Origin of the sequence: Haloferula sargassicola, from assembly GCF_040362925.1 — a bacterium.
Lineage (GTDB): Bacteria > Verrucomicrobiota > Verrucomicrobiia > Verrucomicrobiales > Akkermansiaceae > Haloferula > Haloferula sargassicola.
On the sequence record NZ_BAABRI010000002.1, the window covers coordinates 1 to 57,671 of the forward strand.

39 protein-coding genes (1 of these 39 running past the window's edge) are annotated in these 57,671 nt (G+C 67.1%); 18 read left to right on the top strand and 21 right to left on the bottom strand.

Annotated features, from left to right (window positions below):
- Positions 1-363: 363 nt before the first annotated feature.
- Positions 364-2,571: a transglutaminase domain-containing protein gene (locus ABXH26_RS01595; protein ID WP_353565275.1), complete on the bottom strand. Its 2,208-nt coding sequence runs from the start codon at positions 2,569-2,571 to the stop codon at positions 364-366.
- Between the two features lie 193 nt (positions 2,572-2,764).
- Here ABXH26_RS01595 and ABXH26_RS01600 point away from each other — a divergent pair, with 193 nt between their 5' ends.
- Positions 2,765-4,054: a citrate synthase gene (locus ABXH26_RS01600; RefSeq protein WP_353565276.1), complete on the top strand. Its 1,290-nt coding sequence runs from the start codon at positions 2,765-2,767 to the stop codon at positions 4,052-4,054.
- A 30-nt stretch (positions 4,055-4,084) separates the two neighbouring features.
- On the opposite strand, the gene ABXH26_RS01605 is transcribed toward ABXH26_RS01600, so the two are convergent.
- Together ABXH26_RS01605 and ABXH26_RS01610 are read right to left on the bottom strand one after the other, a co-directional pair.
- Positions 4,085-4,804: a M14 family metallopeptidase gene (locus ABXH26_RS01605; protein ID WP_353565277.1), complete on the bottom strand. Its 720-nt coding sequence runs from the start codon at positions 4,802-4,804 to the stop codon at positions 4,085-4,087.
- 7 nt (positions 4,805-4,811) lie between these two features.
- Positions 4,812-5,942, bottom strand: a complete 1,131-nt coding sequence (locus ABXH26_RS01610; RefSeq protein WP_353565278.1) for a citrate/2-methylcitrate synthase — start codon at positions 5,940-5,942, stop codon at positions 4,812-4,814.
- 132 nt (positions 5,943-6,074) lie between these two features.
- On the opposite strand from ABXH26_RS01610, the gene tsaB reads away from it, so the two are divergent.
- Positions 6,075-6,722, top strand: coding sequence for a tRNA (adenosine(37)-N6)-threonylcarbamoyltransferase complex dimerization subunit type 1 TsaB (gene tsaB, locus ABXH26_RS01615; protein ID WP_353565279.1), 648 nt, complete (start codon positions 6,075-6,077; stop codon positions 6,720-6,722).
- Here tsaB and ABXH26_RS01620 read toward each other — a convergent pair.
- On the bottom strand, positions 6,676-8,799 hold the full coding sequence (locus ABXH26_RS01620; RefSeq protein WP_353565280.1) for a glycosyltransferase family 2 protein: 2,124 nt from the start codon (positions 8,797-8,799) through the stop codon (positions 6,676-6,678). The two genes, tsaB and ABXH26_RS01620, sit on opposite strands and share 47 nt — an antisense overlap.
- Before the next feature lie 65 nt (positions 8,800-8,864).
- Between ABXH26_RS01620 and ABXH26_RS01625 the strand changes: the two genes are divergently transcribed.
- Positions 8,865-10,127: a Glu/Leu/Phe/Val family dehydrogenase gene (locus ABXH26_RS01625; RefSeq protein WP_353565281.1), complete on the top strand. Its 1,263-nt coding sequence runs from the start codon at positions 8,865-8,867 to the stop codon at positions 10,125-10,127.
- 607 nt (positions 10,128-10,734) lie between these two features.
- Here ABXH26_RS01625 and ABXH26_RS01630 read toward each other — a convergent pair.
- The gene (locus tag ABXH26_RS01630) at positions 10,735-14,046 is read right to left on the bottom strand and encodes a GH92 family glycosyl hydrolase (protein ID WP_353565282.1); all 3,312 of its coding nucleotides are present in this window, start codon (positions 14,044-14,046) and stop codon (positions 10,735-10,737) included.
- A gap of 211 nt (positions 14,047-14,257) precedes the next feature.
- Here ABXH26_RS01630 and ABXH26_RS01635 point away from each other — a divergent pair, with 211 nt between their 5' ends.
- Positions 14,258-16,648, top strand: a complete 2,391-nt coding sequence (locus tag ABXH26_RS01635; RefSeq protein ID WP_353565283.1) for a sucrose synthase — start codon at positions 14,258-14,260, stop codon at positions 16,646-16,648.
- Between the two features lie 7 nt (positions 16,649-16,655).
- Here ABXH26_RS01635 and ABXH26_RS01640 read toward each other — a convergent pair whose 3' ends face one another.
- Positions 16,656-18,185, bottom strand: a complete 1,530-nt coding sequence (locus tag ABXH26_RS01640; RefSeq protein ID WP_353565284.1) for a Na+/H+ antiporter NhaC family protein — start codon at positions 18,183-18,185, stop codon at positions 16,656-16,658.
- Positions 18,186-18,251: 66 nt separating this feature from the next.
- Between ABXH26_RS01640 and ABXH26_RS01645 the strand changes: the two genes are divergently transcribed.
- Positions 18,252-19,715 (top strand): lipase maturation factor family protein, encoded by a 1,464-nt coding sequence (locus ABXH26_RS01645; RefSeq protein ID WP_353565285.1) that lies wholly within the window; start codon positions 18,252-18,254, stop codon positions 19,713-19,715.
- A complete protein-coding gene (locus ABXH26_RS01650; RefSeq protein ID WP_353565286.1) occupies positions 19,712-20,062 on the top strand; it encodes a thiol-disulfide oxidoreductase DCC family protein in 351 nt (116 codons plus the stop codon). The genes ABXH26_RS01645 and ABXH26_RS01650 overlap by 4 nt, the downstream gene beginning before the upstream one ends.
- Before the next feature lie 28 nt (positions 20,063-20,090).
- On the opposite strand, the gene ABXH26_RS01655 is transcribed toward ABXH26_RS01650, so the two are convergent.
- The 4 genes from ABXH26_RS01655 to ABXH26_RS01670 form a co-directional block, all read right to left on the bottom strand.
- Positions 20,091-23,348, bottom strand: a complete 3,258-nt coding sequence (locus ABXH26_RS01655) for an efflux RND transporter permease subunit (protein ID WP_353565287.1) — start codon at positions 23,346-23,348, stop codon at positions 20,091-20,093.
- A complete protein-coding gene (locus ABXH26_RS01660) occupies positions 23,345-24,367 on the bottom strand; it encodes an efflux RND transporter periplasmic adaptor subunit (protein WP_353565288.1) in 1,023 nt (340 codons plus the stop codon). Before ABXH26_RS01660 ends, ABXH26_RS01655 begins: the two co-directional genes overlap by 4 nt.
- A gap of 20 nt (positions 24,368-24,387) precedes the next feature.
- The gene (locus ABXH26_RS01665; protein ID WP_353565289.1) at positions 24,388-25,686 is read right to left on the bottom strand and encodes a TolC family protein; all 1,299 of its coding nucleotides are present in this window, start codon (positions 25,684-25,686) and stop codon (positions 24,388-24,390) included.
- 89 nt (positions 25,687-25,775) lie between these two features.
- Positions 25,776-26,225 (bottom strand): FxsA family protein, encoded by a 450-nt coding sequence (locus tag ABXH26_RS01670; RefSeq protein ID WP_353565290.1) that lies wholly within the window; start codon positions 26,223-26,225, stop codon positions 25,776-25,778.
- A gap of 269 nt (positions 26,226-26,494) precedes the next feature.
- Here ABXH26_RS01670 and ABXH26_RS01675 point away from each other — a divergent pair, with 269 nt between their 5' ends.
- Positions 26,495-27,556: a C-type lectin domain-containing protein gene (locus ABXH26_RS01675; RefSeq protein ID WP_353565291.1), complete on the top strand. Its 1,062-nt coding sequence runs from the start codon at positions 26,495-26,497 to the stop codon at positions 27,554-27,556.
- 49 nt (positions 27,557-27,605) lie between these two features.
- Here the strand turns inward: ABXH26_RS01675 and ABXH26_RS01680 are convergent, their stop codons facing one another.
- Together ABXH26_RS01680 and ABXH26_RS01685 are read right to left on the bottom strand one after the other, a co-directional pair.
- Positions 27,606-28,682, bottom strand: a complete 1,077-nt coding sequence (locus ABXH26_RS01680; protein ID WP_353565292.1) for a PepSY-associated TM helix domain-containing protein — start codon at positions 28,680-28,682, stop codon at positions 27,606-27,608.
- Positions 28,683-28,689: 7 nt separating this feature from the next.
- Positions 28,690-30,909: a TonB-dependent receptor gene (locus tag ABXH26_RS01685; protein WP_353565293.1), complete on the bottom strand. Its 2,220-nt coding sequence runs from the start codon at positions 30,907-30,909 to the stop codon at positions 28,690-28,692.
- Positions 30,910-30,972: 63 nt separating this feature from the next.
- Here ABXH26_RS01685 and ABXH26_RS01690 point away from each other — a divergent pair, with 63 nt between their 5' ends.
- The gene (locus ABXH26_RS01690) at positions 30,973-31,137 is read left to right on the top strand and encodes a hypothetical protein (protein ID WP_353565294.1); all 165 of its coding nucleotides are present in this window, start codon (positions 30,973-30,975) and stop codon (positions 31,135-31,137) included.
- A gap of 226 nt (positions 31,138-31,363) precedes the next feature.
- Positions 31,364-32,758 carry an MATE family efflux transporter gene (locus tag ABXH26_RS01695; RefSeq protein ID WP_353565295.1) on the top strand — a complete coding sequence of 465 codons (1,395 nt, stop codon included), beginning with the start codon at positions 31,364-31,366 and terminating at the stop codon, positions 32,756-32,758.
- A gap of 170 nt (positions 32,759-32,928) precedes the next feature.
- On the opposite strand, the gene ABXH26_RS01700 is transcribed toward ABXH26_RS01695, so the two are convergent.
- Positions 32,929-33,162 (bottom strand): hypothetical protein, encoded by a 234-nt coding sequence (locus ABXH26_RS01700; RefSeq protein WP_353565296.1) that lies wholly within the window; start codon positions 33,160-33,162, stop codon positions 32,929-32,931.
- A gap of 235 nt (positions 33,163-33,397) precedes the next feature.
- Here ABXH26_RS01700 and ABXH26_RS01705 point away from each other — a divergent pair, with 235 nt between their 5' ends.
- Positions 33,398-34,171, top strand: coding sequence for a PEP-CTERM sorting domain-containing protein (locus tag ABXH26_RS01705; protein WP_353565297.1), 774 nt, complete (start codon positions 33,398-33,400; stop codon positions 34,169-34,171).
- A 90-nt stretch (positions 34,172-34,261) separates the two neighbouring features.
- Complete coding sequence (locus tag ABXH26_RS01710; RefSeq protein WP_353565298.1) at positions 34,262-37,225, top strand: sulfatase-like hydrolase/transferase; 2,964 nt, start codon at positions 34,262-34,264, stop codon at positions 37,223-37,225.
- A gap of 3 nt (positions 37,226-37,228) precedes the next feature.
- On the opposite strand, the gene ABXH26_RS01715 is transcribed toward ABXH26_RS01710, so the two are convergent.
- Both ABXH26_RS01715 and ABXH26_RS01720 read right to left on the bottom strand, forming a co-directional pair.
- Positions 37,229-38,380, bottom strand: coding sequence for a permease (locus ABXH26_RS01715; protein ID WP_353565299.1), 1,152 nt, complete (start codon positions 38,378-38,380; stop codon positions 37,229-37,231).
- A gap of 62 nt (positions 38,381-38,442) precedes the next feature.
- Positions 38,443-38,730, bottom strand: a complete 288-nt coding sequence (locus ABXH26_RS01720) for a metal-sensitive transcriptional regulator (protein ID WP_353565300.1) — start codon at positions 38,728-38,730, stop codon at positions 38,443-38,445.
- Between the two features lie 79 nt (positions 38,731-38,809).
- On the opposite strand from ABXH26_RS01720, the gene ABXH26_RS01725 reads away from it, so the two are divergent.
- From ABXH26_RS01725 to prfB, 3 genes are all read left to right on the top strand, one after another.
- A complete protein-coding gene (locus ABXH26_RS01725; protein WP_353565301.1) occupies positions 38,810-39,541 on the top strand; it encodes an ATP-binding cassette domain-containing protein in 732 nt (243 codons plus the stop codon).
- A 149-nt stretch (positions 39,542-39,690) separates the two neighbouring features.
- On the top strand, positions 39,691-41,118 hold the full coding sequence (locus ABXH26_RS01730; protein ID WP_353565302.1) for a hypothetical protein: 1,428 nt from the start codon (positions 39,691-39,693) through the stop codon (positions 41,116-41,118).
- Positions 41,119-41,173: 55 nt separating this feature from the next.
- A protein-coding gene (prfB, locus tag ABXH26_RS01735) for a peptide chain release factor 2 (protein ID WP_353565303.1) occupies positions 41,174-42,311 on the top strand; the annotation gives its coding sequence in 2 pieces (ribosomal slippage) (positions 41,174-41,257 and positions 41,259-42,311; 1,137 coding nt in all).
- A gap of 8 nt (positions 42,312-42,319) precedes the next feature.
- Here prfB and ABXH26_RS01740 read toward each other — a convergent pair.
- On the bottom strand, positions 42,320-44,806 hold the full coding sequence (locus ABXH26_RS01740) for a CPBP family glutamic-type intramembrane protease (protein ID WP_353565304.1): 2,487 nt from the start codon (positions 44,804-44,806) through the stop codon (positions 42,320-42,322).
- Positions 44,803-45,537 carry an ABC transporter ATP-binding protein gene (locus ABXH26_RS01745; protein ID WP_353565305.1) on the bottom strand — a complete coding sequence of 245 codons (735 nt, stop codon included), beginning with the start codon at positions 45,535-45,537 and terminating at the stop codon, positions 44,803-44,805. The genes ABXH26_RS01740 and ABXH26_RS01745 overlap by 4 nt, the downstream gene beginning before the upstream one ends.
- Positions 45,538-45,854: 317 nt before the next feature.
- Here ABXH26_RS01745 and ABXH26_RS01750 point away from each other — a divergent pair, with 317 nt between their 5' ends.
- Together ABXH26_RS01750 and ABXH26_RS01755 are read left to right on the top strand one after the other, a co-directional pair.
- Positions 45,855-48,335 carry an L-type lectin family protein gene (locus ABXH26_RS01750; protein ID WP_353565306.1) on the top strand — a complete coding sequence of 827 codons (2,481 nt, stop codon included), beginning with the start codon at positions 45,855-45,857 and terminating at the stop codon, positions 48,333-48,335.
- Between the two features lie 57 nt (positions 48,336-48,392).
- Positions 48,393-49,196 (top strand): hypothetical protein, encoded by an 804-nt coding sequence (locus tag ABXH26_RS01755; protein ID WP_353565307.1) that lies wholly within the window; start codon positions 48,393-48,395, stop codon positions 49,194-49,196.
- Between the two features lie 849 nt (positions 49,197-50,045).
- Here the strand turns inward: ABXH26_RS01755 and ABXH26_RS01760 are convergent.
- Positions 50,046-51,014, bottom strand: a complete 969-nt coding sequence (locus ABXH26_RS01760) for an MDR family NADPH-dependent oxidoreductase (protein ID WP_353565308.1) — start codon at positions 51,012-51,014, stop codon at positions 50,046-50,048.
- Positions 51,015-51,545: 531 nt separating this feature from the next.
- On the opposite strand from ABXH26_RS01760, the gene ABXH26_RS01765 reads away from it, so the two are divergent.
- A complete protein-coding gene (locus ABXH26_RS01765; RefSeq protein WP_353565309.1) occupies positions 51,546-52,331 on the top strand; it encodes a hypothetical protein in 786 nt (261 codons plus the stop codon).
- Between the two features lie 2 nt (positions 52,332-52,333).
- On the opposite strand, the gene ABXH26_RS01770 is transcribed toward ABXH26_RS01765, so the two are convergent.
- The 3 genes from ABXH26_RS01770 to ABXH26_RS01780 all read right to left on the bottom strand — a co-directional run bounded on the left by ABXH26_RS01770 (position 52,334) and on the right by ABXH26_RS01780 (position 56,040).
- Complete coding sequence (locus ABXH26_RS01770; protein WP_353565310.1) at positions 52,334-53,497, bottom strand: acyltransferase family protein; 1,164 nt, start codon at positions 53,495-53,497, stop codon at positions 52,334-52,336.
- 2 nt (positions 53,498-53,499) lie between these two features.
- Positions 53,500-54,888, bottom strand: a complete 1,389-nt coding sequence (locus ABXH26_RS01775) for a hypothetical protein (protein WP_353565311.1) — start codon at positions 54,886-54,888, stop codon at positions 53,500-53,502.
- 513 nt (positions 54,889-55,401) lie between these two features.
- Positions 55,402-56,040: a transposase gene (locus ABXH26_RS01780; protein ID WP_353565312.1), complete on the bottom strand. Its 639-nt coding sequence runs from the start codon at positions 56,038-56,040 to the stop codon at positions 55,402-55,404.
- A 242-nt stretch (positions 56,041-56,282) separates the two neighbouring features.
- Between ABXH26_RS01780 and ABXH26_RS01785 the strand changes: the two genes are divergently transcribed.
- On the top strand, positions 56,283-57,671 hold the 5' portion of the coding sequence (locus ABXH26_RS01785) for a DUF1592 domain-containing protein (protein ID WP_353565313.1). The gene runs 885 nt beyond the window's last position; only the first 1,389 of its 2,274 coding nucleotides appear in the window; its start codon is at positions 56,283-56,285; its stop codon lies off the right edge, out of view.

The window sequence follows — 57,671 nt, forward strand, 5'->3', positions numbered from 1 at the left end:
CCCCCCCCCCCCCCCCCCCCCCCCCCCCCCCCCCCCCCCCCCCCCCCCCCCCCCCCCCCCCCCCCCCCCCCCCCCCCCCCCCCCCCCCCCCCCCCCCGGCCGCCGCCCCCCCCCCCCCCCCCCCCCCCCCCCCCCCCCCCCCCCCCCCGGGCAGGGAGGTGGAGCTGGTGAGGGAGTGGGGACGGTTCGAGTTCCCGGCAGCGAGAAGGGGCGATCGGTGAGGACGGGGAGAGCAGGCGGTTTCCCGGGGACTCGAACGGATGGTCAGAGCGAGAGCGCTGCCAAGCCCCTGTCCGGCGGTCGATGCCCGCCGCCCCCCTCGATGCCCGCTCCTCGTAGGCCGCCGGCTCGATGGCTTGCCTGTCATTTCACCCGCAGCTCCGCCGTGGGGCAGGACGCGGGGTCCCAGCGTTCGGCGAGGGCACGATGGATCACCGCCACGGAACGCACTGGCTTCACCGTGGAGCTTGCCCCGCCAGCAATGAGTTCCAGCGGCTGGTCGAGATCGATGAGCCGGTCATGGAGAAGAATCCGGGTGCCGGCCGGCACGTCGCCGGTCAGGGTGATCGTCCGCCCCTCGACCGTGGCAACGATTTCCTGCCCGGCCTTCGTTTCGTAACCCTCCGGCAGCTGGAGCCAGTAGAAGCGGCGGTGGGTCACGTCGTCCTGAAACCAGACAATCTTCTTCGGCCACGGATCGCGCGTGAACCCGGCCATCCACGGGATGCCCTCGGCATCCTTGCGGTTCATCCAGTGGCCGAGGCCCTCGTAGATGCGGCCCATGTGCGTGTAGCCCTGCGGATCGGCGGCGTGGAGCTCGTCCAGTTTCTTGAGGCGCTCCGCAGCGATCTTGTTGCGATCGTAGGCGCTGTCCTCGCCGCCCATGAAGATGGCGAAGGGCAGGTTGCGCAGGCCGAGCAGGGAAGCCTCGTTCGGATGCCCGGCCATCATCGCGGCGGCGGCGAAACGGTCCGCCATCCGCGGAGCCACCTGCCAAACTCCATCGCCACCGGCCGAGTAGCCGGTCAGATAAACCTTGTCGGGATCGACCCCGCGCAGCGCCACCATGTCCTCGATCAGCCGAGAGAACAGCGGGTCGATGTGCTCCTGATGCCACATGTTCCAGCTGTCGGTCGGGGCCCGCGGCGCGACGCAGATGCCCTCGGGGATGTCGTAGAGGTTCACTTGGTTCGACCACTGCTGGTCGTTGACCTCCTTGGTGGTGCCGCCGCCGCCGTGCATGGAGATCCAGAGGCTGCGCTGGCCGCGCTCGGCTTCGCCGAAAGTCCGCTCCTTCCACAGGAGCGTCTTGTCGCCGAGGGTGATCGCCTTGTTCTCCAGCTCGGCGGCGCGCTCGGCCTTGGTCGGTTCGAGGAGCTGCTCCGCGATGAGCCGGACGACCCGGTCGGATTCCTCCGCGGTGAAGGTCGGATCCGAGTCGGGATTTTCGGTCAGGGCCTGGACGGCCTCCGGCACGGCCTTGAGCTTGGAAACGATGACATCCCGGGTGGTCTCCCCATCGCCCGCGGTGAAGGGCTCGGTTTCGAGGATGGCACCGCCGATCTCGAACCTCAGGCGGTAGGCGTTGCCCGGCGTCACGGCGAGGCGCGGCATGTCATTGAGGTCGGCGCTTCCGGCCTTGGTTTCGAACGGCTCCAAGATCCTTCCCGCCACGCTGGTGAGCGCGCCCTTCGCGGCGACCCGCGTGTCGCCCTCGCCGCCCTTGCTCAGCCGCACGCCGAGCACCGGCCGGTCGGCCTCGGACTGGGCATACCGCTCCGTCACGTTCACCGCCGCCACCGACTCGGACTTGGGCGACCAGATCATGGGAAAGTGGAGCCCGTCCCGTTTCCAGGAGGTGGCATAGATCGCGTGCTCCGGCACATCGGCGCGGGCCTTGGCGGCATCGCCGGTGAACCACCCGCGATCCAGCCCCGCCTGGTCGAACTCGTCGGCCCCGGTGAAGTGCCAACCGCCGTCCCAGATCTCCACCCAGGTGTGGTTGCCGCGGCCGTTGGACCACATCGGCGTGCCCACCGCCCGCGCCGGGATGCCGACCGCGCGGCAGGCATCGACGAGGATGATCGAGAGCCCGGTGCAGGTCGCCTTGCCCTGCTCGATCGACTCCTTGGGGCTCTGGTTGGTGCGCTCGCGGTCGGTGTTGTAGTGGGTTTCCAGCAGCTTGAAGAGGTCGCGGTTGAGGCGCTGGGCGGCCTCGGTCGCGGAGCCGGCTCCCTTCACGATCGGGGTGCATTTTTCCAAAAAATCCGCCCGCCACGGATCGCGCGGCTCGTCGAAGACGGCGTAGGGCAGCACGTCGTTGAGGAAGATTGGCTCCGGCACGGCCTGCGCCCACGGAAAGGTCTCCCGGGCCTGGATGGCGAGGTCGAGGTTCTCGTTCAGGAAGGCGGCTGAAAGGGACTCGCGGTCCTGCCGCGGCATGTTTTCCACCAGAAAACGGGCGGCCTTTTCGCCGAAGGCGCCGTGGGCCTCGCGGGCGTGGTCGATGAACTCATCCACCGGCTGCGCGGCGGCCGTGGCGATGGCGACAAGGGCGAGGAGCGCTTTCATGCCGCGAAGCTACGGGTAGGAGCCGCCGGATCGATCAAAATGAGGCGCCACCCCGGCGCGCGATCTCTTTCCGCAGCGCCCGGCATGACGCCAAAATCTCAAAAACACTGTGCAAGGGAGGGCAACTTTATGACAATCGCGCACGACTTATTGCGAAACCCGAGAATCTTTCCACTTCAGCGACCCACCCACCATGTCCGAGCAGGCCAAGCTAACCATAGGAGACAAGACCTGGACCTTTGACACCTTCGAAGGGACCGAGGGCGAGAAAGCCATCGATACCCGCACGCTGCGGGCCGAGACCGGCTACATCACATTCGATGAGGGCTACGGCAACACCGGCTCCTGCAAGAGCGAGATCACCTTCATTGACGGCGAGAAAGGCATCCTCCGCCACCGCGGATACCGGATCGAGGACTTGGCCGAAAAGGCACGCTTCCTGGAAACCGCCTACCTCATCATCTACGGCGAGCTGCCCTCCGGGGACGATTACGAGGCCTTCCGCGGCCGCGTGCACCGGAATACCGCCATCCACGTCGGCATGGAGAGCCACTTCGATGGCTTCCCGCTGGACGCGCACCCGATGGCGATCCTTTCCAGCCTCCTCAACTCGCTGGGTTGCTACTACCCGAACCTGGCCTCGAACGACCGCGAGCAGGATCTCGAGCACTTCGACGAGGCGGCCCCGCTGGCCATTTCGAAGGTCCGCACGCTGGCCGCCATGGCCTACCGCATGAAAGTCGGGAAACCCTTCGTCTACCCCGACCACAAGCTGCTCTACTCGCAGAACCTCCTTCACATGATGTTCTCCGAGCCCTACGAGCAATACGTGGCCTCGGAGACCGTGGCCCACGCGCTCGATCTCTTCCTGCTGCTGCACGCGGACCACGAGCAGAACTGCTCGACCTCCACCGTGCGCATGGTCGCCTCCGGCGGAGCGAACCTTTTCGCCTCGGTCTCGGCCGGGGTCAGCGCCCTGTGGGGTCCGCTGCACGGCGGGGCGAACATGGCCGTCATCCGCATGCTCGAAGCCATCCACAAGGACGGCGACGACGGCTCCCGCTTCATCGAGGCCGCCAAGCGCAAGGAGGCCCGCCTGATGGGCTTCGGCCACCGCGTTTACCGGAACTTCGACCCGCGCGCGAAGATCCTGGGCAAAGCCTGCACCCGGGTCCTCGACGAAATGGGCAAGAGCGACCCGCTGCTCGACATCGCCCGCCGCCTCGAGCAGGCGGCGCTGGAGGACAGCTATTTCATCGACCGCAAGCTCTACCCGAACGTCGACTTCTACAGCGGCATCCTGCTTAAGGCCATCGGCATCCCGGTGGAAATGTTCACCGTCCTATTCGCCATCGGCCGCCTCCCGGGCTGGCTCGCGAACTGGCGCGAGATCGCCAGCGAAAAGGACGGCCGCATCCACCGCCCCCGCCAGATCTACACCGGCCCCGCCGAGCGCGATTACATCCCGCTGCGCACCCGCTGAGGCCGCGGCCGTGCCGCAAACGCCCGCCCTTCAGGCCATCGCGGCCTTGAAGGCGGCGACGTGGGCCGCCACCCGCTTCGCCAGCTCGGCCGAGCTCGGCGTTTCGAAGGTGAACGAAATCGGACAGCCGCGCTTGGCCAGGTAGATCGCCTCCGGCCAGTGGTCGGGCAGGTCCGCCTCCGCCTCATGGTAGATCCAGCCCGGCTCGCGGGTTTCATGGTCATCGATGCTGGCCTCCGGCTCGGCCGGAAACCACGGCGCCACCGCTTCGAGGATCCCGTGGGCGCGCGCCGGGCGGTCGTCGCCGAGATTGATCTCGTAGAAATAGAAGCCGCTGCTTTCCCAGTCCTCATGTAGGGAAACGAAGGCCCGCGGGGCGGTCAGCGACTCCAGCCAGGTGGCGTGGGCGCGGACCTCGGGCGTCTCGAGCCGCAGGTAGTCGCGGTTCAAATCCAGGCCGTCGGCATTTTCCCGCGTCCCGGCGGCGAGCCCGGTCGGGTTCAGCGCCGGGCAGACGATCCAGCCGGCGTCGAGCACGCCTCCCCGTAGCAACTCCAGCGCGGCCAGCGGGCCCGCCGGTTCGTCGCCATGGATGCCGGCGGAGAGGTAGCGCGCGTTTTCCGGCTCCGCCGAAACGAAGGCCATGACCGGCCCGTGGCTCGTCTCCGCCAGCCGCAGCGAGCGCAGGCCGCGGCTCTCCGCCTCGGCCTGGAACTGCTGCAGAAATGCCGCCGGATCGAACGGGCTCACCGCGGTTTCAACGTTCCTCGATCGGGGGCACCGGCCGGGTTTCCGAAGGCCCCACGTAGAGCGTGAGCGGGCGGTAAAGGCGGTTGTCGCGCAGCTGCTCCAGCACCTGCGCCGTCCAGCCGCTGGTGCGGGCGATCGCGAAGATCGGCGTGAACAGGTCGGTCGGGATGCCCAGCGAGTAATAGACCGTCGCCGAGTAGAAATCGACGTTCGCCGTCAGGCCTTTCTTTTCAAACATCAGCTCCGCGATGCGCTCGGACATCTGGATCCACTTGGGCTCGCCCAGCTCGTCGGTCAGCTCGATCGCCAGCCGCCGCAGGTGCGGCGCGCGCGGGTCGAGCTTGCGGTAAACGCGGTGGCCGATGCCCATGATCTTCTCCTTCCGCTCGAGCTTGCCTTCCACATAGGCGTCCACGTTTTCCAGCTCCCCGATCTCCAGAAGCATCTGGATCACGCCCTCATTGGCGCCGCCGTGCAGCGGGCCCTTGAGCGTGCCCACCGCCGAGGTGATGCCGGAGTAAATGTCGGACAGGGTCGCCACCGTCACCCGCGCCGAGAAGGTCGAGGCGTTCATGCCGTGGTCGGCGTGAAGGGTCAGTGCCACGTCGAGGATCTTGGTGGCGCGCTCGCTCGGCTCCTCGCCGGTGATCAGCCACAGGAAATGGCCGGCCTCCGACAGGTCCTTGCGGATCTCCGGCAGTTCCAGCCCTTGGCGGAAGCGATGGTAGGCGGCGACGATGAGCGACACCTTCGACACCAGCGAGATGGCGCACGCGGACAACTTCTCCAAGTGCGGCTCGCCGATCTCGGCGCGGTCGTCGTAAAGGCCCAGCATCGAGACGCCCGTCCGGAGCACATCCATCGGGTTGGCGTCTTTTGGCGCGGTCTTCAAATACGTCAGCACGCCGTCGGGCAGGCTGCGCTCCGCCCGCAGCGCCTTTTCGAACTCCTCCGCTTCCGCTTGGTTCGGCAGCTTGCCGCGGTGAAGCAGGTGCACCACCTCCTCATAGCTGCAGTGGGCGACCAGTTCGTCGATCTCATAGCCGACATAGCTCAGTTTTCCTTCTTCACCGCGGACTTCGGAGAGGGCGGATTCGTTTGCGATGACGCCGGCGAGGCCTTTCGAGTATTCGGTCATAAAACGGGGAGATTTTTTGAAAAAAGCGGCCGGGAATCCGGTGCTGGGGCAACAAAGCGGGTCCCTGGAATCCCTGCAAGGGAGAATGCGGAGGCCTTGCTAGGGGCGGCCTGCGCAGGTTATTCCGCGGGGGTGCCCCTGCTGCTCGCCATCGAATCCAGCACGAACCGCGCCTCCTTGGCGCTGTTTCGCGACGGCGTTTGCGTGTTCGAAGGCGGCTTCGAGAGCGATCGCAATCACAACTCGCTGCTCTTTGATCCTCTGGAGAAAGCCCTGGCCCGGCTGGAAGGCGAGCGGCTGGATGAGGTGGTGATCGGCACCGGCCCGGGCAGCTACAGCGGCACGCGGGTCGGGATCGCCGCCGGGCAGGGCGTGGCTTTGGTCCATGGCTGTCCCGCCGTCGGCCTTTCGTCGCTGCTCGCCACGCCGGTGAGGCGCGGTTTCGCCATCGGCGATGCCCGCCGCGGCAGTGCCTGGTGGGCCACGGTCGGGGACGGATTGCCGCAGCCCGAACTGATCGATCCCGCCGAATTGGCTTCCCGGCTCCGCGACCAGCCGGCCGTGTTTTCTTTCGAAAATGTCACCCGCCTCGGCCTCCCCGCGGAGCTCGAGGTCGCGCACCAAGAGCCCACCGCTCCGCGGCTCGCCGAGGCATGGCTGGCCCTGCCCGAGGAAACGAAGGCCCGCCTCCGCGCCGAAGCTCCCCAGCCCGCCTACCTCCGCCCCCCGCACATCACCGAGGCAAAGAAGGGCCATCCGCTGCTGCGGAAGAAGGAGTAGCCTCGGCCCCGATCATTTCCTGCGCCGTCCGAACATTTCCCCACACCCGGATGAGCAGGCGCGTGCTGCCGTGATCGTGGCGCTCGCAGGCGAGCAGCACGCGTGTGCCGGACTTTTCGAGATCCCAGAAATCGCCGCTCTCCGCCGCCCGCCAGCCGTCGGCCAGCCAGTCGCGCAGGATCACCTCCCGCGGCCGCGCGTCCCAGGTGGAAAGCTCGGCATCGGCGGCGGGGATCGCGGCTGGCCGTGGCGAGATCGGGCCGATGAATTTGCCCGTGCGCGCCTTGGCCCGCAGGCGTGGGGCCAGCCAGCCGAGGCAGGCCAGCAGGGCCCGCGTCCACGGCCTGGCATGGCGGGCATCGAGCTCGCGCAGCGGCTGCATGCGGGCGATCACGCCCTGATAGCCGGCGAGGCCCATCGGACCGTGGTAAATGATCGCCGCACCCGTGGCGCGGACCGGGGAGCCGGTGTAGATGACGCCCTGCCAGCGCGCGTCGCCGGCAGGCGAGAAGCGCCGCGGGAACTTGGCCATCAGCACCGCCTCGGCGCGGCCGTAGCCGAGCTGCTGCCGGAGATAGCCGACCGCGCACGGCCGGCGGTGGTGCCACACGAAGGCGTTCGGCGCGAAGCCGATCCGCAGACCGGCATCGCGCAGCCGCCAGCAGAAATCGACGTCGTCCCCGGCCGTGTGGAAGCGTGGATCGAAGCCGCCGACCTCGAAGTACGACGTCCGCCGTACGGCGAGATTGCAGCCGGGAACGTGCTCGGCCTCGCGGTCGTCGAGCATCACATGGCTGGCCGCGCCGGGTGCGGAGGCGATCGCTGCCTCGACCGGGCCTGCCGGCGGGGGCGGCAGGTTCGGCCCGCCCGCGGCATCCCAGCCTTCGGCGAAACAACGGCTCAGCTCGACCAGCCAGTCGGCATCGGCCTCGCAGTCGTCATCGGTGAAGGCCAGCAGCCCGCCGCCCGCCGCGGCGGCGCCCGCATTGCGCGCCGCGCTGAGGCCGGAGGGCTCCTGGCGGATGAGCTTCACCGCCGGAAACTCCGTTTCCACCCGGTCCGCCGAGCCATCCGACGAGCCGTCATCGACCACGATGATCTCCGGCTTGGGACCGTGGAGTTTTCCCAGCGATCGCAGGCAGGCGAGAAGCCGGTCGCCGCCATTGCGGGTGCAGACGATCACGGAAAAGGCCGGCATCTCCGGCGCGGCGGGTGTTTCGCCGAAGACGTCGCGCACCGCGGCCAGGGCCGGCTTTTCCCGCCCCTCGCGATCGATCAGCCCGAACGACCAGTCGGCGATCTCCTCGCCCGCGTTGAACCAGCGGTCGCTCCACGCATACACCGTGAAGCCCGCCACGCCTTCCTCACGGGCGATCCGCGCCGCAGCGGCGAGCAGCTCCGCCTGGGCGGCGGGCCCGTGCCGTTGGGCATCGAGCCCGAACTCGGAGATCACCAGCGGCCGATCGCCGGCGATGTGATGCAGCCGCCGCAGGTAGCGCCGGAACGCCCGGGGGTCCTCGAGGAAAACGTTCATCGCCGTCAGGTCGGCGTTTCCCGGCTCGAGGTATTCGGTGGTCGGGTAGTTGGCGTAGGCCCAGATCAGATCCGGCGCGCGTTCGCGGCCGAAATCGATCAGCGCCTCGATCCGCCGCCGCGTCCACTCGGGGCCCATCCAGCGCACCAGATCGGCGGGGATTTCGTTGGCCACGAAAACGCCGGCCAGCGCGGGATGCCTGCCGTGAGCCGCCAGCCCGCCGGCGAGCGACCGGCGCGCGGTGGCGAGCGCTTCGCCATCGCGGAAATCCACCGCCTGCGGCCACTCGGGCGCCGCGAACACCCACAGCCCGGCTCCGGCGGCGGCATCGAGCAACTCCGTTTCCGGCCACGAATACAACCGGATGGCCTCGAAGCCCGCCGCGCGGATGCGTTGGAAATCGCCGCCAAGGTCCGGGGGCCAGCCGCCGGGAAAAGGGCCGTAGGTCACCATGCGCAGGAAGGCCCGCTCCGACCCCCGCCGGAGAAACCTTCCATCGACCCGCAATCGCTCCATTTCGCCGGCACGATAGGCTGCGGCCACCACCGCGACGAGCACAGACCCGCATTTCCCTCGCGCGCCCGCCGGGCCACGCCTATGCCTGAATCATGCGCACGGAACTCCTCCACAACTCCATGTTCGCCATGGCCGCCACCCAGTTCGATGGCGTGGCCGACTTCCTCGAGCTCAATGACGAACTGCGCGAGCGCTGCAAGTGGCCCAAGCGCCTCATCACCGTGACCGTGCCGGTGCGCCACGATGACGGCAGCACCCGCGTTTACTTCGGCCACCGCGTCCAGCACCACCTGACCCGCGGCCCGGTGAAGGGCGGGCTGCGCTACAGTCCGGACGTCGATCTCGGCGAGGTCGCCGCGCTGGCGATGTGGATGAACTGGAAGTGCGCGCTAATGAACCTCCCCTTCGGCGGCGGCAAGGGCGGCATCAACTGTGACCCTCGTACTTTGTCCCAGGGCGAGCTGGAGCGCATCACCCGCCGCTTCACCATGGAGATGATCCCCTTCATAGGCGAGGACATCGACGTGATGGCACCCGACATGGGCACCAACGAGCAGACCATGTCGTGGATGGTCGACACCTACTCGACCCACCAGGGCCACCTCGTTCCGGGCATCGTGACGGGGAAACCGCTGTGCCTGCAGGGTTCCGCCGGCCGCACCCGCGCGACCGGTCACGGCGTGGCCTTCCTCGCCTCGCGCGCGCTCGACAAGCTCGGCGTGCCGATCGGTGAGGCGACCGCGGTGGTGCAGGGTTTCGGAAACGTCGGCTCGCACACGGCGTTCACGCTCGCCTCGTACGGGGTGAAAGTCCGCGGCATCTCGGACATCTCCGGGGCCGTGTGGAACGACGACGGCCTCAATCTGCCGAAGCTCTCGAATCACGTCCGGGCAACCGGCAGCGTCGTGGGTTTCAGCGAAGCGGATGCGATCGATCCGGCGGAAATGCTCTGCCAGGAGTGCGACATCCTGGCCCCGGCCGCGGCGGGCATGGTGATCACCGGCGACAACGCCCCGCGGCTCCGTTGCAAGGTCCTGGCCGAGGGCGCCAACGGCCCGACCACGCCGGAGGCCGATGCCATCCTCAACGAGCGCGGCGACGTTTTCATCATCCCCGACGTGCTGTGTAATGCCGGCGGCGTGACCGTGTCCTACTTCGAATGGGTGCAGAACCTGCAGCGTTATTCGTGGACCGAGCGCGAGGTGATCACGCGCCTGGAAACGCAGCTCGAGGCGGCGTTCACGCGGGTGCTGCAGTTCGCCGATCGTTTCAAGCTCCCCATCCGCACCGCCGCCCAGGCCCTGGCGGTGAAAACGGTGTCCGACGTGAAAGCCCAGCGTGGCCTGTTCCCGTGATCGGGGGCGGCGGGCATCGACCGCCGGGCAGGGTGGCGGAAGTGCGCCCCGGGTCACGGGACGGTTCGAGTTCCTCAAGCCGCCGTCACCTCGCGGCGAGCCCATCTCTGCAGCAGCAGGCCTTGCGAGGAAGTGAAGGTGGAGGCAAGCCGTCGTCATCTCGCGGCAAGCCCATCGCTGCGAGGGACTCGAAGCGACTTTCATCGTGACGGAAAGCTCGCCTGCGCCAGCCCGGCGGTCGATGCCCGCCGCCCCTGTGGATCATTGCCGGCGAAGGCGCTGGACAGCCATCGGCCCGGCTCCTGATCGCCCGCGGCCAAGAAGTCGCAACAGCGTGGCATGTTGGATCGGGGGCGGCGGGCATCGACCGCCGGGCAGGGTGGCGGAAGTGCGCCCCGGGTCACAGGACGGTTCGAGTTCCTCAAGCCGCCGTCATCTCGCGGCAAGCGCATCGCTGCAGCAGCAGGCCTTGCGAGGAAGTGAAGGTGGAGGCAAGCCGCCGCCCCTTCGCGGCAAGCCCATCGCTGCCAGGGACTCGAAGCGACTTTCATCGTGAGGGAAAGCTCGCCTGCCCCAGCCCGGCGGTCGATGCCCGCCGCCCCCTTTTTTACTCCGAAATCAATGCTTCCAGGCGGCCTTGTCCGGCAAAGATGGCATGATCGAACTCGAAGCCCGCCGGATCCGGATCACTGCCGGTGAAGGCGCTTACCAGGCATTGATCGGACTCGCGGTAAGCCGCGGCGAAAAAGTCGAGACCGTCATGCTCGTTGCGACGGAGCGTGAGTACCAGCCGGCAGGGACCGGGCTCGGCGGATTGAAGCGAGTAGCGGGCCAGGGTTTCGCCGGTCTTTGAAAACGAGGGCTCACCCTTCGTCGTCGCTTGATAGGTCACCTCGCGCCCCGCAAGTCCCCAGGTGAGATCGAGCGGTCCGCCTTCCGTCTCCGGCTCGAAGCGGGCGTAGAAAACCAACTTGTCGCCCGGCTTGGACAAGGTGGTGGACGGAATCGACGCCTCGCCGTTCTGCCATGTCTCGATTTTCCTGCTGCCTTGGAGCTTCGGTGTGAAGTCGCCGCGCGTGCCCCAGGTCGTGGGCACCGGGCCCATCGCGAACGCAAGCGTGCCGCCTTGGGCGATGTCGGCGTGGCGGATCACCGGCCGGTCGAGCGGTTTTCCATTGAGCGTCACCGACTGGATGAAGGGATTCGAGTCGCCCGCATCGCTGGCGGTGATCGTGAACGTCCGGCCATTTCCCAGATGAAAATCCAGCCGCGGAATCCGCGGCCCGTGGAGGTAGTAAAGGTCCTGCCCGGCCACCGGAAACAGGCCGGCCGTCAGGAAGAAGTAGAGCGAGGACATGGCGCCGGAGTCCTCGTCGCCGGGAAACGAATACGGCCCGTAGTGCTGGCGCAGCCGCTCGGCCCAGTGCGAGCTGAGATACGGCCGGCCGGCATGGGCGAAGAGCCAGGTGCTGTGGAAGCAGACCTCGTTGGTGTAATCGACGTAGGCGTTGCTCTCCTGGCGGAAGGCAAAGTCGAGGCGCTGCAGGAAGCGCGCACGACCGCCCATCATCCCGATCATGGCATCGCGTTCGTGCGGCACGTTCCACGAGTAGTTCCAGCAGGTGCCTTGATAGAAGTCGTCGCCGGAAGTCACCGATGAAGTACTAAAATCACCGTTCTTCTTCCGCGCGCGGACGAATCCCGTGAAGCCGTCGCCGGTGGCGGTTTCGTCCCACACCTCCCGCCAGTTCCGCGACCGCTTTTCGAGCCGATCGCCGATCCCGCGGTGCCCGAGCCCGCGGGCGACCTGCGCCGCGGCCCAGTCCTCGTAGGAAAAGGCCAGCGTCGACGAGCCGGAGCGGGTCCGCCAGTCGTAGTCGCCGTGGTCGCCGTCCGAGGCCACGTAGCCGAGCTTCAGGTAGTCGGGCATGCGGCGCGAGGCGTGGGCGTCGAGGAGCTTCCAGACTTTCTTCCAATCGATGCCGGGCACCTTTTTCGCGAAGGCGTCGGCGATGATGAGGTCCACCTCGTCGCCGCCCTGGCCGACCTGATAGTCCTTGCCCTGGATGAACGCGGTCTCGGCGCGGCCGTTGTGTTCGTAGCGCTCGCCGAAGGAATTCACGATCGCGGCCAGCGTGTCCGGCTGGGTGATGGCGAGCAGCGGAAACAAAGTCAGCCAGGTGTCCCAGCAGGTGTAGTGGTCGTCCCAAAGCGCGGCGTCGGCAGGCCAGCCGGCGGCATCGCCGGTGCGGTCGCGCGGCTGGATCAGGCTGTGGTAAAGCGCGGTGTAGAGCTTGCGCCCCTCCTCAGCGCTGATGCCCGGCGTATCGATCGCCAACATCGCCTTCTCCCATGACGTTCGGGCCGCGGCCTCGAGGCCCTCGATGTCCCACTGCGGGATGTCCGCCTCCAGGAACTCGCGCGCCTTTTCCACCGAGGTGAAGGAAACGGCGATCTTCAGCCGGACCGGTCCGCCCTCGCGGGTGTCGAATCGCATCCACCCGCCGAGGGGCTGGCGGTCGTGGATCGTGGCCTCGGTCTCGCCATCGCGGACATCATCGCCTTGCCAGGTGCCGGCCGCGGTGGGGATGCGGTCGGATTTGGCGAAGAAATACAGTTCGTAGGGTGCCGGGTTCCAGTTGCCATCGAAGGTGCCGCCGCCGCTGATGGTTCCGGCCTTGGCGTCGATCCGGAGCGAGCCGCTTTTCATCGCATCGCTTCGCCCGAGCTTGCGGGCGACGTCGAAATAGATCCGGGCGTCGTCGCCCGCGGGAAACTGGAACTCGTAGATCGCCGCGCGGCGGGCCGGAACCACGGTGCAGGGCGTGTTCCAGCGGTCCAGCTTCGCGCGCAGCGCCCACGGTTTCGCCTCCATGCCGGAGACGGGCGACTGGTGATCGGCCTCGTGATGTCCGGGACCGATTTGGGGAGAAACGAGAAAGTTGCCGAACGAGAGCGTGCTGCTCCCCGCGCCGAGCGCGTGCAGTTGGGAAAAGCCGACCCACGGGCTGCCGTGACGATAGCCCGAGGCCGCCGCGTCGAGCGTGTCGGGGCTCGGATAGATCGAGGCGTGCGGCAGCACCGGTCCGGGCGGGCACGAGCCGCGGTCGGCCGCGCCGATCATCGGGTCGATCCGTTCGACGGCGGGCAGGTCCGTGACGCCTCCGTCCGCCTGCTCGGCGAGGCCGGCCTCATCGAAGAGCGCCGCGGCCTCGCTTTCGCTGAGCTTTCCATCATAGAGACGCAGGTCGTCGAGGTCGCCATGGAAAGGATCGAGCACCTTCCCCGCGCGGATGAAGGCTCCGAGCGTGAAGTTCCGGATCGGGTCCGACTCCAGCGGGACCGGACGTTCGTTTCCGCCTCGGCGGACCCCGTCAATGAAGAGCGATCTACTATTTTCGTCGTAGACAGCCACGAGGTGGTGCCAGCGGCCGTCGCTCACGTTCACCCCGCTGGCGATTTCACCGGAGTCATCTCCGGCGCCGCCGCTGCGGGCGCGGACCCGGACGCCGGTGCCGCCGGAGGATTCGCGGGTCACCAGCTCGAAGCCCGCATTGAAGGTCGCGGGGTCGGTCGAGTCGGTGGACAGGCCGGCCACCGCTTGCGTGCCACCCAAAGCTTCGAGCGGCTTCTGCCGCACCCAGCAGGCGATGCTGAACGGCCGGAAATCGCGGTAGTCGCCGAGCACGGACAAAGTCCCCGCCTCATCAATGAGGTGACCTCCCTGACCTCCGAGGTGGGCGAATCCGCCGATGGCTCCGTTTTCCGGCTGGAAAGCCACGTCCTCACCGCGAGTGACGAGCTCGGCCTTGCCCACGGCATCCAGGCCGTCGTGATCGAGGGGAAAGTGGTGCCTGAGCGTGGCGGAGGCCGCGGGGAGGACGAGCGCGGCGAGCGTGAGAAGGGATCGGATCGGCATTGGGTTCGGTCAAACCTACGCCGCGCGGCGGCCCGCTGTTTCGGAGGATTTGCGAGCGGGCGTCATGGATGTTAGGCTGCCGCCATGGGTCGGGTCCCGCCCGCTGCCGGTGGCCGCTGAGGTGGATGATGGGTGGCGCTGGCGGGGATCCCCCCCTGATCAAGGGCGCCTTTGGATAGGCGGCCTTCCCCATCTTTCCGGGACATCGCTCATGAAAAACGAATTCAAGGAACTCCAGTCGTCGAATCCGAAGGAGCTGCGCGGGCTTGTGTATCACTTCCTGCGCCTCGAAAGGAAACTCTTCCTGCGCTCCGACATCCTGCTCGAATTCCGCCGCTATTGCGAATCGGCGGAAGGAAGCTGCCTCTGCAAAACCGGCGCTCCGATCGTGGTGGGCTCGATTCAGGAGGCGGCCGTGACCGGCTCGTCGATTTACCTCGCGCTTCGTCCCGGCATCGCCCGTTGGGAATACTACCGGCTCGATTCGGAGCCGATGACCGTGGAGCAGATCTCCACCCGGGACTTTCTCCGAGCCAAGGAGAGCTTCGTGCAGGGCCAGCGGAGCGATCAGGAATCGGTGCTCGAGATCGACCTGCGGCCCTTCCAAAAGGCATCGCCGAAAATGGAGCGGCCCCGCTCGATCGGACGAGGCGTGCAGTTTCTGAACCGCCACCTCGCCGGCCGCCTGCTGGTTCGCAACGGTCGCGGAGCGGAACTGCTTTTCCATTTCCTCCACGAACACCACCACCGCGGCCGCCAGCTCATGCTGAATGCCGCGATCTCCGATGCCGACGGGCTGAAGGAGGCGCTGCGCGAGGCCATCCGGTTCCTGGAGGAAAAGCCGGCCGACACCCCGCTCGCCGAGCTGCAGCACACCTTGGTCGGGCTTGGCTTCGAGCCGGGCTGGGGACGGGATGCCGGCAGCATCGCCGAGATGATGAACCTGCTCTCCGAGCTGTTCGAAGCCCCGGATGCCACCTTGCTGGAGGACTTCCTGAGCCGGATTCCCATGATCTTCCGGCTCGCGATCCTCAGCCCGCACGGCTTTTTCGGACAGAGCCATGTGCTGGGGAAACCCGACACCGGCGGACAGGTGGTCTACATCCTCGATCAGGTCAGGGCCCTGGAAAAGGAGCTCCGCGATTCGCTCCGCGAGCAGGGACTGGACGACGTGGAGCCGAAGATCGTGGTCATCACCCGGCTGATCCCGGAGGCGGGCGACACCACTTGCGACATGCCCGTCGAGCGCATTCACGGCACGCGCAGCGCCGAAATCATCCGCCTCCCCTTCCGCCACGGAAACGGCGAGGTGGTGCCCCACTGGATCTCGCGATTCAAGGTCTGGCCTTACCTCGAACGCTTCGCGCGGGAGGTGCGGCCGGAAATCCTCGGCCGTCTCGGCGGCCGGCCGGACTTCATCGTCGGCAACTACTCCGATGGCAACCTGGTCGCGAGCATGCTCGCGCACAGCCTCGGCGTCACCCAGTGCAACATCGCCCACGCCCTGGAGAAGACGAAGTATCTCTACTCCGACCTCTACTGGCGCGAGCACGAGGAGGAGCACCGCTTTTCCTGCCAGATCACCGCCGATCTGATCGCCATGAACACGGCGGACTTCATCATCACCAGCACCTACCAGGAGATCGCCGGCACCCCGGAAACGCTGGGCCAGTACGAGAGCTACCGTACTTTCTCGCTGCCCGGACTCTATCGGGTGAGGTCGGGGATCGATCCCTTCGACCCCAAGTTCAACATCGTGTCCCCCGGTGCGGATCCGACGGTCTTCCGCCCCTACGATGCGGAATCGACCACCCCCGCGGAGATGGCCGATGACGTGGCCGACCTGATCCACGGCGGCGACCGGCCCGACGCTCTGGGCGGATTCGACGACAAGGAAAAGCCGATGCTTTTCGCCATGTCCCGGCTGGATCACATCAAGAACATGAGCGGCCTTCTGGACTGGTATGGCGGCAGCCCGGAGCTCCAGGAAAAAGCCAACCTGCTGTTGGTGGGCGGTCATTTCCGCGCCGAGGACTCGGGCGACGAGGAGGAGCGCGGCCAGATCCGACTGATGCATGACCTCATCGCCCGCCACGGCTTGCAGGGAAAGGTCCGCTGGGTCGTCATGCAGACGGACAAGATGAAGGTCGGCGAGTTTTATCGCTACGTGGCGAGGCACCGCGGGGCCTTCGTGCAGCCGGCCCGGTTCGAGGCCTTCGGCCTGACGGTGATCGAGGCCATGACCAGCGGGCTGCCGGTCTTCGCCACCCGCTACGGCGGGCCGCTGGAGATCATCGAAGATGGCGTCTCGGGCTTTCACATCGATCCCAATGACGGCCCCGCCGCGGCGGCGGTGATGGCGGAGTTCTTCGAGGTTTGCGATCGAGATCCCGACCGCTGGACCGGGATCTCCCGTGCCGCCATGCAGCGGGTCGAGGAGCACTACACCTGGAAGCGCTACGCCCGCCGGATGCTGTCGCTGTCCCGCATCTACGGCTTTTGGAAATACATGACCAATATCGAGCACGCGGAAACCCGGGCCTATATCTCGATGTTCTATCACCTGATGTACAAGCCCCTCGCCGAGCGGGTGCCGGAGTGACCGGTGGTCACGCCTTCGGCTTCCGGGCCGCCAGCGCCACGGCAGTCACGAGCATCACGGCCATCGCCACCGTCGCTGGCACCGGCGGGAGACCGAGGGCGATCGCCGCATAGGCCAGTGCCGCGGCGATGGCGGCGGTGAGTGCGTAGGGCAGCTGCGTCACCACGTGCTCGACCGGCTCGCAGCCGGAGGCCAGCGCGCTGACGATGGTGGTGTCGGAAAACGGGCTCGCGTGATCGCCGAACACCGCCCCGCCGAAGACCGCGCCGATCACCACGGGCAGCAGCCGGGGATCCAGCTCCGGCGCGGCCTGTGCCAGCCCCAGAGCCAGCGGCATCAAGAGCGCCATGGTTCCCCACGAGGATCCGGTGGCGAACGCGGTCAGCGCGGCCGTTCCGAAGACGGCCAGCGGCAACCAGTTCGCCGCCACGTGTTTTCCCAGCACCGCCTGCAGCGCCTCCGCGGCACCCATTGCCTCGAACACGCTGCCCAGGCTCCAGGCCAGCACCAGGATGACCAGCGCCGGAAGGAGTCCGGCCGCGCCCGCCAGGGCCGATGCCCCGATCCGGCCGTCGCGCGGGTGACAGGCCGCCGCGGCGAGCAGGCCCGCGATCGACCCCGCCACCAGCGCCACCGGTCCCGCCGAGCCCGAGGCCGCCTCGCGCCACGCCTCCAGCGAGAAAAGCCGCACCGGATTTCCCGAAAACAACTGGAACGACAACGCGATCGCCACCGCCAGCACCCCCAGCGGCACCAACGCCCGCCACGCACTCGTCGCCGCGGCGGGAGAGGTAGTTGCGCGCGCAACTACTTTCGACGCGCGCTTCATCGGGCCCGGTTCCCAGCGGAGGAGGATGGCGGTGGGGACGAGGAGGAGGGTGAGGAGGCAGTAGGGGTTGCCGGGGATGGATTGGAAATAAAGGGCGTAGGGGTCGGCCGCGGGCAGGCTGTCGCGGATCAGGGTCAGCTGGGTGGCGATCCAGGTGGAAATGAAGGCGACGCAGGCGACCGGGGAGCTGGTCGAATCCACCACCCAGGCCAGCTTGGCGCGGGAAATGCCGGCATGGTCGGCGGCGGGGCGGGCGATCCGGCCCATGAGCAGGCTGTTGGCGAGGCCATCGAAGAAGCACAGCAGCCCGAGCAGGTACGCCGAACCTAGTATTTTCCGGTCGGCCGCGGCGCCGCCGATCATGCGCTGCAGGAGGGCGGCGAAGCCGCCGGAGGACTCCAACACGCCGGCGAAGGCCCCGAGCAGCAGGGTGAAGACCAGCGCGCCGATGTGCCACGATCCCTCGAGCGAGGGGAACAGGTGATCGCTGAAGCCGAGGCGCGCGGCTTCGAGGGGATGCCCGCCGGCCAGCATCAGGCAGCCGGCCACCACGCCCGCGGCCAGGCCGGCCGCGGCCTGGCGGGTGACCACGATCAGGACCAGCGCCACGAGCGCCGGCCAGCATGCGGCCCAGGCCCCGGCCGCGCCGGAAACGGCCAGGGCGAGCGTCGCGGCCAGCAGCGTGGTGGCGGTCCAGACGGATTTCATCGCGGGCACTTTGCGGGGTGCGGGTCGTTTGGCAAGGCACCGGGGCATGCTAACTTGCGGCTTCGGATGGATTTTCTGACGGCAGGCGACGGATGGTTCGCCCGGCTCTGGTTCGAGCGCGGGCTGGCGGGGCTGTATGCCGTCGCCTTCCTCTCCGCGCTGCGGCAGTTTCCCGCCCTGCTCGGGGAGCGCGGATTGCTGCCGGTGCCGGAGTTCCTGAGGCACCACCGCTTTCGGGAGGCACCGTCCTTGTTTCACTGGCGGTACGGCGACGGGTGGTTCCGGGTGGTGGCGGGCACGGGGTTGATGCTTGCCGTCGCGATGGCGCTGGGGGCCTTCGCGTCATCGCCGCTGGGGGTGGGCACGATGGTCTGGCTGGCGCTGTATTTCCTCTACCTGTCGATCGTGAATGTCGGCCAGGCGTTCTACCGCTTCGGCTGGGAATCGATGATCCTGGAGGCCGGCTTCTTCGCGGCTTTTCTGGGGCCGACGTGGATGGAGCCCTCGATGCTGCCGTCGCTCATCCTGCGCTGGATGCTGTTCCGCGTGGAGGTCGGCGCGGGCCTGATCAAGCTGCGGGTCGGCGGGGTGTGGCTCGATCGCACGGCGCTGTATTTCCATCATGAGACGCAGCCGCTGCCCAATCCCCTGAGCCGCGGTTTCCACCGGCTTCCCCGGTGGATGCTGCGGGGAGGCGTGGGGTTCAGCCACGCGGTGCAGGTGGCGGTGCCGTTCGGCCTGTTCCTGCCGCAGCCGGTGGCGGGTATCGCCGCGGCGTTGATCATCGTCCATCAGTTGCTGCTGATCGTGGCGGGAAACTATGCCTGGCTGAACTGGCTGACCGTGGTGCTTGCCTTCGTGGCGCTGCCGGACGGGTGGCTGGCGGCGGTGACGCCCGCCGCGCCGCCGGCAGCGCTCGCCCCGCGGCCGCTGGCTTGGGAAATCGGATTGCTGGGGGTGACGGCGGGGACCGTCTGGCTGAGCATCGCGCCGGGGCGGAACCTGTGCTCGAAGCGCCAGCGGATGAACTTCTGCTGGAACCGCTGGCACCTCGTGAACGCGTACGGGGCCTTTGGATCGGTCACCCAGCGGCGCCACGAGATTGTGATCGAGGGCACCCGCGCCGAGGTGGCCGGAGACGCGGCCGCGGAGTGGCTGGCGTATGAATTCAAAGGCAAGCCCGGCCGGCCCGACCGCACTCCGCCGCTGGTCGCGCCCTATCACCTGCGGCTCGACTGGCTGATGTGGTTCCTGCCGTTTTCCGTCCGGGAAACGCCGCGCGGGATCGTGGTGATGCGCGAGGAAAGGTGGTTCCGGGCGCTGATCGACAAGCTGCTGGAGGGTGATCGGGCGGTGTCGCGCTTGCTGAGGAGCGATCCTTTCAGCGATGATCCGCCGAACTTCGTGCGGGCCCGCTATTTCCACTACCGCTTCACCACGCCATCCGAGCGCCGCGAAACCGGCGCGGTGTGGAAGCGGACCTGCCTCGGTGACTACCTGCCCCCGACCCGCCTGCGATCCCGGAAATGAAACATCCCGACCGACCAACCATGCTGTGGGACGGCGACTGCGGGTTCTGCGGTCGCTGGATCCGGCGCTGGAAAAAACTCACCGGCGAGGCGGTGGCCTACCATCCCTATCAGGAAGTGGTGCACGAGTTTCCCCAGCTCACCGCGGAGCAGTGCTCGCAGGCGGTGCAGTTGGTGATGCCGGATGGCCGGGTGCTGAGCGCCGCGCATGCCGTGCTGCAAGGCTTGGCCTGCGGCGGGCGGGCGGGGTGGCTGCTGGCCTGCTATCGTCGCTCGCGGGTGTTCCGGGCGGTGGCCGAGGCCGGCTACCGTTTCGTGGCGGCCAACCGGTCGTGGCAGCCGGGCTGATGCGCGATCGCTGACACCGGCGGGCGTTTCATGAGGTCGTGCCCAGCGGGTGGCGACGCCGGTTGGCCATGTAGTATAGGACCGGGACGGCCATGCGGCTGATCAGCAGGCTGGCGATTTCCCCCGCCATCAAGGCGATCGCCAGTCCCTGGAAAATCGGGTCCGCCAGGATCACCGCGGCCCCCACCACCACCGCCAGCGCGGTGAGCAGCATGGGGCGGAAACGCACCGCACCGGCGTCGATGACCGCCTCCGCGAGCGGCATGCCTTCGCGGATGCGCAGCTCGATGAAGTCGACGAGGATGATCGAGTTCCGCACCACGATGCCGCCGCCGGCCATGAAGCCGATCATCGAGGTGGCGGTGAAGAACGCACCGAGCAGGCCGTGGGCGGGCAGGATGCCGACCAGCGAGAACGGGATGGCAACCATCACGATCAAGGGCGTGAGGAAGCTGCGGAACCAGCCGACCATCAGCACGTAGATCAGCACCAGGCACGCGGCGAAGGCCGCGCCGAGGTCGCGGAAAACCTCGATGGTGATGTGCCACTCCCCGTCCCACTTGAGCGAGGGATCGGTCGTCGTGAAGGGTTGGCTGGCGTTGTAGATCTTCAGCTCCCCGCCGCTGCCGCCGAACCGCGTGGTATCGAGCTGGCGCAGCTTTTCATTCATCTCGAAGATCGCATAAACCGGGCTCTCGACCACGCCGGCGACGTCGCCGATGACATAGGTGACCGGCACGAGGTTCTTGCGGTAGCGGCTTTTCCCGACCGGGACCTCCTCGATGTGCGCCAGCTCGCCGAGCGGCACGCCCTTGCCGACGCGCAGGCCGAGCAGCTCCCGGGGATGGGTTTTCGCGGAGCGCGGCAGCTCAAGGCGGATCGGCACGTCCTCCTTTTCCTCCGGCTGGTGGAGCAGGTCCACCTCCTCGCCGCCGACGGCGATCTTGAGCGTCTCGGACAGCGAGGCGGCGCTGATCCCGTGCAGGGCGGCCTTTTCCTTATCGATGACGAAGCGGGCCTTGCGCTGGTCGGCTTCGACATACCAATCGACGTCCACGACGCCGGGCGTTTCGTGGAAAATCCGCTTCACTTCGGTGGCGAGCCGGAGCCGGTCGGCATCGGACGGGCCGTAGATTTCCGCGACGAGGGTCTGCAGCACCGGCGGGCCGGGCGGCACTTCGGCCACGGCCACGCGGGCGCCGAAGCGTGCCGCGATCGCCTCGAGGGCCGGGCGGATGCGCTTGGCGATGTCGTGGCTCTGGGCGTCGCGCTCGTGCTTGCCGGCGAGGTTGACCTGGATGTCGGCGACGTGCGGGCCGCGGCGCATGAAGTAGTGGCGGACCAGGCCGTTGAAGTTGAACGGGCTGGCGGTGCCGGCGTAGAGCTGGCAGTTGGCGACCTCCGGTTCCTTGCGGATCTCGCGGACCATTTCCCGGCCGACGCGCGCGGTTTCCTCCAGCGGGCTGCCCTCGGGCATGTTGAGGATCACCTGGAACTCGCTCTTGTTGTCGAAGGGCAGCATTTTCACCTTCACCCAGCCGATCCCCACCGTGGCCATGGCGGCCAAAAGCAGGACCACGATGCCGACCAGAAACCCCCAGCGCCAGGCGGCGTGGTGGATGAGCGGACCCATGACGCTGCGGTAAAGGCGCGTGAAGAAATCCTCGGGATGGTCGTGGCCCGCGTGACCCGCGGTTTCCCCGGCGGCACCCGGCGCGGTGAGCTGCGAGTATTTCTTGCCGAGCTTCAGGATGCGGATCGAAGCCCAGGGCGTGACGATGAAGGCGATCAGCAGCGACCAGAACATCGCCGCGCTGGCACCGATCGGGATCGGCCGCATGTAGGGGCCCATCAGGCCGCCGACGAAGGCCATCGGCAGCACCGCGGCGATCACCGCGAAGGTGGCGAGGATGGTCGGGTTGCCGACCTCGCCCACGGCCTCCACGGCGATCTTCGACCACGGACGGCCCTTGCTTTCCGGCAGGTGGAAATGGCGGACGATGTTTTCCACCACGACGATGGCGTCATCGACCAGGATGCCGATGGAAAAGATCAGCGCGAAGAGCGTGATGCGGTTCAGCGTGAAGCCGTGCAGGTAAAATACCAGCAGGGTCAGCGCCAGGGTGGCCGGGATGGCGATGCCGACGATGCCCGACTCCCGCCAGCCGAGCGACAGCCAGATGAGCAGCGCCACGCTGACCACGGCGATGCCCATGTGGAGCAGCAGCTCGTTCGACTTCTCCGCCGCGTTCTCGCCATAGTGGCGGGTGATGGAAACGTCGACATCGCCGGGGATGATCCGCCCCTTGAGCGAATCGACCTTTTTCAGGACATCGGTGGCCACGGCGATGGCGTTGGCGCCGGGGCGCTTGGCGACGGTAAGCGTGACGGCGGGCTCCATCGGGCCCGCACCGCCCCCGGCCGGGCCGTTTCCGAAAAGCACATACTGCGAGGGTTCCTCGCCGCCGTCGCGGATCTCGGCGACCTCGCGCAGATAGACGGGGCGGCCGTCGAACACGCCGGCGACGACCTTGCCGACTTCGTCGGCGCTGGTCAGGAAGGCGCCGGTTTCGATCAGGATCTCATCGCCATCGCTGGTCAGGCTGCCGGCGCTGAACTGGCGGTTGGCCTGCCGGAGCATGGGCACCAGGGCATCGAGGGTGAGGTGGCGGGCGGCGAGTTTCACCGGATCCACCAGCACGCGCACCTGGCGGTGCGATCCACCGATCAGGTCGGTTTCCGCCACCTGACTCACGGCTTTCACCTCCTCCTCCACCTGGGCGGCGATGCGGCGCAGCATCAGGTGATCGTAGCGGTCGCTGTGGAAGGTGAGCGCCAGGATCGGCACGTCGTCGATCGATCGCGGCTTCACCAGCGGCATGCTGGCACCCATCGGGATGCGGTCGAAATACGAGCGCAGCTTCTCGGTCAGCTTGACCAGGCTGGCATCGGGATCCTCGCCGACCTTGTAGCGCACGATCACCAGCGACTCGCTGTCGCGGGAGGTGGAGTAAACGTATTCGACGCCCGGGATTTCCCAGATCAGGCGCTCCATCGGGCGGGTCACGCGCTCCTCGACTTCCTTGGCATTGGAGCCGGGCATGGCGACCATCACGTCGATCATCGGCACCTTGATCTGCGGCTCCTCCTCGCGCGGCAGCAGCAGCACGGCGGCAATGCCGAGCAGGATCGAGGCGACGATGACCAGCGGCGTGAGCTTCGAGTCGATGAAGGTCGCCGCGATGCGCCCGGCGATGCCGGGGCCTGGATGGCCTCGGTCGTTCATGGTGCCACCTCCACTGGCTGGCCGTCGATCATCCGCGAGCCGGGATCGATGGCGATGGTCTCGCCTGCTTCCAGTCCGGAAAGGATTTCCACGTCCTCGCCGAGCGGCTGGCCGGTCTTCACGAGGCGCAGCCAGGCGTGGCCGTCGGCGATCACGAACGCGCACTCCATCTGGCCGCGCTGCAGGATGGCGGTGGCGGGGATGGCGAGCGCGTCGGACTCGGCGACGGGCACGGCCACGCGCCCGAACATGCCGGCGCGCAGCGCGGCGTCCGCCGGCAGGTCGAGCTTGATGCGGAAAGTGCGGGAAACCGAGTCGGCCACCGGCGCCACCTCGGAGACTTTGGCGGCGATCGGGTCGGTTCCGGAAAAGGTGACCCTCAGGGTATCGTCGAGGCTTACCTTGCCGAGCAGGGCCTCGGGCAGGTCGGCCTCGAAGCGCAGGGCCTCCGGCGCCTCGATCCGGGCCAGCGGCTTGCCGGGCATGGCGAGGTCGCCCACCTCGGCCAGCTTGGCGGTGACCACGCCGTCGAAGGGCGCGGTCACGCGGGCGTGGCCGAGCATCGTTTCCGCCTCGGCCAGGCCGGCGCGGGCCACGCGCTCGCGGGCGTCGATGTTTTCATAATCCTGCCGCGTCACGGCGTGGGACTTGAGCAGGCGCTGGTAGCGGTCGAGCTCGCGGCTGGCCTGCTCGGAGGTCGCGCGGGCGGCCTCGACCTTGGCGCCGATCTCGCTGGCATCGATCTCGGCGATCAGGTCGCCGCTTTTCACCGCCTGGCCGGTGGCCACGAGGTAGCGTTCGATGCGGCCGCTGACCTTCGCCTCGACGGTGGCCTGGTGTTTCGACCGCACGGTGCCGACGATGTCTTCGGAAATGGCGTGCGGCCGGGATTTCACCGGCTGCACCTGCACGGTGGTGGTCGGAAGCGGCTCGGGCTCCGCGGCTTCGGGTCCGCGTTTCCCGCAGGCGGCCAGCAGGCCCAGCGAAAGCGCGGCGGCGAGGAGGGGCGATGGTTTCATGGAGGCAGTCCGGGCGGGTTTCAGAGGACGGGCAGGCCGAGCGCCTTGCGCAGCATCACGATCGCGCGCAGGCGGTCGACCTCGGCCTCGCTGCGGTGGACGCGGGCGACGGTGAGGGCGGTTTCGGCGTCGATCAGCTGGGTGGCGAGCGCCAGGCCCTCGGCGTAGCGGCGGGTGACGAGCTTGACGCTCTCCTCGGCCTGGCCGACGGCCTGCGAGGAGACGGCGAGGCGCTCGTTGGCTTCCTTGAGGCCGAGGCGCGCCTGCTTGATTTCGAGGTCGATCGAAAGGCGCAGCATGCGGCTGCGCTGGCGGGCGGCCTCGGCGCGGGCGATCGCGGCCGCGGCGCGGCTCTGCTTTTCGCCGCCGTCCCACAGGTCCCACTTGAGGCGCACGCCCACGGTGTAGTTGGCGGCGCCGCTGTCGTGGCGGGTGCCGTAGTTTTCCTCGACGCTGCCGAAGAGGTCGACGCGCGGCTTCTTGCCGGCCTTGATCTCGCGGATCGCGGCCTCGGCGGCCTTTTCGGTGGCGGCGGCGGCGCGCAGCTCGGCGCGTTGCGGGGAAACCTCGCCCGGAGCCGGAATGCCGGGAGTACCGCCGGCGATCTCGACCTCGCCGGTTTCGCGGCCGAGCAGGTTGCGCAGGGCGTGGCGGGCGAGTTCGTGGCCGTTGCGGGCCCGCGCCAGGTCCTCCCGCGCGTAGGCCAGGCGCACCTGCATGTCGAGCAGGTCGGTGCGCAGCGAGGTGCCCTCCTTTTCCCGCTCGCCGATCACGCCGAGGTGCTCCTCGTAGGCCCGCACCGCCGCCTCGGCGGCCTCGACCAGCGACCGCGCGCGCCACACCGCCAGGTAGGCGGCCGCGGCCTCGGCGGCGAGCTGCTGGTGCACCGCGGCCTGGCCGTGGCGGGCGGCTTCGAGCATGGCGTCGGCCCCGTCACGCGCGGCCGTGCGGCTGCCGCCGGCGTAGAGCGGGTAGGCCACGGTCCCGCGGAGGTTGAAGTTGTCCGTGTCCGGCACGTCGTTGAAGTTCAGCGAGGGCGAGTAGGCCTGCTGGTTGAGCACCGAGCCGAAGACTGAAACGGGGTTGTTCGTCAGCGCATAGGACGCCTCCACGCTGACCCGCGGCAGGAAGGCCGATTCGGCCTGGGCCAAGGTCGCCCGCGCCTCGGCGATCCGGCTCTGCGCCAACGCCGCATCGGGATTCGAGCGCACGGCCTCGTTCACCGCATCGGCCAGCGAAAGCACCTCCGCCGAGGCGGAAAAACCGCCGAGCGCCAGCATCGGCAGCAGTTTGAGGAGGATGGAAAAACGGATCGGCACGGGTCGGCAGAAGCCTGCCCGCTCAATCAGCCTTAATATGACTATAGAAGCAAGTAATTATATTCAACTTTCCGTCGGGTTTGGGTCGATCAGTCCTCCACGACCTCGACATCGATCACTTTTCCGTCCGAAACGGAGCGCGGAGCGGCCGGTCCTTGGGCGGGTGGCGAGGCTGCCATCCCGGGCACCACCAGTTGCACCCGGCCTTTCAGCGAGTCCTTCAGCCGGTGCACCACCGCCGCGCGCACCGGCGGGGTGAGCAGCAGGAAACCCAGGGTGTCGGTCAGGAAACCCGGCGTCAGCAGCATGGCCCCGGCGACCAGGATCAGCAGGCCCTCCATCACCTCCTGATGGGGCAGCCGGCCCGCCGAAAGCGACTGGCGGTACCGGTTGAGCACCCGCAGGCCCTGGCTCTTGGTCAGGTAGGCGCCGAGAAAGCCCGTCAGGAGCACGATCGCCAGCGTCGCCGGCAGCCCGATCCACTCGCCGACGGTCAGGAACAGAAACAGCTCGATCACCGGGATGGTGATGAAAAACATCAGAAGTCGGCCGAACATCGCGCCGGGACCCTAGCACTCCTGGGGATTCGATCCAGAGCAGGGTCGGGTTCAGAGGGCGGGAGGCTTCGACCCGGGGTCTTCTCCGGGTCTTCCTTCCGGCGGTTCGCCTTGCGACCGGCTTCTGCCTTGTTTCACGCCTTGGAGCGAGGTAGGGGATCGGGATGATGGAAAGCTTCCTTTCGTTTCCCCGCCGAGCGATCCAGGCGCGCCGCCGCGGGTGCTGGGCAACGGGTTTTCTGATCGCCGCGATGGCTTCCGGGATCATCCATGGCGAGGAAACGGAGGATCTCCAGAAGTGGGAAGTGACCCATTCGGCCGAGGTGACCGCCGCCCGCAAGCCCGTCGCGGATCTTGTCGAATCCTGCGCCAGCCATTTGGAGAAATATCGGGACGCTGCGCAGCAGGAAGGCGACTTGGAAGGCGTGCTCGCCGCGCGAACGGCGCTGGATCAGCTTCGCGGCAACGAGACGATGACGCCCAGCGAGGATCCGGAGGTGGCGCGGATTCAGAAAATCTACACCAGTACGCTCGAGAAGGTGGTGGCCGAGACCGATGCCGCGGTTGCCAAGGTGAACGCCGCTTACGCGGAGCGCCTGCGGGCGTTGGTCGTCCGTCTCACCAAGGCGGGCGAAATCGAGAAAGCCAGCGCGGCCAAGGAACGGCTCGACGCGCTCGAAACCGAGCCGCCGGCGGAGGCCGCGCCCACCAGCGATCTCGAGGCGATCACGACGTGGCGCAAGCGGGCGTTCGAGGATTTCCCCATCCTCCTGAACCGCAATTCGGCCGAACACAGGACGATGGCGGCACGGATCAAGGAGCTGGAATCCAACTCTCCCGAAGTGCTCGAAAACCCGAAATGGTTCTACGATCTCGCCAAGCAGGTTTGCTCCGAAACGCCGGCCTCGGGTGGGCAGATCCCCGAAGATGCCAAATCCCTGAACGGCGTTTTCTATCGGGCCTACCGCGAGAAGTGCAAATGGACCGAGGCGAAGGAAAAGTGCGAGAAGCTCGGCGGTCGCCTGGCGATCATCCGCAGCGCGGAAATCCAGGCCCTCATCAACAGCCTGCGCCAGCCCGGCAACAACGACGGCTGGTGGCTCGGCGCCACCGATGAGCGCAGGGAAGGCCGGTGGGTGTGGCTCGATCGCACCCGCATGCGCTACGAGAACTGGGACAAGGATGAGCCCGGCAACCTCGGCCCCGACGGCGAGGAGGACTACCTGACCATGCACCTCGGAGGAAAGTGGAACGACTGCGCCAACATCGTCGCCGACGGCTACGTCTGCGAATGGACGCCTCCGGAGGACTGACCGCGGGATTCGCAAGCTCCCCGGAGACGACATCCTGCCGATCGACCCCTCACTTTTTCCGCCGCCGCTGCCACCAGATGCTCATGCCGCTGAGGCAAAGGAGAGCGGGGGCGAGGCCGGCGGCGGCCCACAGGGTCTTCGACACGGGGCCGCCGAAGTTTCCGAAATGAAGCGGCTCGAAGGCGTCGAGGATCTGGGCGCCGAGGCCGTCGGTGGTGAGGTCGTGGACGGAGATCAAACCGCCGGTTTGGGAGTCGAAGGCGACCTGCGAGCCGTAGGGGCTGCGGAAAAAGGCGGCGTCCTCGGCCCGACCCCACAGGGTGAAGGGGCCGCCGGGGGCCCAGGGGAAAGAGATGTAGTTCGTTTCGAAGCCGGGAAGCGCGCCGGCGGCGCGGTCGGGAAGGGAGGCGACGTCGAACCCGGCGGCGAAGAGTTTTTCGTGAAACAGCACCTCGTCGGCGGCTTCCTCGTGCGGGTGGGTGAGGCCCTCGATGACGTGCGAGAGATTCCACCACGCGCCGGTGAAGCCGAGGAGCAGGTTGAAGGGCACCGACCAGACGCCGACGAGGCGGTGGAAGTCGCCGCTGAGCATGCGGAAGCTGGATTTCAGCCGCAGGCGGAAAAGCGACTTCCAGAAACGGCGGTAGAGGTAGAGCCCGGAGAGGCCGAGGAAGCACAGCGCGACGCCGAGCAGCCCGGTGATGGCGAGGCCGACGTGCTCGAGGAAGAAGGCCGTGTGGAGGTCGAGCAGCCAGCCCTTGAAGGTGGTGTTCTCAAGCTGCGGGCTGCTGAGGACTTGGGCGCGGTAGGGATCGAGGGTGATGTAGCGCCACTCGCGGGTGCCGAAGGGCATGACGTAGGCGCCATCGGCGGCACGGGGGTCATCGCGGTGGAAATGCCAGCCGGTGACGGCGTGGTCGGGCAACTCGGCCTCGACGGCGGCGACCAGTTCGTTGAGCGAACGTCGGCCTTCCGGGGTGGGTTCGACGCGGGTCTCCGCCGGGCGCAGCAGGCCGTCGATTTCCTCGTGAAACACCAGCAGGCTGCCGCTGAGGCCGATGACGAGCAGGCCGAGCCCTGCGAGGAGCCCGGCCACGGAATGCAGTCGCCAGAAGAGTTTGCGCACGGGAAAATCAGAACTGGCAGGTCGCCGAGAACATCAGCGTGCGCGGCGCGCCGACGGTCAGGTAGCCGGCACCGGGGAAACCGCCGGCGGAGGCCCAGTAGTCGTTGTCGGTCACGTTTTCGACCCGCGCGCGGAAGGTGAGCACCTGGCCGCTGTCGAGTTCGGTGGTGTAGCGCGCGCCGAGGTCGAGGCGGGTCCAGGAAGGCACTTTCTGGGTGTTGGCGGCATCCGCGTACTGCGAGCTGGTGTGGATGATGCGGCCATCGAGTGTGACGCCGGGAAGGAACGGCAGGTCCCACTCGCCGCTGAGGTTGCCTTGGAAAGTGGGCGAGCCGATCTGGTCGGTGCCGAACTTTTCGGTATCGAGCAGGCTGACGCCGCCGAGCAGGCGGACGCCCTCGGTCGGCTCGCCGAAGAGCGTGAGCTCCAGGCCGCGGTAGCGCTGGTCGCGGATTTCCTCGAAAACGCCCGCCGGGTTGACGCCGGCGATCGGTTTTTCACTTTGAAACACGCCGAGCGAGCCGCCGAAGCAGTCGAAGTCGAACTTCACGCCGGCCTCGATCTGTTCGGTGACGTAGGGGTCGAGCGCCTGACCGGCATTGACGATGGGGACGCCGCCGGAGGTGGCCGGGGCGATGTCGCCCTTGGTGAGGCCCTCGATGTAGTTCACGTAGGTCGCGAACTGCGGGGTGATCTGGTAGAGGATGCCGCCGACCGGGGTCCACTCGCTGGCGGTGTAGCCGGAGGTGAGCGCGCCGGTGTTGTAGTCGAAGCTGTGGACTTCGAGGTTCTGGTAACGAAGGCCGCCGATGACGACCAGGCGGTCGTCGAACATCGAGATCATGTCCGCCGCGGCGAAGCTCGAGGTGCGGGTGCGCTCGGTCATCAGGGGCGAGCCGAGGTTTCCGCCGACAAACGCGGTCGGGGCGGGCGGCGCAACGGGCGTCGGGAAATACAGGTTGTTGGCGAAGCCGGCGAAGTTCGAGAAGGCGTAGGCATTCTTCGATTCGAGTTCGTAGGCAGTGGCCGAGAAGCTCGGGCGGTGGCGGATCGGGCCCGTATGGACATCGCCCCGCAGGCCGATCTCCCCGGTGACGATCGAGTCCTCGCGGACGTTGTCGAAGCGGTAGGCGCTGGTGGTGCCGTTGGCGGCGGTGACGGTCGGGTTGGCGAAGGAGTTGTCCTCGTCGCCCTCGCGCCCGCCGACCGCGGCCCACAGGGTCCAGCAGTCGTTGAGATCATATTCGCCGCGGAGCACGCCGAAGAAGTCGCTCTCATTCGAGAAGGTCCACGGCTGGGCGATGCTGCGCGAGGCATCGGGCGCCGGCAGGATCGGCACGCCGGGGGCGAAAGTGATGCTCGGCTGGGTGGCGTCGCGTTCGAGGTTCTGATAGCCGAGGTCGGCGGACAGGCGGAAGCGGTCGCCGCGCCAGTCGAGCCCCAGCGCGATCAGGCCGAGGCCGACCGACTCGCCATCGACCGCGGTGTCGCCATCGCGCAGCAGCCCGTTGAGCCGCACGCCGAGTTGGTCGTCGTGAAAACGTTGGGCGAGATCGACCGCTCCGTAAAGTTGGCCGCCGCTCTGGATGCCGGTGGTCAGCTCGTAGAGCGGGTCGTTTCCGGCCCGCTTCGGCAGCACGTTGACGGTGCCGCCGAGGCTGCTGCCGCCGGGTGCCGCCCCGTTGAGGAAGGCATTGGCGCCGCGGAAAACTTCCACCCGCTCGACCAGTTCGGCGGCGAGATACTGGCGCGGCAATAGACCGTAGAGGCCGTTGTAGGTCATGTCGTCCGAATAGACCGGCAGGCCGCGGACGAGGTAGGTCTGCTGGAAATTCCCGAAACCGCGAGCCACCCGGACGGCGGGATCGTTGAGCAGCACGTCGCCCACGCTCTGCGCCTGTTGGTTGGCGATCAGCTCCTCGGTGTAGTTGGTGGAAACGAAGGGCGTCTCCATGTAGTCGAGCGCGCCAAGGATCCCGACCCGTCCGCCGCGGGCGACCTGGCCGCCGGCGTAGGCCTCGGCGAGGCCCGCCGCGCTGGCATCGGCACTGGCCGTGATCACCAAGGCATCCAGCTCCTCCTCGACCCCTTCAGAAACTTCGGCGTCCTGGGCATGAAGCGTCGTCAGGCAGGCGGTGAGGCCGGCCAGAGCGACGAGCCAGCGCCGGCAGTGAAGGCGGCCGGCAAAACCGGCCCCGACGGAGAAGGGATGGGTGGAGGCATTCATGGTTGAAGTCGTTGTTGCGACGCAGTCGCAGGAGCGACATGAAAAGTTCGACCCAAAGTGTCAATGCGGAATCTCCTCTGTCTCGGCGGGTTGCTGGCGATCGATGCCAACGACTTCGGTCCCTTCGTCGCGCTCCCCAGCGGGCCTTGGCATCGGAGCGGCGTGCCTGTGGCCACCGAGGGGGAAGGTGGCCGTTTCCTCGAAGTGGGGGCGGGCTCGGGAGCTTGAGTTAACTTTGCGTGAGTCGGGGCGGGCTGGGAAGCTTGAGTCAATTTGGCTGCGCAGGTCGTCCCGACTTCTCACCGTGCAGGGCGGGATCGAATCGGCGGCCGCAGGCGCGCCGCGCCTGTCGGAGTTGACCGTTTCGTGGAGCGGCGATAGCTCAGGGGCGTCGAATCACTGCCTTTTCCCGCCCGCTTGGCCCGGCCAGGCGGGCTTTTTGTGCCCTCCCGCCATGAGTTCCGCCGATCTCCCCGCATGCACTTCCTCGCTCCGCCTCGCAGGCGAGGCGCGGGCCACGCTGCGGCTGGCGTTGCCGTTGATCGTGGGGCAGCTCAGCCAGATGCTGATGGGGGTGGCGGACACGCTGATGATCGGCTGGGTGGGGGTGACGCCGCTGGCGGCCTCGTCCTTTGCCAACACGCTGATCTACCTGCCGATGATGTTCGGGATCGGGATGTCGATGGCGGTTTCCATCCGGGTCTCGCAGGCTCGCGGCGCGAAGGACCCGGAAGCGGCCCGGGCGGCGCTGCGGCATGGGCTGCAGATCACGATCGGGCTCGGCCTGCTGACCCTGCTTCTGGCCACGGCCATGCTGCCCTTTCTCGGCATCTTCCGGCAGCCGCCGGAGGTGATCGCCGCCGTGCCGCGCTATTTCCTGCTGGTGGCGGCGTCGATGGTCCCGGCGATGGCCTCGATGGCGGTGAAAAACCATGCCGATGCGATGAACCGGCCGTGGCCGATGTTTTGGATCACCCTGGGCGGCGTGCTGCTGAACGTGCTGCTCAATGCCGTCTTCATCTTCGGCCATCTCGGGATGCCGGCGCTCGGGCTGGAGGGCGCGGGGCTGGCCACATTGGTGGCGCGGACTGCGACCTTCATCGGCATGATCGTGTGGTGCCTGCGGTCGCCGGAGCTGCGGGACTGGGTGTCCTACCGGTGGTTCCGGCGGCCGGAAATGAAGGCGCTGAGGGACCTGTTGCGGGTCGGTTTCCCCGCCAGCATGCAGCTGCTGGCGGAGGTGAGCGCGTTCGTGTTCGCCACGCTGATGATTGGCACGCTCGGGGGCGCTGCGCTGGCTTCCCACCAGGTGGCGATTTCCTGTGCGGCGACGGTTTTCATGGTGCCGCTGGGGCTTTCGATGGCGCTGACCGTGCGGATCGGCGAGGCGTGGGGCGCCAAAGAGCCGGAGCGGATGCGGCCGATCCTGGCCAGCGGCTGGGCGCTCGGGCTGGTGTTCACCGTCTTCAGCGCGACGGCCTTCCTGGTTTTCCACCGCCCAATCGCCGGGTGGTTCATCGAGGAGCCGGAGGCCTTGTCGGTGGCCGCCGGGCTGCTGGTGGTGGCGGCGGCATTCCAGTTCAGCGATGCCATGCAGATCCTTTCCGCCGGCGCGTTGCGGGGGCTGGATGATGTGAAAGCACCGGCCTGGATCGCCTTCGGGGCCTATTGGGTGGTATCGATCCCGCTGGGCTGGGTGTTGAGTTTCCCATGCGGCTTGGGAGCGAAGGGTGTGTGGTACGGGATCACGGCGGGCCTGACCCTGGTCGCGATCGCGCTCGGACGTCGGGTCTGGCGAAAAACCGCACCCTCGGCGGCGACGCCCTTGACCGCGAACCAAGAAGGCTGAGGGGTTTCACGCCGAAAAAAGAAGGGCCGCGCACTCGCGCGGCCCTTATAGTGTCATGAAACTTGTTCCAAGGGATCCCCTTCGGATGCACGCAGAGTGCGGGTTTCTGACAACGTTGTCATGTCCCTACTTTTTGGGACACAGGCCAAGCGGGCGGCAGCGGTGCCGGCTCACGAGTCGGTCGTTGGCGGGACCGTTCGTCCGACGAGGGGAGGGCTGCCGGGGAGCAGCCCGGAGGAGGGATCGCCGGTCGTGCTGGTTTCGATCACCCCCATCGCATCGCGGAGTTTTCCGCTGAGGGTCTCCACCAGGTATTCGTTGCCGGCCAGGTGAGCCCCGGGGCTGTCGAGGGCGGCGACGAGGACTTCGAGCTCGGCGGGCGTCAGTGGAACAGGCGTGGTCATGCTTTCGATCCGGCGCATGGGGCGTGCCAAGGCCAAAGCAGCCAGCAGCGGGGGCGAGCCCCGATCGGCGGGCGGACATCTGCACTCCGGCGGGCCGGTGGCGGTGCAGAATGAACCCGGCGGGACGCGTTTTTCCCGAACGTTTTCTGAAAGGTGGGAATGCACCTCCCGAAGCGCCCCCTCCGCGGACCGCGGCAAAGGGTGCCTGACCCCAAAATCCCAAAACCTGAAAACGATGAACAAACCTACCTCCCTCCCCGCCCTGACGGCGCTCCTCGTGCTGGCGGGTGCCACCATGGTGCACGGCGCCGTGACCATTCAAACGACCGGCGCCCTCGGTGGCTACGGTGGCTCGAACCTCGACATGAACGTCTTTTTCGACGGCGCCGGGGTGTCCTCGACCGGTAGCCCGTTTTTCACGGCTCCGGGCTCTACGGTTCTCGCGGGAGCCTTCGGCGGCTCGGTGGGCATTTCCTTCGATGCCATGGCCGACGTCAGCCTGGCGCCGGCGACTTTGGGCGATGAGCTGACCGACGCCAACTTCAACGTCGACGGGGCCGGATTCGTCGGCGTAGCCGGCGGACCGAACAGCGGTGGCATCGGCGGCAATGCCACCCAGCACGAGGGGATCCGGATCACCTTCGATGAAATCACCGGCATCAGCCCGTCCATCGGGATTCGTCTGACCGGGATCAGTGTGCAAAACGTCGGCCGCCCCGGCACCGACACCGCGGGCGAGTCGTTCACAATCGTGAACCTGATGACCCGCCAGTCGGTGACCTTCGACCCGCTCGCCGAAAGCCTGAGCGCCGGGACCTTTGACGTGAGCGGGCTGGATATTTTCCGTGTCGGGGGCGATGCCGGAGACGTGGCTTCCATCATTTCCGGGGACATCGGCGGCTTCCGGATCGACGGCCTGACTTTTGAAACCTTCGCCGTGCCGGAGCCCTCGGTCGCCCTTCTGGGTGGCGTCGGGTTGCTCGGCCTGCTGCGCCGCCGGCGGGCTTGAGCCCACGGGCTTTCCGCTGAAACCCATGCTTGTGTCGCCACTCGGGGAGCCTTTCCGCCGGGAAGGCTCCCCCTTTTTTCGCAATCCTTGATGAAACCCATGCTTCACCCCGTCCGCCTGGCCCTGCTCGGCCTGCTCCTGTCCCTCGGCACCGCCCTCGGCGCGCCCAACATCCTGTTCATCTTCATCGATGACATCGGCTGGGGCGACATGTCCTGTTATGGCAGCCCGGTTCAGGACAAGCAGGGAAATCCGATCACGCCGAACATGGACCGCCTGGCCTCGGAGGGCATTCGTTTCACCAACGGCTACGTGACCTCGCCGATCTGCTCGCCCTCGCGGGTGGGTGTGCTGACCGGCACCGAGCCGGCGCGACATGCGATCTACAGTTTCCTCGACAACCGCGCGCACAATGCCAGCCGCAACATGAACAACTGGCTGCAGCCGGACTGCGTGACCACCGCGCGGATGTTCCACCAGGCCGGCTACGCCACCGGCCAGTTCGGCAAGTGGCACATGGGCAACGGCCGTGACGTCAACGACGCGCCGGTGCCGGGGGCTTATGGCTTCGACCGTTCGCTGGTCGCCTTCGAGGGCAACGGCGACCGCCTGCTTTATCTCAACAACAACGGCACCAAGGACGGCCTCTCCTCGGCCAACGAGGATGCCTCGGCGGGCACCTACGAGTATGTCTACTGGTACGAGGCGGCGGGGACCGATGTCGACCACGCGCTGGATTTCATCACCGAGGCGGTCAACGCCGACCAGCCGTTCTATGTGCACGTGCCCTTCAATGACACGCACTCGCCCTACAACGTGCCGCCGGGGCAGGAGAACGACTTCGACCACATCTCCACCAACACCAACGCCAAGACCTTCCTCGGCGAACTGCACAACCTCGACGCCCAGATCGGCCGGCTGGTGGACGGGATCGATGCCCTCGGCGTGGGAAACAACACGCTGGTGGTGGTGATCGGCGACAACGGCGCGCCGGATGACAACATCAACGCGATCCTCAACCGCAACGGCGGCCTGCGCGGCGGCAAGGGCAACCTGTTCGAGGGCGGCATCCGCGAGCCCTTCTTCATCCGCATGCCGGGCACCGTGCCCGCCGGCGTGGTGAACTCGACCACCGCCGTCTCGACCTTCGACCTGCTGCCCACCTACTGCTCGCTCGCCGGCCTGCCGGTGCCCAAGTCGCCGCTGGCGGGCGAAAACATGGCCGACGTGTTCACCGGAGCCACCCGCCCGCGCAGCCGGCCGTTGTTCTGGGAATTCGGCACCGTTTCCAACGACTCGCCCGCCAGCCCGAAGCTCGCGGTGCGCGATGGCGACTTCAAGCTGCTGCGCAATCCCGATGGCTCGAACGCCCAGTTCTACGACCTTTCCGTCGACCGCAACGAGACCACCAACCTGATCAACGACGCCGCGCACGCCGGCACCATCGCGGCCATGTCCGATCTACTGGAAACGTGGTACCAAGAGCACGTGCTCGGGAACTTCGAGCGCCCGCAGACGGTGGTCTCCGAGGTGAACGACGAGCAAAGCGGCGGCAAATCGGTGCGGCTCTACTGGGACACCCGGCCGGGCGACTGGCAGGTGCCGCTGGTTTCCGAAGACCTGCAGCAGTGGGTCGAGGCCGGGCACGACGTGCAGGACACCGAGATCACCCGCGGCACGCTGCGCTGGCTCGATTTTCCGCTCCCCGCGGGCTATGACGAAAAGGCCTTCTTCCGCACCACCCAGCCGGAGATCGAGATCATCCCGGGCACGCCGGTTTACTTCGTCAGCGCGGCGGGCGAGATCCGCGTCTTCACCGGCATCAGCGGCGGCGAGCTGCCGACGCTGGGCCACAGCCTCGGCACCGGCACGCTGGCCAACACGGTGCCGGCCTACGGCGGTTATCAGGGATTCACCGAGGTCCCCGCGCGCGGGGTCTACGGCGTGGCCGGAAATGGCGACGTCCACCACTGGGCGAGCCGCCAGGACTGGATCGATGGTGCCACACCGGAGGTCGCCGCGACCGGCGTCTACGCAACGGGCGAGTTTCACGGCATCAGCTACGACGGCGCCACCGGCGGCATCTATGCGATCATCGACGCCGGTGGCGGCGACCTCGCCGAGTATCCGACGCTGGCCGACTTCCTCGCCGGCACCAACGCCTTCGTGACCGGGGCGAACTACGGCGGCAACACGCTGAATTTCTTCTATCCGGGCGAGGACGCGCCAGGCAACGCGAACACCGCCAACGCGGGCTCGAACTACTTCCAGGTTTCCGGCGGCGGCGATCTGGAGGGCTGGCTGACCCTGCCCGACTATGTCACCAACGCCGGTGCCGGCGGGCGGCAGTTCGCGCAGGGGGGCTTCTCCGGGGCCGTGGCTGCGTTCGCGGAAATCGATGCCGCGCCGGTCTACTTCGTATCTTCCACCGGGGAGATCCGCGGGTTCACCGGCATCGGCGCGGGCGACACGCCGGTCTCGGCCAACAACCTCGCCGGCGGCGTGCTGGCCGGCACGGTGGCGGCCTATGGCGGATATCAGGGCTTCACCCAGGTCCCGGGTGACGGCATCTACGGCGTTTCCAGTAGCGGCGACGTCGATCGCTGGCCGACCTTCGAGGCCTGGCTGGCGGGGGATGCCCCGACCACGGTGGGTGCCGGGTCCTACCATGCCGGCGAGCTCCACGGCATCAGCTACGATGCCGATACCGGTGGCCTCTACGTGATCTACGAGGGATCCAATAGTTCACGCGACGATGGCGACCTGGGTGAATACGCCACGATCGAGGATTTCATCCATGACACCAACGCCAGGGTCACGCCCTCGACGTATGGCGGCAACATCCTCAACTTCTACTACCCCGGGGAGGACGCTCCGGGCAACGCCAACCGGGCGAACCCGGGCTCGAACTACTTCCAGGTCGCCGGGTCCGGCGATCTCGAGGGCTGGCTGACGCTCGAGGACTACACCGTCCTGCGCACCGGTGCGGGTGGCCGTGAATTCGTCAAGGGTGGCTACGGCGGTGCCGTGGCCGCCTTCGCCCTGATGCCCTGAGCTTCAGGCACCGAAATGGTTCAACAACCACGCCACCACCAGCACCTGCGGGGTGGTGATGAACGGGAGGGCGAGGGTCGCCTTCCACGACTTGGTCGTTTCGCGCAGCGCCATGATCTCGGTGTAGTCGGTGGCCGCCCCCGCCATCAGGAAAGTGAAGGCATTGCCCGGAGCACCGGCCCGGGTGAGCAGGTCGGCGGCGATCGGGCTGGAACCCTCCGAGCAGACTTCGATGATCGTGGTCGCCACCAACGTGAGCAGCAGGCCGATCAGACTGGGGCCGAAGTAATGGGAAAAGATATCGGTCGGCACGAAGGCGCGGATCGCCGCGGCCATGGCGATGCCAAAGAAGATCCAGCGCAGGACCATCTTCGATTCGCCGAGGCCGTCTTTCACGATGCGCCGCAGGTTGCCATCGCCGGGCCGGACGCCCGCCCACGCTTCCTTCAGGCCGTCCTTGAGCCGGTAGCCCGCGATCATGTCGATGCGGTGCTCGTTTTCCGGCAGGACGCCGCGTTTCACGAAAAAATCGGCCAGCCGCCCGGCCACGATGCCGATGAGCATCGAGAGCGCGACGAAGGCGAGCGTCCATTTCAGGCCGATGAGGCCGATCAGGATCAGCGTGAGTGAGAGCGAGTTCCACGGGCTGGAGACGAGGAAGGCGATGGTCTGGCCGAGCGACGCGCCTTTTCGATAGAGCTGCATGCCGACCATCAGGATGCCGTGGTTGCAGAGGTCGAGCAGGGTGCCGGCGAGGGTCGCGCGGACGATGCCGCCGAGCGTGCCGCCCTTGCCGAGCAGCTTGGCCACGACTTCCTTCGGCACCTGGCCGAGCACGCCGACGGCGGCGATGCCGACGAGGATGCCCCACCAGGCCTTCGACATCATGTCCCACGAGCCATGCGCGAAGGTCCGCCACCAGCCGGGTCCGGTGCCGAGGAAATGGCCGGCGATGCCGGCAGCGACCAGCACCAGCGAGCCCCACATCAGCCAGTCGATGCGACCGCCGCCTCCGCAGCAGGTGCTTTCCCCGCCGCCTCCGCAGCAGGAAGCGGCCGGCTTTTCGGCAGGGCCGGCGCAGCCGCAGGAACTGGCCGCGGGGTCGGCAGAGCAGCAGCCTGAGTTGGCCGTTGAAAGGTCCGGCAGCTTCGGCATGCGGCCCAAGTTCAGCCCCGGAGTGGACGGTTTCTTGTCGGGATCGGGCAAGGGATCAAAGCTCATGAAAGGCGGCGGCGGTAGAGTTGGATGAGTTCCTCAAGGCGCTGCTCGAGGTGTTTGGGTTCGCAGGAGGCCTCGGTCACGCAGTGCCTCACGTGGTCTTCCAGCAGCTTTGCCTCCAGCCCGCGCAGGGCCGAGTGGACGGCGGAAATGGTGTGGAGGATCTCCGGGCATTCGCGGTTTTCCCCGATCATCCGGCCGACTCCCTGGAGCTGGCCGACGATCCGGTTCACCCGGCCCAGAAGCGGTTTGGAGGCCTCGGCATCGCGTTGCATGCCGATACCCATGGGGGGTATGTGAATTTTGTCAAGGTGCGAGACGGCAACAAGGCTTGGCGGAAGCCGGACTCCGCGCCAGTTTGAGGACATGGAAGTCAGGGTGGAGGGGCTGGTGAAGGCGTATGGACGCAAGCCCGCGCTGAGCGGGTTGGACTTGCGCCTGGGGGGCGGGTTGGTGTGCCTGATCGGCCTGAACGGCGCGGGCAAAAGCACGCTGCTGGGGTGTCTGGCGGGATTGCTGGTGCCGACGGCGGGGCAGGTCCGGTTCGACGGCGCGCGCTTTTCCATGGATGACCTGGCTTTGCGCCGCCGCATTGCCTGGTTGCCGGATCAGCCCTTCGCCTACGCTGAGCACAAGGTGATCGAGCACATCGCGATGGTGGTGCGGGCCTACCAGGTGGAGGTGGACGCGGCCGTGGAGGCGCGTTTGCTCGGGTGGCTCGAGGAGTTCGGGATGCTGGAACTGGCGGAGGAGCGGATGGGACAACTGAGCCGCGGCCAGCACTACAAGGCGGGTCTGATCGCGCAGATGGCGGTGGCACCGGAGTTGTGGTTGTTGGATGAACCTTTCGCGTCCGGAATGGATCCGCGGGGACTGGCTGCCTTCCGGCGGGAGGCCAGGGCGCGGGTGCAGGCAGGGGGAACGGTCGTGTATTCGACCCAGATTCTGGAGATCGCCGCGCGTTTCTGTGACCGCATGCTGGTGTTGGATGGGGGCAAGCTGGTGGCGGACCTGACCAAGGCGGACCTCGAAGCCATGCCAGAGACGGGACCGGGAAGTCTCGAAGAGCGTTTCGGCGATTTCAAGGAGCAGCCATGATTCAGTTCGATCACAAGCTGGCCGGGCGCCTGAAATCCCAGACCCGGAAGCGTCGGAAACCGCGGCATTTCTGGCAGCGGATTCCCTGGCGATCGGATCAGAAGGTGCAATGCCTGCGGCCGTGGATCGTGCCGGCGGGGGCCTGCCTGATGGTCCTGATCGATGGCGACTGGTCCGCGCTCCGGTATGGCGCGTGGCTGTGGACGAGCTGCATCACCTTCGCCTTGATTGGGGGATTTCAGGAGGCGCTGAGGGATCCGTGGACGATGCTGATGGCGACGGTGATGCCGGTCGATTCGCAGGAGTTGTACCGGTGGCAGGTCACGGGTTGGGCCAAGCGGGCCCTGCTGGTGGTGTGGGACTGGCTGTGGATCTACGGGTTTCAGGCGAGTGGGTCGGAGCTTCCTCAGATGCTTGGCGGAGCGCTTGTCCAGGGTTTGGTGGCGGGGGCGATCGCGGTGGTGTTGGTGATCGGCCTGCCGTGGCTGCCCTGGAAGGTCATCAGCCTGCTTCCAGTCGGTGGAGGCGTGGCGTTCGTGATCATCGGCGGCTTCAATGACCGTCTGCAACATTGGCTCAAAGATGGGTTTTGGCGGGTGATGGAGCACAGCCCGGCTGCGGTCCTGAGCCGCTGGATGGAGGGCGGGGGCGCAGGTTGGCCCGGGGCGGCCGGCGCGGGGTTGCTCGCGGGATTGGGGATCGCCGGGGCGCTATGGGTCAGTGGCCGTAGGTTTTCGATCCCGACCTTGGATGATCCTGATGAATTCTCGCAGGAAGTGGAGGCACCATCCGAAGGGCTCGTGGAGAAATCGAGGGGTCAGCCGCCCTTTGAGGCGGCACTGAGGGAGTGGGACGGGTCGGCTTTCGCCGCACGCGGGCGGCTGGAGCGGTGCTTTTGCGGTTGGTTGAAACCGGAGCTCCGGAAACACCTCGATTTTGCCATGCCACGGGGCTGGTCGTGGTCGCGGCGATGGCTGGTCGGCGCGGCCTGGTCGGCGGTCGCGGTGGGGTGTTTCGTGATGCGGTGGGAGGAGGCGGCGCTCGTGCTGGCGATCCTCGCCTACGGGCTGGCCGTGCCGCTGCAAGGCGGGGCGTGGGTCGGGCTGTGTTCGGCCCGGGTGGGAACGAGTGCTGCCATCTACTCGGCGATGCTGCCCGTTTCACTACCCCATCTGGCGTGGGCGGTGGTGCTGGCGAACGGCTTCCAAGTGATGTTGGGTGCGCCGGTGATAGGGGCGGCGGCCTGGGTGATGACCGAGGGCGAGGCGGTCGGAAAGCTGTGGACGTTGGGCCTCGTGATCGGGCTTTCTCTTCAGATGGTGTGGGTATTCTTCAAGATCTCATCCTCGACCCGGCCGCTGGTCTGGCACTGGTGGGGGCTGATGTGGCGGGTGGTCCAGGGCTGTGCGAGCGTGTTGCTGATCGTTGCTGCAGGACTGCTGTGGATGAAAGGTGAGCCTGTCGAACTCCGGGCGCTGGGGCTGGGACTGATTCCGGCCTTTTCCGCGTTCCTCCTGGTTCGCTGCCTGGCTCGGATTTCAAACGGCAGGGTGGACCCGATGGGCAACCCGGCGTGAGCCCCTCCTTCTTCCCTTGCGTTCACGGTCGGCATGGCGTTTCCTCCGCCCCGCGATGGCAGAAACCCGTACCGTTGACCTCACGACGCTCGATACCGAGGCGCTTCGCAAGCGCATCGACGAGCTCGGGAGGTACCTTTGACGTCCCGAAGCTCGAACGCGAACTGACCTCCATCGAGGAGGCGATGGGTGCGCCGGATTTCTGGGACAACGCCGACCGCGCCCGCACGATGAACACCAAGGCGGCGGGCCTGAAGAAGAAGGTCGAAACTTTCCAAGGCCTCCAAAGCGGGCTCGAAGACGTGCTGGCCGCGATCGAGCTGGCGAAGGAATTCGATGACCCCGAGTCCGCCGCCGAGGCCTTCGACCAGGCCGGGCAGCTGGAGAAGGACATCGCCGCCTTCGAGCTGGTCACCCTGCTCGACAAGCCGAACGACGGCGCCAACTGCTTCCTTCTCATCCAGGCCGGCGCCGGCGGCACCGAGGCCTGCGACTGGGCCCAGATGCTCCAGCGCATGTATGTCCGCTGGGCGGAAAAGAAGGGCTTCACCTGCGAGACGATCGACTGGGAAGACGGCGACGAGGCCGGCCTGCGTTCCGTTTCCGTGAAGATCACCGGCGAGAACGCCTACGGTTTCCTGAAAAACGAGCGCGGCGTCCACCGGCTGGTCCGGATCTCGCCCTTCGACTCGGCGGGCAAGCGGCACACCTCGTTTGCGTCCGTCGATGCCACCCCGGAGATCAACGACGAGATCAAGATCGAGATCGCCGACAAGGACATCGAGATCACCACCATGCGTTCCGGCGGCAAGGGCGGCCAGAACGTCAACAAGGTGGAAACCGGCGTACTGCTGCGCCACCTGCCCACCGGCATCCTGATCAAGTCGACCGCCGCTCGGACGCAGGGCAACAACAAGGAACTCGCCTTCCAGATCCTCAGGGCCAAGCTGCTCCAGATCGAGGAAGACAAGCGCGCCGCCGCCGCCGAGCAGGCCTACGGCGAAAAGGGCGAGATCGCTTGGGGAAACCAGATCCGCTCCTATGTTTTCCAGCCCTACCAGAAGGTCCTCGACCTCCGCACCGGCGAGGAAAATGGCAACATCCAGGCCGTGATGGATGGCGAGATCGATGCCTTCATCGAGGCCAAGCTCCGCGGCAAGGTCCGCGTGAAGGGGGCGAAGGACGAGGATTGAACCCGCTTTTACCGGACCAGCGTGACCAGCGCGTTGTAGCCGGCGTGCAGGAGGATGGAGGGCCACAGGCTGCCGCAGCGGCGGAACAGCCACGCACTGGCGGCACCGAGCCCGAACACCGGCAACCACGACACCGGCGGGTGATAGAGCGCGAAGTAGGCGGCGCTGCCGAGCATGGCAGCGGCCGGCCGCCACTCGCGGCACAGCGAGCGGAATAGCAGGCCGCGGAAAAAATACTCCTCCACCGGCGGCGCGATCGCAATGGCCATCACGGCGAGCCACGGCCTGGCACCGGGCAGGCTGTCCGCGGCGCGGTCGATCGTTTCCATGTATCCGGCCGTGGCGGGCAGGTGCCGGAGCACGAACAGGTAGCCCCAGGCGATCCCTGCCAGTGCCGGAGCCAGCAGCACCGCCCAGCCGAACGGACGCCAGAGACGTCGATCACTCTGTCTTTCCCAGAACACGATGTCGGAGACGGACACGCCCTTGCCATGAAGGAAGCGCGCCATCACGAGGAAGCCGATGAGGCCGATCACGCCGTAGGAGATCGTCCGCGCCATCCAGCCCACTTCGTCTCCCCCGAACCCCTGGCCGATGGCGGTCGCGGTGCCGACGCATTCCACCAGGATGGCGATCCCGACCATCGCCTGCACCAAGCTCGGCGCGGGCGGCTCGCGCTCCGACCAGGGATCGAACAGATACGGCAGCCGCGCGCGGAAGCCCTGCCACATGGCGGCCGAGGAGAGCAGGCTGAAGACCACGCCCAGCACGGCGATGCTCCATGCACCGCTCATCAAGCCGGCGGCGAAGGCGAAGGTGCCGGCGATCGCGGCCCAGCGGCGCGACGCGGGGATAGGCTCGGCCTCGCCGGAGGGGGAAATGACGCTCACCAGTGTGACCGATTTTTCCGCCAGCGAGGTTCCGAAGAAGATCCAGCCCACGGCGGTGAAGAGCAGCCACGGCCAGTCCGCCGGAAAACGCCAGATGGCGAAGGCGATGAAGGGCACCACCACCACGCTGGCCAGCAGGAACCAGCTCCGCGCCTTCGCCTTGAGCAGCCGCTCGAGATCCTTCGGCCACGTCAGTGCGATCCACAGCGCGGAGCCCTCCGAGGCCAGCGATCGCGGCCCGAGCACGAACAGGAAATAGGTGCCGAATAGCACCGCCACGCCCGCCAGCCCGTTCCACGAGCCGGAGCTGCTGGCGATCATGTGCCGCAGGTTGAAGAGCTGGACGGCGGCGATCGTCATCGGCACCAGGAAGGCCTGCACCACCGCGCCGCGATCGCGCGACAGCCACAGCCACTCCTTTTTCCACCACGGGCGGCGGGTGAAATCGGCGCTGCGGACCGTTTCCCCGGCTCCGGCGCTGGGCTGCACGCCGTCCTTCAGCGACCACGCGACCGAGCCGATGGCCGCCGCCGCCAGGCCGATCCCGAGCACGGTGCCGCCCACCGCGGCGACCGCCGGATGACCCAGAAAAACCGTCCGCAGGGGCGCCGATGGCAGCACCTCGGCCAGCGGCAGGGTGATGCGCAGCAGCTTCGCCAGCAGGCCGGGGCTGGCCAGCAGGAGGATGGGTAGGAAAAGCCCGACGTATCCGAGCCACGATGCCAACCCGAGCACCGCGCCGCGGTTCAGCGGGGAAAGCCGGATCAGCACCGCCGCCTCCAGCGCCTTCGACAGCGCCGAGGCCGCGATGCCGAACACGAAACCGACCGGCAGGCCGACCGCCATGCCCGCCGGATCCCATAGCGACCCGCCCAGCACCATCCAGTAGACCGGCGCGAACCCGTAGATCGGGTTGGCCATGTACGGGGCCAACATTTCCGCCAGGAATCCCGACCACGGCCGGATCGGATGCGTGGCCAGCCATTCCCACATCGGGTGGCGCCGGCGTTGGACATCCAGCTCCATGCCCTCGCCCTGGAAGACCAGCATCAGGAACCACCAGCCGATCATCAGTCCCAGCACCGACCACTGGGCAGGGGAAAAGAAGGCCTTTTCGCCCCAGTTCCGGCCGACCACCTCGTTCTCGGAGCGGAAGCCATCGACGCCTTCCGCCTCGTAGATGGTGCGCAGCCGAGCCGCTTCTTTTTCCTCCGGCCCGCCGACGCCGAGGTTCTCGATCCGCCATTCGGCGGCGTCATCGAGAAAATGGTCCGGCAGGTTGCCGAGGTCGTCTCCCCCCGCCAGGTCGTGCCGGAGCGACGACAAGTAGCGGTCGGGCACCAGCGGCTGGCCTGCCCGCTCGGCATGGATGAGGGCGCTGTTTTCCACGGCGCTGCGGGTCACCAGCCCGAAGCAGCCGTGGATCCCCAGCGAAAACAGGACCATGATCACGCTGGCCAGCCCGCCGAGCACGTCGGAGCCGCCGCGCTTGCGCTGCTGGGTGAGTTCGCGCTGGCGCTTGGCCCGGCCGGCCGAGCGGCGGCGCGCCGCCTTCCACAAGGCGCGCCACACGCGAAAGGGCGGAGTCGGACCCGGCGTACTCATGAGGCGGTGGACTCGCAGAAGACGTCCTCCAACGTCCGGCCGCCGAGGATTTCCCGCAGCCGGCCGGCCAGCACGATCTTGCCGCCGTGGATGATCGCCACGTGCTCGCACAGCCGCTCCACCTGGTCCATGAGGTGGGTCGAGAAAATGACGGCATGCCCGGCGGCGGCCTGCTCGCGCATCAGCTCGAAGAAGCTGCGGGTGGCGGTGACGTCGAGGCCGTTGGTCGGCTCGTCGAGGATCAGGATCGAGGGCTGATGCAGCAGCGCCAGGATCAGCCCGAGCTTCTTTTTCATGCCGCGCGAATACTCTTCGGCGTAGGCGTCGAGGTGGGCGGCCATCTCGAGGCGCTCGACCAGCGGGTCGATCCGCCGCCACATTTCGTCGAGGTCCAGGTCGTGCATCGCCGCGCTCAGCTCGATCACCTCGCGGCCTTTCAGATAGTTGTAAAAGACCGGCTCGTCGGGCACGAAGCCAATCAGGCGCTTGAGCGGCACGCGGTCGTCGAAGGCATCGAGGCCGGCGATGTGGATGCTGCCGGCCTCCGGTTTCAGGATGCCCATCAGGAGGCGGAAAAGCGTCGTCTTGCCGGCGCCGTTCGGGCCGAGCAGGCCGCAGATGCTCGCCGGCGGGATGTCCCAGGTGATGCCGCGCAGTACCGGCTTGTCACCGAACGACTTGACGACCTCCCGGACATCGACGGCGGCGGCGGTTTCGTGATCGGCTCCCATGACGCGCCGCTATCCATGACGGGCATGCCGCGGCGCCGCAAGATCGGGTCTCGGGGTGGGGCCAGGACGGCAGCGTCGGTGGGCGGTGATGAGCCGCCAGTCGACGCCGCCGTTTTCGGAAATCCACAACCCGCCGGTGGCCGAGCCCAGCGCCAGTAGGCCGAGGTCGGGATCGTCCAGCGAAGGGGCTGTTCTTGCCCCCGCTGACAATTCTGCCAGCTAGGGCCTTGACTCGCCGGAGCGTGAGTAATTGGATGTTAGCCTCTTGGGACTTCACGTTTATGCAACGCGGGATCCCGGGAAAAAACCCAAAACCTATGAAAACATCCCAGCAACCTGCTCGCGGCCGCGGCCGCCTTCGTTTCCCCGTGGCCCTGTGGGTCCTCCCCTTCCTCGGTGCCGCGGCACTCGGGGCGGAAAAAACCTACTCCCACTTCCGCTTCGAGCCGACGGGGATCATCGGCGGGGGCACCCAGATCCAGCTCTCCGAGTTCACCTTTTCCCTCGGTGGCACGCTGCTCAACCTGAACGACAACAATGGCAGCGGCACCGAGGTGGTGACCGTGACCGCCGCCAGCGGCACCCAGGACCCGAACGCCGCCGAGGGGCCGGGCAAGGTGCTGGACGGCGACGTGAACACCAAGTGGTTCCACGGCGCCCCGCTGGAGCCGCTCGACTTCACCTTCACCGCGCCTGTCACCATCGATGCCTACAACTGGGCCAGCGCCAACGACAGCGTCGCCTTCGGACGCTCGCCGGTGAGCTGGAATTTCTACGGCAGTGACGACGGCGCCACCTGGACGCTGCTCGATTCGCGGCTGAACGAACCGATCGACAACGCCAACTTCCGCTACCAGGCCGGGTTTGAGATCCCGGAGGAAATCCTGCCGCAGGTGGTGACCTTCGGACTGAATTCCGCGGCGCTCGGCGACTTGCCGGCCATCGCTCCCAACGGCACGAGCTTCGACCTCTATTGGGAAACCCGCTTCGCCGATCAGGTCGATCTTTCACCGGGCCCCGGGGCGGTGGGCCTGACCGGTCCCGCGACGGTCACGCCGCCGGATGACAGCACCACCACCTACGTCCTGACCGCGAGCCAATCGGCTACGGGCGAGACCGCCACCGCCTCGATCCCGGTGCGCACCGTGAGCCAAGGCTCGGTGACCTACCGCTACATCCGCTTCACCGCCAACAAGCTCCGTTCCGGGTCCGGCGCGGGCCTGATCCAGATCTCGGAGTTCGACTTTTTCTCGGCCGGCACCGAGGTGGTGCCGGTGACCGCCACCTCGCCGATCAGCGACACGCCGGAGGCCGAGGGGCTGGACAAGCTCTACGACGGCATCGACGGCGCCGGCAACAAGTGGCTCGACTTCGGCAATGCGCCCTTCATCTACGACTTCGGCGCGGAGGTCACGGTGGACAGCTACGGTTTCACCCTCGGCAATGACGCGCCCGGCCGCGACCCCGTGCAATGGACCCTGGAGGGCAGCAACGACCTTTCGAGCTGGACCCTGATCGACTACGTCGACTTCGACTATCCGCATCCGGTCGAGCGGAACATCTACACCGGCGACATCCCGATCCCGGGAAATCCCTCGCCCGCCGTGCTGTCGTTTTCCGCCAACGCCGCAACCGTCGTGCAGGGCGAGCCGCTGGTGCTCAGCTGGCACACCGGCGCCGCGGATGCGGTTTCGCTCTCGCCGGGCGTCGGCAGCGTCGCGACCAGTGGATCGACGACCGTGACTCCCACGACCGTGGGCACGATGGTCTACACCCTGAACGCGACCTCCGTGGCCAGTGCCAACGTTGGTTCCGCCACGGTGACGGTGGAAGTCATCGCCCCGCCGGCGGTGACCGAGATCAACTACGACGACTTTAGTAGCGTGGGAAGTGAGCTGGAAATCGTGGGCAACGCCTCGATCGAGGAGGATCACCTCCAGATCACCCCGGCCGTCGGCGGCCAGAACGGTGCGGCCTGGTTCCGGCTGCGGAAAAACGTGGCCGGCGGCTTCGAGGCGCGCTTCGGCTTGAACATCACCACCGATACCGCGGACACCGCGGCCGACGGGCTCGCCTTCGTCATCCAGGACCATCCCGATGGCTCCATCGCCCGCAATGCCGGCGCCGCCGAGAACGGCCTCACCCAGCGGGCGCTCAATCTCAAGTTCGAGAGCTACGGCGGCGCCCCCGACGATGGCTCCACCATCGAGATCCTTGCCGGGTCCGAAGTGCTGGCCACGACCTTCGCCTACCAGACCCCGGGGGTGCGCTTGAGGGGACTTCCGGAAAATCCCTACACGCTCGCCACGCCGACCGGCTCGGAACCCTACGACATCCGCATGACCTATGTCCCCGGTGATCTCGACGTGTATTTCGGCGACATCGCGGTGATCCAGAACGTGGACGTCGACCTCGCGGAGATCGGTGCGGTGGACGAGAACGGCACCGCCTACCTCGGCTTCACCGGGCGCACCGGCGGCATCACCCAGCGCAACCGCATCGCCTACTGGCACATGGCCTACGGCGACTTCTCGGAGCCGACCCGTCCCTTCGGCATGGTGACGAGCATGCCGTTCATCGACACGACCGTCGGGGCCATGACCGGCTACGATCTGGTCTGGTGGGCCACGGACGGAAACGAATATGAGGTTTCCTTCTCCGAGGACCTGATCGACTGGACGTCCGTCAACACGGTCCAGGGCACCGACGGCCAGGCCGGCTACCGCATCGCCAACTTCCCCGACGAGGTCCCCGCCGAGTTCTACAGGGTCGAGGAAATCCCGCTGCCCGCGAACTGACGCGGCTTCAGCACTCCCGGCGGCGGCGCTTCCTGCCTTGAGCGCCGCCGCTTTTTCGTGGAATCCTCCGCCATGCGCTGGATCGCCGCCCTCCTCATTCCCGCTGCCTTCGCCAACGATACCGCCATGCACGACGGCGGCGCGGGACCCGAACCGGTCGGCTGGACGAAGAAGACCGAAAGCGTGATCCGCATGGTGCGCGAGGAGGTGGTGGTGGAAATGAACCCCTTCGACTCGGCGGTGAGCTGTCGTTTCGTGTTCGTCAGCGGGAAAAAAGACGCGCCTGCGGTCCAGTTCCTCGGCTTTCCCGACATCACCCGCAGCGACCAGTATGAGGGCGATACGATCGGCCCGCTGCGTGACATGCGGACCTTTGTCGATGGCCGGGAGGTGAAGAGCGAGCTGGTCAGCAAGCGCATGGGCGAGGACGGCCAGTGGATCGACCTGCCGGCCGCCGATCCGCCCTGCGAAACGTGGCACGTGGTGAAGGTCAGCTTTCCCCCCGGCGAGGAGGTCGTGGTCGAGCGCCGCTTCCGCACCGACAATGCCCGCACCGCCGGCGGGCCGGTGTTTTTCGGCTATACCACGGAAACGGGCGGCAACTGGCGCGGCACGATCGGCGAGGGGCGGTTCGTCGTTCACCTCGCCGAGGGCATGGGGGCGGCCCAGTTGGCGCTCGAGCCGACCACCGGCTGGCGACGCAGCGATGACGGCCGCACGCTGACCCTGGTGTGGAAGGACTTCGAGCCGCGCACCGACGATGAGCGACGGTGGTGGTCGGTCGGCTGGATGCCCAGGGAAGGCATCATGACCGATGAGGACAAGCTCCGCGCCGACCTGAAGGCCGTGTTTGCCGATTGAAGGGAGCGGCGTGCCTGCGGCCGCCGGTGGGTGGGGACCGCTTTTCAGGATCGAGGTCGGGCGATCCCGGCAGCGCGCCCCGGCGTCTGATAGGCATCTCACGCCGCCCCAGCACAGGAGCGGCGGGCATCGACGGGGCGGCGGGCATCGACCGGGAGCGGCGGGCATCGACCGGGGCGGCGGGCATCGACCGCCGGGCAGGCTCCCAGAACTTCACCTCCGCTGAGGTCCCGCTTCGAGGCCCTTCGCGCCCGACGCACCCAAGACGAACCCGCGGAAAACGCCCGCCCGTCCGACTTCGAAGTTACCCCTCAAACCGGCGACCTGCCCCTCTCCCGCCCGGCGGTCAATGCCCGCCGCCCCCATCTCAAGCCGCCCCAGCACGGGAACGGCGGGCATCGACCGGGGCGGCGGGCATCGACCGCCGGGCAGGCCCCCAGAACTCCACCTCCCCTGAGGTCTCACTTCGAGTCCCTCCCGGCCCGACGCACCCAAGACGAACCCGCGGAAAACGCACCGCCCGTCCGACCTCGAAGTTACCCCTCGAACCGGCGACCTGCCCCTCTCCCGCCCGGCGGTCAATGCCCGCCGCCCCCATCTCACGCCGCCCCAGCATGGGAGCGGCGGGCATCGACCAGGCGGCGGGCATCGACCAAGAGCGGCGGGCATCGACCGCCGGGCAGGCCCCCAGAACTTCACCTCCCCTGAGGTCTCACTTCGAGTCCCTACCGGCCCGACGCACCCAAGGCGAACCAGCGGAAAACGCCCGCCCGTCCGACCTCGAAGTTACCCCTCGAGCCGGCGACCTGCCTCTCTCCCGCCCGGCGGTCAATGCCCGCCGCCCCCATCTCACGGCACGAACAGCACCTTGCCGTCACGGTCGGGTGCCTCCAGGCGGGCGAGCGCGCGCTTGTAATCGCCCAGCTTGTGCGTCGAGTCGATCGGCACACCGAGCTTGCCCTCGGCCATCAGCCCGGCGAGCAGCGCGTAGGTGCGATGCACCTCCGGCAGGCGCGCGTTTTCCAGCCACTTCGTCACCCAGAAGCCGTGCAGGCTGAGGTCCTTGAAAATGAGCATCCCATTCGGCACCTTGAGCGGCTTGCGACCCATCGCCCCGTAGGTCACGTGGCTGCCGCCGGGTGCCATCAGGTTCATCTGCCGCAGGGCGCTGTCGCCGCCGACGGCGTTCAGCGCCAGCACCGCGCGCTCCTTGCCGAGCACCTCTTTCGCCGCATCCACCGCGTCGCCGTTGTCGAGCAGCACCAGGTCGGCGCCGATCGCCTTCAACTCGTCGAAGAGCTCCTCGCGACGTACGAGGTTCACCGTACGCCAGCCCAGCGACCGGCAGAGCTGGATCACGCAACGGCCGACGCCGGAGTTCGAGGCGTTCTGGACCACCCAGCCGCCGGGCGGCACCGCCACGAAGCCGTGGAGCATGCGGAAAGCGGTCGCCGGGTTGACCTTGAGCATCGCCGCCTGCAGCGGATCGATTCCCTCCGGCAGCTTGAACAACAGGTCGCCATGCACGGTCGTTTCCTCGGTCCAGGAAGCCGCGCGGGTCAGGAAAATCACCCTGTCGCCCGGAGCGAAGCCCTCGTGCCGGCTCTCCACCACCTCGCCGCAGCCCTCGATGCCCGGCGTCGCGGGCAGCTCGGGTTTCACTCCGTAGGTGCCCTCGATGAAGTTCAGGTCGGCGGGGTTGATCGGTGCGGCGAGCAGTTTCACCCGGACCTGCTCCGCGGTCAGAGGGTCGGATTCGTGTTCGACCCATTCCAGCACGTCGGCCGGCGTTCCGCAGGAGGAAAATGCGAGCTTCATGCCCCGTAGGTCGGCCTTTTCCGGTGCTCGGTCAAGGGAGGGAACGACCATGCCTCATCGTGCGCAGCATTCCGCAAAATGCCGGCGGAGGACGGGGTGGCAGAGCCCTTTCCGCCCCTGCAACGCGTCAGGCCCGCCAAGCCGGCGGGTTTTCACTCCTGCAACGCGTCAGGCCCGCCAAGCCAGCGGGTTTTCGCTCCTGCAACGCTGCAGGCCCGCCAAGCCGGCGGGTTTCCGCCCCTGCAACGCGTCAGGCTCGTCAAGCCAGCGGGTTTTCGCTCCTGCAACGCGTCAGGCTCGCCAAGCCGGCGGGTTTTCACTCCTGCAACGCTGCAGGCCCGCCAAGCCGGCGGGTTTTCGCTCCTGCAACGCGTCAGGCCGCCCAACCCGGCGGGTTTTCACTCCTGCAACGCTGCAGGCGCCGCCGGGCAGCCGGAGATCCCCCGGCCTGAGAGCGGAGGGGCGAAAATGGAAGCTTCGCCTGCCACCCGACATCCGCTAGAAACGCGATGGCTCCCGTTTCCCCCCCCTATGAAGAAACTCGCCCTGAATCTTCCTTCCAAGTTCGCGTTCTACCCCACCAAGCTCACCCCGCGCGACGAACTCTTGGCGCTGCTGCGGGACCTGAGGCCCTTGGAAACCGAGCACCCGCTGATCCGCCTCGGCGGGGATGGCGATGGGGGCTACCTGCTCCCCGACGACCTCGATGGCCTCGCCGCCTGCTTCTCGCCCGGCGTGGATGTGAATTCATCCTTCGAGTTCGACTGCGCCGACCGCGGCATGGAGGTCTTCATGGTGGATGCCTCCGTGGAGGGTCCGGCGGCCCGACACGAGCGGTTTCACTTTCAGAAAAAGTTCATCGGCTCGTTCACCGAGGACCCCTACATCTCCATGCAGGACTGGGTGGATTCCACGCCCGTCGCCAAGGACGGCGACCTGTTGCTCCAGATGGACATCGAAGGTTATGAATGGGAGACGCTCTTCAGCATGTCCACCGCGTTGATGAGTCGTTTCCGGATCATCGTCATCGAGCTGCACAAACTCGAGAACCTCTTCTCCGACGCCATTTTCCCCATTCTTTCCCGCTGCCTGCGCAAGCTTCTGCACACCCACGACTGCGTCCACATCCATCCCAATAACATCGCACCCATGGTGCGCTCGCGCGGGCTGGAAATCCCTTGGTACGGCGAGTTTACGTTTTTACGGAAGGACCGGATCAGCCAGCGGAAACCCGCCACTCGTTTTCCTCATCCTCTCGACCGCGACTGCGAGCCGGACGAACCGAGCATGGTGCTGCCGAAGGAGTGGTGGAACTAATGCTATTCAAGCCGCTCGCTTTTCTTGATCGACCCCGCGACCTTGTGCCCCAGGGAAATAAAGGGTAGCTCGACGAAGCGGTAGGTGAGCCGTGAAATGCCGAAGCTGATGGCGGTGACCACCAGATAGAGCCCGATGGCCGACAGGGTGTTGTCCGCGAATTGCGGGAGCTTGCGCAGGCATAGGACGCCGAGGTTCCAGGTGACGATGAAGTGGACGAGATAGATCGAAAACGAGCACTCGCCGATGTGGGCCAACAGCATCAAGCGGGGCAGCTTCTCCGCGGCGATCGCAACCGCTGTGAACATGACTCCGGCAATCAGCGGGGTGATGATCCACCAGCCCTGTTGTTCGTGGATCAGGGCGAGGGCCACCAGCGCCGGCAGCCCCAGGGCGAGCGCGCCGGCAGCGAATCCCCGGCGTTCCCGGAAGTGGAAATAAAGCATGCCGACCATGAAACAGGGGAGCTGGTTGATGATCGAATAGTAGTAGAAGGTGTCGTTGCCCGGCGTTTCCCTCCAACCGAGCGGAGCAAGCAACCACGGCAAGGTGGCCGAGAGCGCCACCGCCCCTCCGGCCACCGCCACCAGCACGGCAGGTCGTTTCCGCGTGGCGAAGAACAGGAAGGGGAAGATCGCGTAAAAAAGGAACTCGCAGCCGATCGACCAGCCCCCGGGAACGACTTGGTTCACGGCGGGCGGCCACAGGCCGTTGGTGAAGGTGAGGTTGGTGAGGAAGCCGGCCGCGGAGTAGTCGGCCGGCTCGGTCCACGGCGTTTTCCCGAACAACCGATGACTGGCGATCGAGTAGGCCGTGTAGCCGACCAGCGCGGCGTAGTAGAGGGGCGCGATGCGGAAAAAACGCTTCACGAAGAACGCTCGATAGTCGCCGCGGCTCAAGCCGGGCAGCCGGTCCATGCTATGGCAAAGCGTGAAGGCCGAAAGCATGAAGAACAGTTGCACGCCATACTGCCCGTAGCGCGACACGCGGGTGATGAGCAGGCTTTCATCCAGGTAGTAGCCGACGTGCACGAAGACCACCAACAGCACGGCCAGCCCGCGGAGTTCGTCGATGTAAGCAAAGCGTTTGGGTGGCGTAGCGACCTTCGCCGAGCCGGTGGTCTCCGGCTCAACCATCTTGGTGTTGCGGATTCCGGCTTCGGCCATGCTCAGGGAAGTCGTTGGGGGCCGGATGCGGGATCGGCGGCGTGAATCCACGAACCACGGACGAAAAATGCCTGCGGCAGGGTGGCCATGACTCCGAACATCAGCGCCAGCAGGCGTTCATCGAAAGGATTCGAGGTGATCGTGAGGCTTAGGAAACAGGCGGCGAACACGAAGGGAAGAAAGGCGATCCAGTAGTCCGGCCCGGGGAGGGCGGCATTGGCCCGGGCCGCGGCCAGCGAGTGGATGATGGTCATGATGAAGAGCGCGACCACCGCCAGCAGGGCGATGATGCCGCCGGAGAACAACGAATAGGTCCAGATGGAGTGGCCGGCAAACCACACATCGACCCCCAGCTGCTCGTCTTTAGGATAAACGAGATAGATTTCCGGCAGATAGGCGGAGTCCCAATAGTAGGAGGCACCGATGCCATTGCCGTAGAGGTAGTGGACGGGATCCGAATCGAGGATTTTGAAAATGGCCGACGCCTCCGCCTCGCGGGTCAGCCAGGAAATGTCGCGGGTGGTGTTGCGCAGGTTCGAGTAGTGAAAAAGCCGTTCGTTCCAGCGTTCGATGATGTGCGGTTGGAGCACCCAGGTTGCCAGTAGGGCGAAGATGCCGAGAGCTCCCATCACGAACAGAGGCGCGAGGCGGCGGGGGACATCGCGCCACTGGAAGGCACCCCATTTCACCCCGAGTAGGAAGCTGAGCCCGGTGGTCGCGCCCGCCGCAGCGATGGGAAGGATGAGCGAGCGGGTGATGGTGACGATGATGCCGACGAAAAGGACGCCGCTGGCCGCGATCGCCGTCCAGTGGAGCCTCGGTCTCAGCAGCACCGAGCAAGCGATGAAGGCAGTCAGCCAGGCAGTGGCGAGGCTGAGCACCTCGGTGCGCACGGTGTCCAGCTCGGCCCCTTTGAAGAGGAAACCTTGGATCATTCGCCAGGCGACGTTGATGCACGCCGCGGCCAGGATCGGCGCGACGATGCGGGCGGGGCGCACGCCGAGACAGCCGGCGAGGTGGACGTTGATCATGCCGGCGAAGCACAGCATCAACGGCAGGATGATCCGCAGCGAGCGGCCGGGATTCACGCCTTGGGCGAAAGCATTGAGCAGCATGTAGGCGAGAAAGGCTCCCCAGAAGGCGAGCATCCACGAGCCGGGACGCACGGTGATCCTGCGCCAACCGAGAAGGACGATGCCGGCCGTGGAGCCCATGGCGGCGGCGAGGAAAACGAGCTGGTCGAGCCCCGCTCCCGCCCCGCCCGCGCGGGCTTCGGCTGCCCGGTAGTCGAGGGAGAACGACAGCATGAAGATCCAGAACAGCACTTCCACCGCGACGCGGATGCCCGTGCGCGGAAAAGACACGGGGTCCTCGCTGTCGTCTAGAATCATGGAGGCGGGTGAGTGGGTGCCGGCGGCATCGCCACCAGGGAAGGAAGGAGCAGCGCGCGCAGTCTAGGGGCCTGGGACTGGAGCGTCAATGGAGGGGAGGGAAAGGAGCGGCGTGCCTTCGGCCGCCGATGGGGGGAGCCGGCTGCCGGGTGGAGTAGGAGCGACCACGGGGGCTTTTCGGCGGCGGGCTTGGGGGGTGGTGCGGGCTCAAATTGAGGAGGCGGAAGGGAGCGGCGTGCCTTCGGCGGCCGTGGGGGAGAGTTGGGCTTTTTGAGGGAGCGGGGGCGAGGGTTGCAGGTTCGATGCGGCGGGCTTGGGGGGGTGGTGTGGGCTCAAATTGAGGAGGCGGAAGGGAGCGGCGTGCCTTCGGTCGCCGTGGGGGAGAGTTGGGCTTTTTGAGGGAGCGGGGGCGAGGGTTGCAGGTTCGATGCGGCGGGCTTGGGGGGTGGTGCGGGCTTGGGAGAAGAGGTGGAGTCGGAGGGTCGGCGGCCGAAGGCACGCCGCTCCTTTCCCTTAGGAGTCCAGCCATTCGGTGAGCCACGGGGCTTCGTGGAGGAACGAATGAGGGCAGGCGTCGCGGTTCTTCCGGAGATAACGGGCGATCTTGGCGAAGTGCTGCGGGCCACGGACCAGCCGGTCGAAGTAGTCCTTTTGCCACAGGTTTCCGTTTCCGCCGACCTGCTGGTGGATCCGCCGGGCACTGGTGCTCTTCCATGCCCGGACCAGGCTCGAAAGGTCGGCCTTTTCCGCGAGGGAGAAAAGCAGGTGGACGTGATTCGGCATGATGACAAAGGCGTGCTGGAGGTAGCGATCGCCATCGAAACGGGTGAAGACGGACCGCAGGCAATCCTGGCAGCGCACCTGGCGGAGGACGCAGCTTCCGTGTCCGGCGTCGAGCCAGCGGTCGAGGGTGGCGGAGAAACGGCGATGATACTCCATTTCCGTGGCCGGATTCCAAGGGCGGGGATGAAACTGAAGCCAGGCGTCCCGCTCCTCGCCGAAGCGCTTGAGGAGATGGGCCGGGAGGGAGTCGGCGAGGCGAAAGGTGAGAAACAGGCAGCTCTGCTCCTGCTGCCAGTGCGGGAGGCGGTTGGCGCAATGATCAAGCTCTCCCCCGCGGCGGAAGAAGTGAAGCGCGCTCCAATCGGGCATGGGGTGAGGATGAGCCTTTTTTCGAGACGAGACGATTCGAAAGGAGCGGCGTGCCTACGGCCGCCGATGGGGTGGAGGCGGCCGTGAAAGGAGCGGGAGCGATCCCCAAAGCTGGCGGAGGCGGACTGGGGGGATGGCGCGGGCGTGAGGTGAGGAGGCGGACTCGGACGATCGGCGGCCGAAGGCGCGCCGCTCCTTTCTGCTGCGAAAGATGAGCCGGTTCCGACGTATAGCGCGGTGTCGTGCGAATCGTTTCCGGTGCCATCCTTTTCCTGCTCACTGCCAGCGCGCTGGCGGTGGAGTCGTGGAAGGACCAGGTGCTGCCGGTTTTTGAAAACTACTGCTACGACTGCCACGGCGATGGCGTGAAAAAGGGCGAGCTGGACCTCGACCGCTTTCCGAACGTGGCCGCGATGCAGGCCAACCGCGATGTCTGGAAGCGCATCCGCCAGAACCTCACGCAGCACCTGATGCCGCCGCCGGATGAATACCAGCCGAGTTCCGACGAGCGGCAGGCGCTGGTCGATTGGATCGATGCCGCCGTGTTCCCGGTCGATCCCGAGCATCCGGATCCCGGCCGGGTGACGCTGCGCCGCCTGAATCGCACCGAATACCAAAACACGCTCCGCGACCTGCTCGGCGTGCCGGTGAAGGTCATGGAGCTGCTGCCGCCGGACGATTCGGGCTACGGCTTCGACAACATCGGCGACGTGCTGACGCTCTCGCCGGCACACCTCGACAAGTATCTCGATGCCGCCCGGATCGGCCTCCAGGCCGCGACGCATCCCGGCGAGATGCCTTTTCCCAGCCGGGAAATGCAGGGCCGCAAGCTGGAGGGCGATGGCCGCGCGGATGAGTCCGGCCGCTTTCTTTTCACCAACGGACGCGTGCGGGCCCGCTTCGCGGAAACGGGCTCTGGGCCGCACCGGCTGGTGATCCGTGCCGGCGGCACCACGGGACCGAAGGGGCCGCCGGTGATCCGCGTGCTGCGCGGGGAAACGACGCTCCGTGAGCTGACCGCCGCCGCTCCGATGGAGCAGCCCGGCGAGCTGGTGCTGGACCTCCGGATCGAGGGCGGAGAGGGCCTCGACTTGCAGCTGGAGTTCATCAATGACTCCTACGACGAAACTGCGCCGCCGGGTGCGCGAGACACCAACTTGCTGATCGAGTCGGTGTCGCTCGTCGGTCCGCTGGACGGGCCGCGCCAGGCGAAGCCGGAGTCGCACCGGCGGATCTTCGTCCAGCGCGCCGGAGAGGAAGGCGACGAGGCTTGGATCACCCGTGTCTACCGCGGTTTCGCGCGGCGGGCCTTCCGGCGTCCGCTGGAAACGGGGGAGGCCGAGCGGTATTGGGAGCTTTATCGGCTCGGCCGCGATCAGGGGCAGGACGTCGAGCAGGCGGCCATCCTCGGACTGGAGGCGATGCTTGTTTCACCGTCCTTCCTTTTCCGCGAGGAACCGCAACCGGAGCCCGACCAGGCCGGCTCGATCCACGCCATCGACGAACACGCGCTGGCCACCCGCCTGTCCTACTTTTTTTGGTCGACCATGCCCGATGAGCACCTGTCGCAGCTGGCCGACGAGGGCAAACTCCGCGGCCAACTCGAGGCCGAGGTCGACCGCCTGATCGAC

Bases quoted from the DNA above. Each gene is read 5' to 3' on its own strand.
- ABXH26_RS01595 (WP_353565275.1), bottom strand. From the start codon at position 2,571: ATGAAAGCGCTCCTCGCCCTTGTCGCCATCGCCACGGCCGCCGCGCAG.
- ABXH26_RS01600 (WP_353565276.1), top strand. From the start codon at position 2,765: ATGTCCGAGCAGGCCAAGCTAACCATAGGAGACAAGACCTGGACCTTT.
- ABXH26_RS01610 (WP_353565278.1), bottom strand. From the start codon at position 5,942: ATGACCGAATACTCGAAAGGCCTCGCCGGCGTCATCGCAAACGAATCC.
- ABXH26_RS01625 (WP_353565281.1), top strand. From the start codon at position 8,865: ATGCGCACGGAACTCCTCCACAACTCCATGTTCGCCATGGCCGCCACC.
- ABXH26_RS01630 (WP_353565282.1), bottom strand. From the start codon at position 14,046: ATGCCGATCCGATCCCTTCTCACGCTCGCCGCGCTCGTCCTCCCCGCG.
- ABXH26_RS01635 (WP_353565283.1), top strand. From the start codon at position 14,258: ATGAAAAACGAATTCAAGGAACTCCAGTCGTCGAATCCGAAGGAGCTG.
- ABXH26_RS01640 (WP_353565284.1), bottom strand. From the start codon at position 18,185: ATGAAATCCGTCTGGACCGCCACCACGCTGCTGGCCGCGACGCTCGCC.
- ABXH26_RS01645 (WP_353565285.1), top strand. From the start codon at position 18,252: ATGGATTTTCTGACGGCAGGCGACGGATGGTTCGCCCGGCTCTGGTTC.
- ABXH26_RS01650 (WP_353565286.1), top strand. From the start codon at position 19,712: ATGAAACATCCCGACCGACCAACCATGCTGTGGGACGGCGACTGCGGG.
- ABXH26_RS01655 (WP_353565287.1), bottom strand. From the start codon at position 23,348: ATGAACGACCGAGGCCATCCAGGCCCCGGCATCGCCGGGCGCATCGCG.
- ABXH26_RS01660 (WP_353565288.1), bottom strand. From the start codon at position 24,367: ATGAAACCATCGCCCCTCCTCGCCGCCGCGCTTTCGCTGGGCCTGCTG.
- ABXH26_RS01670 (WP_353565290.1), bottom strand. From the start codon at position 26,225: ATGTTTTTCATCACCATCCCGGTGATCGAGCTGTTTCTGTTCCTGACC.
- ABXH26_RS01675 (WP_353565291.1), top strand. From the start codon at position 26,495: ATGGCTTCCGGGATCATCCATGGCGAGGAAACGGAGGATCTCCAGAAG.
- ABXH26_RS01685 (WP_353565293.1), bottom strand. From the start codon at position 30,909: ATGAATGCCTCCACCCATCCCTTCTCCGTCGGGGCCGGTTTTGCCGGC.
- ABXH26_RS01690 (WP_353565294.1), top strand. From the start codon at position 30,973: ATGCGGAATCTCCTCTGTCTCGGCGGGTTGCTGGCGATCGATGCCAAC.
- ABXH26_RS01695 (WP_353565295.1), top strand. From the start codon at position 31,364: ATGAGTTCCGCCGATCTCCCCGCATGCACTTCCTCGCTCCGCCTCGCA.
- ABXH26_RS01700 (WP_353565296.1), bottom strand. From the start codon at position 33,162: ATGACCACGCCTGTTCCACTGACGCCCGCCGAGCTCGAAGTCCTCGTC.
- ABXH26_RS01705 (WP_353565297.1), top strand. From the start codon at position 33,398: ATGAACAAACCTACCTCCCTCCCCGCCCTGACGGCGCTCCTCGTGCTG.
- ABXH26_RS01710 (WP_353565298.1), top strand. From the start codon at position 34,262: ATGAAACCCATGCTTCACCCCGTCCGCCTGGCCCTGCTCGGCCTGCTC.
- ABXH26_RS01715 (WP_353565299.1), bottom strand. From the start codon at position 38,380: ATGCCGAAGCTGCCGGACCTTTCAACGGCCAACTCAGGCTGCTGCTCT.
- ABXH26_RS01720 (WP_353565300.1), bottom strand. From the start codon at position 38,730: ATGGGTATCGGCATGCAACGCGATGCCGAGGCCTCCAAACCGCTTCTG.
- ABXH26_RS01725 (WP_353565301.1), top strand. From the start codon at position 38,810: ATGGAAGTCAGGGTGGAGGGGCTGGTGAAGGCGTATGGACGCAAGCCC.
- ABXH26_RS01730 (WP_353565302.1), top strand. From the start codon at position 39,691: ATGGTCCTGATCGATGGCGACTGGTCCGCGCTCCGGTATGGCGCGTGG.
- ABXH26_RS01740 (WP_353565304.1), bottom strand. From the start codon at position 44,806: ATGAGTACGCCGGGTCCGACTCCGCCCTTTCGCGTGTGGCGCGCCTTG.
- ABXH26_RS01745 (WP_353565305.1), bottom strand. From the start codon at position 45,537: ATGGGAGCCGATCACGAAACCGCCGCCGCCGTCGATGTCCGGGAGGTC.
- ABXH26_RS01750 (WP_353565306.1), top strand. From the start codon at position 45,855: ATGAAAACATCCCAGCAACCTGCTCGCGGCCGCGGCCGCCTTCGTTTC.
- ABXH26_RS01760 (WP_353565308.1), bottom strand. From the start codon at position 51,014: ATGAAGCTCGCATTTTCCTCCTGCGGAACGCCGGCCGACGTGCTGGAA.
- ABXH26_RS01765 (WP_353565309.1), top strand. From the start codon at position 51,546: ATGAAGAAACTCGCCCTGAATCTTCCTTCCAAGTTCGCGTTCTACCCC.
- ABXH26_RS01770 (WP_353565310.1), bottom strand. From the start codon at position 53,497: ATGGCCGAAGCCGGAATCCGCAACACCAAGATGGTTGAGCCGGAGACC.
- ABXH26_RS01775 (WP_353565311.1), bottom strand. From the start codon at position 54,888: ATGATTCTAGACGACAGCGAGGACCCCGTGTCTTTTCCGCGCACGGGC.
- ABXH26_RS01780 (WP_353565312.1), bottom strand. From the start codon at position 56,040: ATGCCCGATTGGAGCGCGCTTCACTTCTTCCGCCGCGGGGGAGAGCTT.